Source organism: uncultured Pseudoteredinibacter sp. (genome assembly GCF_947500695.1).
Classification (GTDB): Bacteria; Pseudomonadota; Gammaproteobacteria; order Pseudomonadales; family Cellvibrionaceae; genus Pseudoteredinibacter.
The window spans coordinates 57,672-115,342 of the sequence record NZ_CANMSS010000007.1 but is presented as its reverse complement, the minus strand read 5'-3'; the positions used below and the strand labels follow the sequence as shown (position 1 = coordinate 115,342).

Genomic DNA, 57,671 nt, shown 5'->3' with positions numbered 1-57,671 from the left:
TACTTTGAAAACACGCCGTAAACCCATCCATGGGGGCTCCCCAAAAACGTCCCTGTTTTTGAGGGTTTTCAAAGCACTCTCCTAAGCTATCCCTCAAAATGTACAAGTAATAAGTTAATGTGCAGCCAGCGAGGAACTAGCTAACGGATTTAATAAATAGAAAACAGGACATGTAATCATGAACATGCCAAAAAAAGTGCGCATAGTAGAAGTTGGCCCAAGAGATGGCTTGCAGAATGAAGCTACGCCGATTAGCGCTGAAACCAAAATAGAATTAATTCATAAACTGGCCGATGCCGGTGTTTCATATATTGAATCCGGCAGTTTTGTGAATCCTAAATGGGTTCCACAGATGGCGGGTAGTGAAGCGGTTTTTGAAGGTATTCAAAAACAAAGCGGTGTTGAATATGCCGCCCTTACTCCAAATATGAAAGGCTATGAGCGCGCGGTAGCGGTGGGGGCAGATGAAGTGGCTATTTTTGCAGCCGCCAGTGAAGCCTTTAGCCAAAAGAACACCAACTGCAGTATTGCCGAAAGTATGGATCGCTTTGCTCCCATTATGGAAGCGGCTAAAAAAGAGGGGTTGAAGGTACGCGGCTATGTGAGCTGTGTGGTGGGTTGTCCTTATGAAGGCGATATCGATCCTGAAAAAGTAGCCATGGTCGCTGAGAAGTTAATTGAAGCGGGCTGCTACGAGGTTTCCCTTGGCGATACCATTGGCGTAGGAACCCCGGCTAGCGTTAAAACCATGCTGCAGGCAGTTTTGAAAAAAGTACCGGCCGAAAAGCTAGCTGTGCATTTACATGATACTTATGGTCAGGCGCTGGCAAATATTTATGCCGCACTCGAACTTGGCATTGCGGTAGTGGATAGCTCCGTAGCGGGCTTAGGCGGCTGTCCTTATGCCAAAGGCGCGAGTGGTAATGTGGCCAGTGAAGATGTGGTCTATATGCTAAACGGATTAGGCATCGAGAGCGGGATAGACCTGGATAAGCTGATTCAGGCTGGCGATTTTATCTGTAAAGCCATTGATCGTGATAACGGCTCTAAAACTGCCAAGGCTTTATTAGCCAAGTGCGGCCAGTAAGCGCTGATATAGCAACTTCCCACCTTCGCTAAGCCCTGTGAGATGTTGATTTTTAACATCTCACACACTTTTTCACTTTCTTTAAGCTAAACTTCATCTTCTGTTGTCATACTCCCTGTATGTATCCAATCTAGAAGTCGTCATGAAGTTAATTGCTAAAATTGCCGCCCTATTCTTTTCAGCCTTAATACTTATAAGCGTTGGAGCCTTGCTGTCTCTAGAAAGCTGGTTACCTAGCGCTGTTAGTAAGTTCAGCCCAGATTACCTCTCTGGTGCTCAAATACAGATTAAGGATATAAAGGTCGCTTGGCGCCGTGCGGACATTGAGCTTAACGGAGTTGAGCTGCTCAAAGGTGGCGAGACACAGGCTAGCGTTTCAAACCTTTCGCTAGACTTAGAGAGCGAAGACTTGATTGCCAACCTTATGGACCAGCAACTATTAATCAATGGCATCAAAATCCGTGGAGCTGATTTTGCACTTGAGGAGAAACAAGGTAGCTGGGGACTGAAAGGCCTTGATTTAGAGCCCGCAGCTGTTTCAGAGTCTACCTTACCCCCTGAAAAAACAAGCAAGCCCTGGCGAGCTGTACTTAACAACATAGAGCTTACCAGAGTCACCGCCGAGGTGCATGGAGAAAGCATTAACAGTAATGTGGTGCTAAAAGAACTTAAGCTAGATCACTTCGATACACTTTCAAAAACCATCTCCAGTCAGCTTTCACTTAGTGTTGCTTTGAACAATACAAATGTGGTGCTAAATCAGCAAAGCCTGTCACTCGCCGGCCAACCCAGCTTCGACATAAACCTGACGGCAGATGGTCTGCTCTTGCAGCCGAACTTATCGGGCGCCTTCAAGGCGAGTGATATCGATCTTACTGTCGGCCAAGGCGACGATCAGCTAGCCTTGCTAGCTATTAAAGAAATTAATGCTCCGGAATTTCACAGTGCTTTTTTAAATAAAGCCAACAGTCAGTTAAAAAACCTGACTATAGATGATATTCGTTTATTGAGTGACAATGCCCAGGAACAAAGAATTGAAAGCTTCAAGCTTGCGAATCTGGAGCACCACATAAATGGTAAAGATATGGACGTTGAAGCTGAGATCATTGCGCAAGGAGCGCACATCACAGGCCTAAATAGTCAGTTAACATTATTACAAGATTATCAACTTGCTGCATTTACTGAAATTGAGAAGGCACTCGCTCCTTTTATCGCTACTGATAAACAAGCGCAATCAAATAATAACAATGAAGCTCAGAAGAATACCGACACCCAGAACAACTTACGGATTACATTAGAAGATCTTCAGCTTGGAAATAGCCTCTTTAGTATTAGCGATAAAAACTATACCCCAGCTGTCAAGCTACCCTTAGAGGTCAAGCAGCTAGCCATTGATCAATTCGATAGTAAAAACAAAGAAGGCTTAAGTCGCTGGGTTTTAGATGCTGTATTAGATACACAGGGTTTGATTAAAAGCGAGGGGGTGCTCAAGCCCTTAGCGAGTGACCTAGCCATGCAGGCTAAATTAAATCTTGAACATATTAACCTAGTGAGCTTGTCGCCATACTTTGAAAAACAAACAGGCTACTTTATTCACACTGGTCAGCTATCTCTAGACAGCCAAAGTCAGTTAGATGGCAAGCAATTAGAGAGTAAAAATCAAATCAATTTACGAAGCATTGAGCTTGAAAGAGTAGCCGCAAATAAAGCCGATCAGGTGGATCAAAATATTAGCATGCCTTTAGACTCAGCCCTTGGATTATTGCGAGATGATAACGGCGATATAAAGCTAGACTTACCTGTTGATGGTGACATTAGCAGCCCTGAGTTTGGCAGCGGCGATATTCTAAAGCAGGTGAGTAGCCGTGCGCTAAAGGAAGCCAGTGTTACTTACCTAAAATACGCATTTCAGCCTTACGGAACTTTAATTACCGTGGGCAGCTGGTTGAATGAACAAGCCCAAAAAATTCGCCTGGATTCATTAGCGTTTGATCATGGCCAGGGTGAATTAAGCCGAGAGCAAAAGGACTATTTGCAAAAGCTTGGGCAGTTACTGCAAAAGAAAGACAAGCTACGGGTTCGCGCCTGCCCAATAATTAGCAAGCAAGAAGAAGCTTGGATCGCTCAACAAAACGCCCATTTAAAAGAGTTACAAGCTCTTCAGCAACAGGAGCAAACCCAGAACGCGAGCATAGAACCCGCACCTGAAATTAAAAGCGCTCAGCAACTAGCCAATGCTCGCTTAGAAGCTTTGAAGACCTATATGACCCAGCAGTTTGCTGCCGGCCCTGACCGGCTAATCAGCTGCAAAGTGCAAAGCGATGATAAAAGCAGCCAAAGCTATATTCATTTAGAGATCTAAGGCAGCCCTGAATAAGGCAGATCAGCTGTTACTGATCGATATCAATTCTCATTCAATTATCTTGCTTTACTCTATCAATCATTCATCTGATTAGAGTAAAGCCAATGAGCTATAGCAGCTTGATCATTATTCATATTCTTGCCGCTACCATTTGGACAGGGGGGCATATCGTTCTATGCCTAACCGTGTTGCCAAAAGTGTTAAAGGAAATGTCTCCAGAGCGGCTGCTAGACTTCGAGTCAGCCTACGAGAAAATAGGCATGCCGGCTCTCGTTGCACAAATTATTACTGGCCTATTACTAGCGCACCATTGGCTGCCTGAGCCCAGCCAGTGGTTAAACTCCGCCAATCCAATAGCACAGGGCATTCAGTGTAAACTCCTACTCCTGGGGCTGACCTTTTGCCTAGCATTAGACGCTCGATTTCGCGTAATTCCCAAACTCTCACGATCTAATCTATGGGACATGGCCTGGCATATCATCGCCGTAACATGTCTATCGATTGCCTTTGTCATTGTCGGAGCCGGTTTCAAGCTAGGCTTCTGGGCCTAAAACCGATTCAGGGTCAGAGCCACCGGATCTGACCCTATTATTTCAATTGCACACAGAACAAGCACTTGACCTAAAGGTGTGAATCATGATTCACTTTATCTAACTTATTACAACAAGTAGCATAAAGTGGCATACCGAGAAACAGAAAAAATCCAAGCTCGCAAAGCTGATACTAAAGCTAAGATCTTAAGCGCAGCTCGCCAGATCATAGCTCTAGAGGGCTTTGGTGGACTAACTATGGCTGCCGCTGCGAAGCAGGCAGGCGTGGCGACAGGCTCCATGTATCGTTATTTTCCCAATAAGATTGAGCTTTGCACTGCCCTATTCCGCCAACTTAGTGGACGGGAGGTCGATGAGATGCGGGCAATTGCTAAGCTTGACTTGCGCCCGGCAGAAGCTCTAGCTAGGTGCTGTTTTAACTTTACCCAGCGAGCATTTCGAGCACCCGTACAGTCCTACGCCTTAATGGCCGAGCCCTTGGATCCCGCGCTGGAAATGGAGCGCTTGATCTACCGCCGGGCATACGCTGAGGTTTATCAATGCATTATAGAAAGAGGCATAGAGGCAGGTGACTTTGAAGAGCTGGATAGCCACACCGCCAGCCTTGCCGTAGTGGGCATGTTAGCCGAACCTCTCCTTGCACCCTTGCATCAGTTTTACAGCGGTGAATCCGAGCCATTCGACAGCCGCAAATTGGCACTTAGCATTAGCCGCCTTTGCCTAAATTCCTTGGGATCTAAAGCGCAGCTCAAAAACCAAGATTTCGACGAACAATTTAATGAATACGCATAATTGGAGACGATGATGAACCAGTATCCAATGGCCGAAAGCATAAAGGCCAATACCCACGAAGTAGAGAATATGCCAGTTGTTCTTGAAGACTATAACGTCTTTGATAACGACCCAGGTTTAAAGGAAGGAGTTGTTCGCGAAGGTGCCGAGTGGGCACTAGAACGAATGCAAAAATTTGGCGAAGTTTGTGGCAGTAAAGAAGCAATATTGGCGGGCACCCAAGCCAACCAAAACAAGCCTACATTACAAACCCATGATCGCTACGGACGTAGGGTAGACGAAGTTGAATTTCATCCCGCCTATCATCAACTGATGAAATCATCCTTTGAATATGGCATTGGCGGCTTGCCGTGGGCCGAACCTAAAGCTGGCGCGCACGTTGCTCGCGCGGCAAGCTTTTATATGCAGACCCAAGTAGAAGCCGGCCACCTTTGCCCTACCTGTATGACTTACGCCAGTGTACCCACCCTTAAAAAACAGCCTAATATTGCTGATACCTGGTTACCTAAAGTGATGTCATCTGGATACGATCCTCGCAATGTGTCCTACAAAGATAAGCAAAGCTTAACCATCGGCATGGCCATGACAGAAAAACAAGGCGGCTCGGATGTACGCCGCAATTCTACCCGCGCCTACCCTATTGGCGAGCGCGGTGCGGGCATGGAGTATGAGCTGGTAGGTCATAAGTTTTTTGTCTCTGCCCCGATGTGCGATGCTTTCTTAGTGCTTGCGCAGGCCGAAGGCGGAATATCATGCTTCTTAGTTCCACGCTGGCGCCCGGATGGCAGCAAAAACCCAATGCAGGTTATTCGCCTGAAGGACAAAATGGGCAATGTATCAAACGCATCAAGTGAAACAGAACTACGCGGTGCCTTTGGTTGGCTAATTGGTGAAGAAGGCCGTGGTATTGCCAATATTCTAGAAATGGTCGCCTGCACTCGCTTCGATTGTGTCAGTGGCAGCGCGGGGCAAATGCGCGCTCATATGTATCAAATTGTGCACCACACTAGCCAACGCGAAGCTTTTGGTAACCGTTTAGACAAACAACCCTTGATGCAAAATGTTTTGGCCGATCTAGCACTGGAGTCCGAAGCTGCAACGGCCATGGCCATGCGTCTTGGTCGCGGCATGGATGAATCCGGTTTAAACGAAGAAGCCGATATGTTTACCCGTATGGCAACCGCCGTATGCAAATATTGGATTTGCAAACGCACCCCAGGTCACGCTTATGAAGCCATGGAAGCCATCGGCGGCTCGGCGGTAATGGAAAACAGCTTGATGCCACGTTTCTATCGTGAGGCCCCCGTAAACTCGATTTGGGAAGGCAGTGGTAATGTACAGTGCTTGGACGTTTTGCGAGCTATGGGCCGTGAGCCTGGATCACTGGAAGCATTTATCGGTGAGCTAAACAAAGCCAAAGGCCAAGATAAACGTTTTGACACTCATCTAAATAGCTTGCTAAAACAATTTAGCGAATTGGATGATATCGAATACCGCGCCCGCCACGTAGTTGAGCAAATGGCTTTAGGCTTGCAGGGAAGTTTATTAATTCAAGCCGGCAATAGCTCTATCGCAGATGCATTTTGTGCAGGCCGGTTAGAAGGAAATTCTGGCAATACCTATGGCATGTTACCTAAAGGCGTTGATGTAGAAACTTTGATTGATCGTTGCCGGATAACGGCATAGTTGTCATAAAAAGGGGCGCTCGTTGCGCCCCTTTTATGTTCAGGTTTTTGTTAACTCTATGTTCGTGGTTTAAGGAGCTATATTGGCATTTAAAAATCCAATAACTTCTTGGTAAAGTTTTACTCTATCTTTGTCGTTATAAACACCATGCCCAGCACGACCAAAAACCATCCACTTAGGTTTATTACCAGCATTCTCTAGCGCTTTTTTCATGGACTTCCCATGTTCAATTGGAGCTCTTTTGTCTTCCCCCCCGTGAACCAATAGAACTTCTGCTTTAATTTTTTCAGCATTATTGACCGGCGATTGCTCAGCCATGGCTGCTTTATCTGTGCCAAGTACCTTTGTTAAAAACCCAGGACCAACACGCATTTCAGGTATATCTCCAGACTCAAACATCATATTTAAGTCATATACCCCGACATAGCCCACTGCACATTTAAATAAATCAGGAGCTCTCGACGCCGCGGCCATTGAGGAGAAACCTCCATAACTCGAACCAAAAATACAAACTTTATCGGAGTCTGCATAACCCTGCTCTACCAAAGCCTTGGTTGCGTCGATTACATCATCAACCATAGCCTTACCCCACTGCTTATACCCTGATCTTTCAAATTTGACGCCATATCCGCCACTGCCACGAAAGTTCAATTGCAGCACATTAAAGCCGCTATAGGATAAAAGCTGAGCCCGGCTATCATAGGACCAATAATCTCGCACCCCATGGGGGCCGCCATGAGGCACAACAACTAGAGGGGCTTTTTTCTTTTGGCTATCTGCAAGCGTCAAATAGCCTGCCATTTGCAGACCATCCCTAGCTTCGAATTGCATCGCCTGCATGGGTCTCATAGTATTTGGATCGACCCATGATCTTGCAGCCATTAGAAAATCTGCTTTTTTAGTTTGCGTATCAAATAAAAAATACTCACCTGGATTAACATCCGCATTGACGAAAGCAACAATATAGCGACCATCAAATGAATAGTCTTCAAAGCTAACTCGCTGCCCTTTAAATGCCTTAGCTAGCATTTTGTGATTTTTGGCGAATGGATGATCCAAATACTGATATTTCGGTAAGTCAGGCTCATGTATTGCCGCTACCGGTGTTCTGCTAAGCGGATCAACAATCCAGTTACTCACGTCTCCATTTTCAGTATCGAACAGCGGTACTATTGCGCCATCACTTGGCGACCAACTATAAATAGTGAAAAACCCACTTTGAAAATCTCGTGCTCGTATATAGATCTCACTTCCCGCGTTATTCACACCAACTACTCTTGGATCCGTAAACCCTGGCGGAAGCGGTGCTTCAGACCAAGAACTTGATGCAGAATCACGATAGAAAACTTCAAGTACAGTATTCTTCTTTTGGTGAGTGTATACGTGAAGCTTACCATCTAGTGAGGCTACAGGGTCAGCTCCAGGGGTAGGCAAAGTTTCAAGCTTATATCGCTTTCCGGAATATACATTGAGCTTTGAAACTGAGGGCGCAATATTCCTTAAATCATAGAGAAATTTACCAACCGGGCTTAGAGGGTGCTCAACGATTAAAACATTTTTAGGGTCATTTATTAGTGGACTAATAAATTCTACAGCAGCATTTATGTCTCTTTTATTGTTTAATCTAGAACCTGTTTTCCCTTTATCAACCCCAGCACCATAGATCAGCTTACGTCGACTATTATCTTTATTGATCGCCCACATTCCACCCATTACTGGGTTCTCAGTACTTACGATTTTTCTGGCAAACTGATATACAATTCTTTCATCGTTTGCCCAGTAATAGTCGTAGATTATATCCCCATTGCTCGCCTTAACCGCCCCACTAGGCTTACCACTAGCGATATCCACAAACATCAACAGCATATCTTCACCTTGGCGCACACGTGCCGCCAGCGAGCTGCCATCGGGGGAAATTTTTACATCAAGGTAGTCGCCCTTTTTAACGAAGTGGGCAATTTCTTTATCTGTGGGTAGCTTTGCATAGCTAATTGAGGCGCTAATGCAAGCTGCTAAAAACAAAAGGAACGAGTATGTACGATAAACATACGATCTATGCATGGTAATCTCCCTATCAAATACATCCATCTTATGGCAGTTGCTAAGACTAGCAATAGAACCATAGTTTGGAAATAGGGAAACTAAAAATTGATTGGGCGCTCACAACTGCTTAGTTTTTGAGCACCCCAATTAACAACAAAAAGAGCTATTTACTTAAGAACCCATTTTCTTGGCTTCTGCGTAGCTAACCTTTTTCACAGTTTTGCGCTTGCCTGAGTAAACATCTAAACGGCTTAGGGTTACTGGGCGCTCTTTAGCACGCAAGTAATTATTCAAACCGTCTTTTTTGAGTGGATACTCGGCCACTAAAACCAGCTTCTTCTCACCGGGTAAGGTGTCAACAATTTCTAACTGGGCTTTAACTTCCTTACGCTTATTGATTCGAGTATCACGCTTAAAACGCTCCAAACCATAACCATAGATTTGCTTACGATTACTACCGTCTTTATCCATCGCATATACCATCACCAATCCATTAATTGCACCAGCTTTATCAGAAGCCAGCTTGATTTGATAGACAACACGGTCATTATCAACCCAGCGATACCAATCAATCATTGCATCACGAGGCTTGGCAAACTCGGTAATCGCCTTTTTAGCTTTGGCATCTACAACCAATATACGCTCGGCATTGGCCTCACCGGCCATCCTCGCAATAAAGTGTGATTGATCAGGTGATTGTTGAATATCGCTTAGACCATTCCCCGCCCAAGCTTGGGACAATGGAATTATTAAAGCGGCTACTATTGCATAAATGGTACGTTTCATCGGGACCTTCCTCCAGGTGCTGTTTGCACAATGTCGTTATTTAATAGCTTAGACGAGGCTTTTAAAAATAATGACACAGGAAATTATGAAATAAATGCCATTTATTCGAATATAGGTTCAGTTGAATTCAGGCTGCGGCAAATTGCAGTACTGCAGCCCCTACGCGGAGGAATAGTGATGAAATTTAACTTTAAAAACGCAGAAAAGGAAGCTATACCTCCTTTTCAAATCACCTAATTTAAGAGATTAGGCTTATTAGTTGCGCTGACGAACAGCCTCAAACAGGCACACTCCTGTTGCTACAGAGACGTTCAAGCTGCTGACTTCGCCTGCCATAGGAATGTTAATCAAAGAGTCACAGCACTCACGAGTAAGTCGTCGCATACCCTTGCCCTCAGCTCCCATTACCAAGGCCATAGGTCCAGTTAGGTCACTTTGGTATACCTCTACATCGGCTTCACCGGCAGTACCGATTATCCAAACGCCTTTTTCTTGCAACGCTTTTAAGGTGCGCGATAGGTTGGTGACACTAATATAAGGCAACACCTCGGCGGCACCACAGGCTACTTTGCGGGCAGTATCATTAAGGCTAGCCGAGTTATCTTTAGGTGCAATAATAGCCTGCACACCCGCTGCTTCGGCGGTACGCAAACATGCGCCTAAGTTGTGCGGGTCGGTAACACCATCTAAAACCAATAAAAAAGCAGGAACGCTTAAATCATCGATAAGCTCATATAGGTATTTCTCATCATGAAGCTTCCCTGGTTTAGCGAAGGCAATAACCCCCTGGTGATTCCCTTCTACTTTCTCGTCAAGTTGCTTTCGACTGACTGACGTTACGGGGACAGACATCTTCTGCGCTGACGCCAATATCTTTTGCAGACGTTGATCGTTGCGATTTTTTAGCACCCACAATTCATTGACTCTTTGTGGGCTGGATTTCAATAAAGCTTGCACAGCATGCAAGCCAAAGATAGTTTCTAGTTTTGCCATTTTTATTTCTAACTCAATCTTCAGCGCTAGTATTTACCCGAAAATTTTGGATAAATACCCCCCTATCAAAAGCTCACTTACGTTTATTAGGGGCCGCTGATTTCTTTACTTTCTTCTGATGCTTTTTAGAGGCCGAAGCGCTTTTTGCTTTACGTACTTTATTACCTTTACTAGGCTTTTTCTTTGCGGGGGCCTTTGCCGCACCTTCTTTTCCTTTTGCAGACTTCGACTTTTTGCGTGGTTTTCGCTCTTCATCGTCCGCCAAATCGCGTAGCTTCTGCATATTTGATTTGGTATCAATTTTACCGCCGGTCTTGCGCTTTTTCTTGCTGCCCTTTCTATCACTGCCCTGGAGGCGCTCCACCAACTCCAAATCGACCTTGCGCTCATCTAGATCGACACGGGCAACTTGCACCCGAAGCTCGTCACCTAAACGGAAAACTTGACGGCTTTTTTCACCAATTAATCGATGCTGGGCGGCCTCAAAATGATAGTAATCATGGGGTAGCGCACTAATATGCACCAAACCCTCGACATAAATATCTTTAAGCTCTACAAAAATACCAAAGCCTGTTACTGCATTGATAATACCTTCAAAAGTCTCACCAACCCGATCTTGTAGATACTCGCATTTTAACCAACTGACTACATCGCGACTCGCCTCATCGGCTCGACGCTCGTAGCTCGAGCAGCTTTCACCAAGGCCGAGCATTGCCGCTGTGTCATAGGGGTAAATTGCAGCCTTACTAATCGCCTTAGCACCTTTTACTTTTTGCACTGGCGGCTTACTAAACAAGGCTAACAATTGCTGACCTAAGCCCCCACGCCCACGAATTACCGAACGTATTGCGCGGTGAACGAGTAAGTCGGGGTATCGGCGAATTGGCGAGGTAAAGTGAGCATAGGCTGGATAGCACAAGCCAAAATGCCCCTTATTATCTGGGCTATAAACGGCTTGTTTCATGCTACGCAGCATGACCGTTTGAATTAAGCCCGCCTCAGGCCTGTCTGCAATCGATTGCAGTAGCTGCTGAAAATCTGAGGACTTTGGCTGCAAACGTCCACCAAGGCTAAGCCCCATTTCCCCTAGGAAATCACGTAGATTCTCTAGCTTTTCCTCACCCGGGCCTTCGTGAACCCTGTATAGGGCTGGTAATTCAAGCTTTTCCAAAAAGCGCGCGGCGCAAACATTGGCGCACAGCATACATTCTTCAATAAGCTTATGAGCATCGTTACGCTCAACTGGCACAATCTCTTCGATTTTTCGGTCTTCATCAAAAAGAATACGTGTTTCAGTTGTCTCAAAATCGATAGCACCACGCTCACTGCGGTTCTCACGCAGCACTTTGTATAAATCATGCAAGGCATCAAGATAAGGTAATAGCTGGGTGCGTGCCTTGCGAGGGCCACTTTGCGGATTTCCACGCTCATCTAGAATGCGACCGACTTCGGTATAGGTCAGGCGAGCATGGGAGTGAATTAAACCCTCATAAAACTGATAGCCACTTACCCGCCCCTTTGCGCTAATGGTCATTTCACAGACCATCGCCAAACGATCTACATCGGGGTTTAAGGAACACAAACCATTAGAAATTGCCTCAGGCAGCATAGGCACGACGTGGTCAGGAAAATAAACCGAGGTGCCACGGGTTTGTGCTTCTCTATCTAGAGTTGAACCCAAAGTGACATAATGAGATACATCAGCAATGGCCACGTACAAACGCCAGCCCTTGGTCTTATTGTTGGGTATACAGAGTACAGCATCGTCGAAATCACGCGCATCTTCGCCATCGATAGTAACAAAGGGCAAATCTCGCAAATCGACGCGGTGCTGTTTATCTTCTTCTGCGACCTCACTATCTAAAGCCGCCGCTTCAGCGCTCACATCACTTGGCCAGAGGTGCGGAATTCCATGAGAACGAATCGCAACATCGATTTCCATTCCAGGTGCCATATGATCACCCAACACCTCTAAAACTCGACCGGCGGGGTGTTGGCGCCTATCCGGTTGTTGAGTGATTTCAACAACAACATACTGCCCAGGCTCTGCCGAAGCAGTTTCATCGGCAGGGATCATGACATCATGAATTAAGCGCGCATTATCTGGGCGAACAAAGTTGACGCCACTTTCGGCATAAAAACGCCCCACAACCTGATGGGTATTACGCGCGATAACCTCAACAATATGCCCTTCTCGCTTGCCGCGATAGCCTTTACCGCTATCGCGCACCAACACTTCATCGCCGTCAAATACCTTGCGCATCTGGCGACCTGCTAAATAAAGGTCATCCCCACCATTAGCCGGAATAACAAAGCCGAAACCATCTTTATGGCCATGCACACGTCCTTTAATAAGATCAAGGTGATCAACTGGGCCATAGGCCCAGCGCCGGTTGCGCATTAGCTGCCCGTCCCGCTCCATAGCTATCAAGCGCCTACGTAATGCTTCGATAGACTCTTCATCGCTGAGTTCTAATAGCTTACAAAGCTCTGGGTGGGTTAGTGGCCCTGGTGCTTTATCCAGCTTTTTTAGGATAAATTCCCGGCTGGGTATTGGGTTAGCGTAATTTTGGGCTTCACGCTCCGCATGAGGGTCATGCGATTGTTTGTTTTTTGACAAAATTGGGTCCCGCTAAGGGGCTCATATAGAAATGATGAGCCTATCAATTGAATAAGCTCATTATAGGTGATTAGGCCTTAGCTGACACGATTTATCAGTTGCCCGATATTCGCCGAGGCGCCACCATTCTGGATGCCCACCAAGGTTTGGGTAAGCTCAAAGCTCTTGCGATTCAATTCCGCCTGGCTAATGCGCTGTTCTTCCACGCTTTGCTTTTCACGCTCTAAAGAATCCTTCTTATCTTCCATAGCCGCTTGTTCAGCTTTGATCTTGGCCTCTTCTTCCTTAGCTCGGCGTTCGGCCTCTGCAAGTAGTGTAATTTCCCTCAGCGCCTGCTGTTCTAGCTGCGCTGCACGAGCGGCGACTCTCCTGTCTTGACCGGAAGGCTCGGCTGGGGCCAGTGCAGCTCGCTGTACTTTACGAGCATTCTCTAAGGTTGCTTTCGGGTCTCCAGCTACCTCTTGAATGGCAATAGGCACCTCACCGCCAACTGCATAGTTTTTGCCGTCAGGGCCTTTCTCATATTGATAGCTGGGCGCACCTGCCAGCTCACCGCCGACATTGGCATGGGCCTGCTCATGATCGCGTACCTCTCTATCGCGAGCTGCAAGCTTCTGAATCAGCTCAAGCTCTTGATTACTTAGTGGCTCGCCATCAATGCCTTTTTGTCCTTGCGCATTACCTTTATTTTCTTCGCCATCAGCCTCAAGCGTGTCGCCTGAAGTTTCATTGCTTCGAGCTCGGCGTTGATTTTTTTCAGTCTTGTTGGATTCATCAACTGGGCGAATGGTACTCTGCTGAGCATCAGGGTTCGCTTCACCGGTAGGTTTATTCACAGGCGATTCAAATGGGCTTACCGTATTGGGCAAGCTTGGCTGAGGACTAAAACTGATCATGACAGCCTCCTACTTTCACAGCGTTCGCTCAAGCACTAACATCCAGTAATGCACCAATCGTGCGATCACTGACTTCAATGACCTTCGCAGAAGCATCAAACAGTCGCTGGGATTCTTTCAGTTGAATAATAGGCTGCGCCAAGGGCTCTAAAGTGTCGCTTGTTGATTCTGGTCTTTCACCAGGCTTTTCAAGCGAACTAATATCGGCCGGCCCGTTCAAACGTTCAGGGCTCGCGATAGACTCCGCCGCTTCCACAGCACTCGCCTGGCTCCGCTGCAAGCCTTGCTGCGCAATACTAAAGCTATTACCCGTATTGATATTCATAAACACTCCTAGCTACAGAAAACCCATACAGCAAGCAGATGGATTTCGGGCTTTATGTCTATATAGTAATCAACAATGGCTATGAAAACGGCCAAACTTAATACCGTTTGGCGGAAGTTTACGACGAGCTGTAATCGAATTTAGCACGCGAGCTGTTTTAAAAACTTGTCGTTATAAGCTGCTTATTCTTAGCTCTAAAATAATTGACAGCCCCAAATGAAATCAATATGATGCGCGGCCTTGGATTTGAGATCCAAATGCCCAGGTGGTGAAATTGGTAGACGATGTGCAGGAAGCATGAATGTCACGAAGGCAGGAGCCGAGAGCGACGATGTGCAGGAAGCATGAATGTCACGAAGGCAGGAGCCGAAAGTGACCACGCTAGGCAATCGATAGATTGCTAAAGGGTGAATCCAATCGGGCGTTAAAGAAACCACACAGCTTTGCCCAGGTGGTGAAATTGGTAGACGATGCGCAGGAAGCGCGAGTGTCACGAAGGCAGGAGCCGAGAGTGACCACGCTAGGCAATCGATAGATTGCTAAAGGGTGAATCCAATCGGGCTTTAAAGAAACCACACAGCTTTGCCCAGGTGGTGAAATTGGTAGACACGCTAGCTTCAGGTGCTAGTGCCCTCACGGGCGTGGAGGTTCAAGTCCTCTCCTGGGCACCAAATCTAAAAAGCCGAGCTAAATGCTCGGTTTTTGCTTTCCCTTTTAAAATAAAGCCTTAGGCCACAATTGCAGCGGCCTTAATCTGAGCCCACAAATCAAGCCCAGCCTCCAAAGACATCTGTTGCGCTGAAAAGCGACTAATGCTCGCCCACAACCGCTGTCCAGATACATCTAATAGAACGTCAATACTGAAATCGTCGGGCATTTCCTGTAATGAAATTACAGTAGCCGGCAAGAGATTCAAAATACTGCTTCGCTCTGGCCTTTCAAGACTTAAGCTAACATCCTTAGCCGATATACAAAGATTAACAGCACTGCCAATTCGCTCGCCTGAATCTTTTAGGCGAAGCTGCCGCCCAGCAATATCCAACACCTGCATCCCCCACTTCGGCTCTTTAGCAACCACCTTCGCGGCGAATACAACTTCTTTCGCCAAAGCTGTATCACCGGGAAACAGGGAAGAATAAATATCCTCACTTAATGTGTAGCGTCCCTGCTCTACCATCAATACTCTATCCGCCAATTTTGCGAGCTCTCTCTTCGAGTGAGTGACATACAGGATACAGCTTTGCAATTCTGATTTAATAAGTTCGATATAAGGTAATAACTCAGCTTTGCGATTGTCATCAAGTGCGGATAAAGGTTCATCCAACAGCAATAAATCAGGCTGGGTCAGAAGTGCTCGCGCCAAGGCGACCCTCTGTTTTTCTCCACCGGACAATTGTACGGGGTAGCGATCTAGGCAGTCTCCGACGCCCATCAGCTCGATAACTTTCTGGAATTCAACATTATCGCTAGTCGCTTTTTTATTCCACTGATTGCGACGCTTTAAAGCAAACAAAATATTTTGCTTAGCTGTTAAGTGAGGCAATAAATTTGCCTCTTGCATAACATAAGCTAAGTTGCGTTTGTGTGTTTGCTTAAAGTGGGCCTTATCCTGCCAAATCTCATCTTTATAACTTATATACGCACCGGAATAAACATTTAGTCCAGCGATGGCTCTTAGCAGACTGGTTTTACCAGCACCCGACTCGCCATACACTGCACACAAACCTTGTATGGGTATAGCCTCATCTATACTGAGCCTTAGGCTAGAGTTAATCTCGCAGTCAATTTTAAGCACCAGGCCACTTGTACTTGTCCCGACCTCTCTCATTAATTCTGCCCACCTTTAAATGCGGGGGTTGCACTTTCTTTAACAAGCCAAGATTCGGAAAAACGAGACATTAAAAGTAAAAGACAAAAAGAGCTTAATAGTAACAATGCAGAAAGTTTATGCGCCGAGGGATAGTCACCCACTTCCACAAGTTCATATAGTAGTACTGACAGCACTTGTGTTTCGCCAGGAATATTACCACCTATCATTAAAATCACACCAAATTCACCTAGGGTATGAGCAAAGCCGATAATAGCAGCGGCAATAAATCCGTTCCGAGCTAAAGGAAGGGTAACACTAAAGAAACGATCTAAGGGGCCCGCGCCCATTATCGCCGCCAACTCATAATGACTATTTTCAATAGCCATTATGGAATTGCGTATTGGTTGATATACAAAAGGCAAGGAATAGATAACCGATCCAATCACCAATCCCTCAAAGGTGAACGCCAGCTGCCAGCTGGCTAACGGCCCTTGCGGTGATAGAAACAATAAGAGATAAAACCCAATAACGGTTGGCGGTAAAACCAAAGGCAACATCATTACCGTGTTGACTAAATTTTGAAGAATGCCCTGCTTGGGGAGAACTAAGTATATAAAAGTCGCAATAAACAGAAGCAATACTGTACTCAGCAAAGCCAATTTAACACTTAGCAGTATCGCCTCAAGCATCATCCTGCCTTAAACCTTTGTTATCTAAACAGACGCATGCAGGGAAGCTCTAACAATCGGTAGCTCAGATGCGCCAATACAACAGTTATGGCTAATGTTGCCAGCAGGGATATTAACATAGAACCAAAACCCTGATCGGTATTCTCAATATGAAGAGAGAGGAACTGCAGCACCGGATAATGCCATAGGTATATACCGAAACTGATATCGCCCAAATACTGCAGCACTTTTGACGACAGCAAGCGAACTTCATAAAACTTAAGCCTTACAACAATAACCGTTAAACATACAGCCACCATTGCTGGCCAAACTAGAAGCAAAAGGCCCCCACTCCAATAGCTAGCCAAATTTAGTTTAAGCAGTACAAGCAGACCTACAAAACCTACAATGGCAAAATTGAAAGCCAGCCCCCCAGATAAGAACGTTATTGCTTTACTTTTACCCGAAAGAGCAACCGCCAACCCAAGGCAAAACGTAAACATAACACCAGGCAATGCATCCAAAACATAAATTTTAGACGCATAGTTCTCCAAATCATAATAGCTAAATACAGCCAAACGCCAGCAAATAGTAAGCAGCAAACCAAATAACAGCAGATATATCAGCGAGCGGCTACGAAATACTACAGCCATGAAGGGCAAAAGCAGATAAAAAGTAAACTCTACAGGCAAAGTCCACCAAACCGGGTTTATAGGCATATCCATCCATGGAGGCAGGTTAATAAGCAATAAAGCATGCCGAATAAAATGCCACGTACCTTCAAGCTCGAAAGCAATACCGGCAACGGATGCCAGCGCCACCAACAGCAATAACTGCAACCAAAACGCTGGGAAAATTCGTAGAAAACGCCGCCTTAGATAGTCAAAATAAGACGAAATATTTAGCTCTTTGTCTTTCCAAGCTTCACCAAGCAACACTGCAGAAAGAATAAAGAACACAGGAACGCCCAGCCAGCCAAAATCTAGCGGGGCTAAAACAGAAAAACTGACACCAGCAAAAGAGACGGTTGTCAGTTTTTGAGCTTGGCTAAAGAAGCCAATGGCTGAGCCCCAGTGGAAGAGCAATACGGATATCGCTGCTAGGGCTCTTAGGCCGTGGAGGGAGTGATATTTATTTTTCACCGCTAATTGGAGCTATAGCTTTATGTTGATGAAGGAATGTATTAAATGATGCCTCATTAACGTTCGGCCCCTTTTCCGATCGAGTACGATCTATAATTTCACCCCTAAAACGTTGTCGAACTGCCGGCTTCAGCTGATCAATTATAGAATCTACCACTTCGTCAAAAGCTTTAATTCGTGCTTCTTTTCTTGCGGTAACCTTGAGGATATGCGTTCCGAACCGTGTAGTAAATGGCTCTGAAACCTCACCAACCGGACTAGAAAAAGCCTTCTTCTCAAACGGCGGTACCATTTGCCCTTTTACGATGTAACCCAGGTTGCCTTTATTTTGAACAGCGCTTGGATCCTGGGAATATTTAGCTGCCAGCGCTTCAAAGTCTCCACCAGCCTTCAACTCAGCCAACACACTCTCCATCTGATCTTTCGGATTTTCACCCTTAATCAGTATATGTGAGACTTCTACGGTTTCGGTAGATAAATATCTCGATTTGTTAGCCAAATACTCTTCTTTTGCCATGCCTCTCCAGTCGACTCCATCAATACGTTTATCAACTTTATGGTTAATAAATGCGTTCATATAGGAGCGCTGCTCTGATAACTTAAGCTCCCACTCAAGCTCGCCTTTATTCAGCAAATTAGCGTGCAAACCTTGATTGGCTAATCGCCGCGTAAGATAAAGGGTTTCGACTATTTGGGTTAAGGTTTTTGGCGATGCTAAAACTGACTTTTGCTGCTCTTCAGGCACTTGAGTCTTAACATACATCTCAATATCAGCACTGCTGATTTTTACGCCGTTACCTTCAAGCAAAACTCCAGCACCTACTGCAGCTGACATTAGTGTAGAGGACAGAATAATTATAGATTTTTTCATTTATTTCTCTCAAAAAAAAGCGCTGGCAAACTGCCAGCGCTTTTAGCCTCAAATGACTTCCTTAAAGTTAAGGAGTGCCTTTCGTATAAATCGCTCGGTACACATCACACTGACCAGTATTACAGTTTTGATTCTCTACATTTAAGTAGTAGGTAGTGTTCACATCCAAACCGCAGGTACGGAAATCACCTGTGCCTGTCTGGCGGAATTTGACGACTGTAGTCGAATTACCTGTAGAATGGCACTCAGTATAGGTGGTATTGGTTGACAAGTCATCAGCAATACCAGGGCAAGTAGACAACCAAACGTTACGCGTAACGTGCGAGTTACCCGTTGTAGAAGCAATAGCTATTTGTCCTGAGTACGTTGGGTTAGTCGAGGTATTGAGTGGAATCGAAGTCACCTTACTTGGAGTCATCGTTACCCGATCTTGCGTACCTGGGGTCGCAAGATTAATAGCGGCTTTTAATTCCACGTTAGATGGGGTCGGGCCGCACGCACCGCCGCCGCCACCGGTAGGCGCGCTCACATTAACTGTGATAGTAGGTGAAGTGGTTTGTAAAACAGGTGAGCCCGTATCAGCTGCAATTACAGCAAGGCTATATGAACTCTTAACTGAATGGTTTGCAGCTTGGGTCAGACTTAGGACACCTGAGCCGTTGATACTAAATGCGGCGGCATCAGCCCCCGTCAACGAGTAAGTGATGCCAGTTTCAACATCTGTCGCAGTAATAGTTCCAATTGTACCAGAGGCTCCATTAGCGATGGTATAGCTATATTGGTTACCTGCTGCAAAAGTAGGCGCTGTATTTGCCGGTGCCGAGCCATCTGTAATTTCAACGCGCACTAAAGTTTGAGCTGTTCTAGGTGTACCACCACTGTCATTATCGCTGGCTTGAAGGCCAAGAAAGTGTACATTATTGCCGCCGTTTACAAATACCGCCCCATTCGGGTCAGTAAATGTAATTTCACCGGTGGGAGAGACTTCAAAAAGATTGCCAGCATCAGTTAGCTCAGTGAAGGAAATGGTACCAGAATCATCGTCACCATCCATAGCCTCAACAGTGCCTACTGTGGTAGCTCCATCTGCGACTGAGAAATTTTGTGTCGATAACTTAAAAACAGGATCATAGTCGTTGTTACCGCTATCGGTATCAGCGATTGGTTGTACATAGTCAAGTAAAAATGCCGGTTCAGTAGTTAAAACAACGCTATTGTTAGAGTGCTGAACCTGAATATTATTAAAGTTACTACCACCGGGTGCGTTATAGGTTACACCATTGATAGTTAATGTTGTTGCGGCCAATTGCAACGGTAGAGCCGTCGCCATTACACCAAGAATTGAAGATAGCTTATGCATTATTTACCCTCTATATAGATCACACTCTGCGGCGATACTTTAAAATCATCCATTTGAGCCACCCAGATTAGTCCTCTGGAATAACGTATAGTTCCATACTGCTAATTCTGGTTGACTACAACAGCTTTGTCTAGCCGCAACTTCGCCACTTATCAAAGATAAATGCCAGCCATCAAAAGCCAGACACAAAAAAGCGCGGCATATAGCCGCGCTTTTTTAAGATACTAACTTACTACTATTAAGGAGTAAGAGTAACAGTACCTTTGTGAGTAACGCTACCAGCGTAGTTGGCCAATACACCACCTACAGAACCGTTAACGTACTTCTGAGCAGCAAAACCAATCACTGGAAGACCATTAATGTGAGTGGTACCTACTGGAGCTGAGCTAGCTGGAGCTAGACGGTTGTTAGTTGCATCAACAGTCATGCCCAAAGTCAACCAACCAGTATCATGAACAACATCCAACTTACGAGTTACACGATCAGAAGCATGCAGAACGTCAGAGCTATTGAAGTTGATTACGTTAGCTTCGTAGCACAAAGATATTGGAGCTGCACCTGGAGGAGTTGGAGAGAAGTCCAACGCATCAGGAGCTACGCCTTGCTCTTCACGGTTATAGTAAGTAATGCTAATTGGCTCACAAGCTTGGGTATTAGTTGCACTCCAAGGCACTGTAAACGGTGCAGTTGCTGGAGTAGAGTCAACGTACTCACGCTTAGTTGGGAAGGTTACAACCCAAGAAGTTTCAGCGTTAACACCAGAAGCTAAAACGAAATCGTTCGCAATAGAAGATTTCTGGATAGCTGCAGAAACAGCATCAATACCATCTACGAAAGACAAAGTAGTTGCAGCACCATCGGTGAATACTACAGCATCAGCAGGGCTCGCATTGTTCAAAGAAGGCAACAAGCTACCTGGATCAGTGTGGTTAACAGTGTCGTTAAATGCATCTAGAGCTACAGCATCATAAGTCACGTCAGTACCAGCGGCACCATCGATCAACACACCATAACCGTATAGACCACCAGCAGGCTCAGTCAAAGCCAGAGTTGCAGGCACAGCGCGGAATGCACCGCCAGCGTTCCAAGCAGCAGCAACAGCGGCACAATTAGCAGGAACACTGTTAGAGCCGTGTTTGATGTTAGCAGACATTGCCGCTGTAGCAGCGTTACCAGCATCATTGAACTCGGCCATTTCGATGATTTCTACGTAACCTTCACGAGTACGATCAGTGCCCTTGTTCTTGCTGTCAGACTGGTATTCGAAGTTACGGAAAGCAACCGCAGGACCAGCAACACCTGGAGTAGTAGCAGCCAAAGACTGAGGTACAGTACAAGAGGTATCTGAAGTTTGAACCTGAGCACCATCTGCCGTAGCAGTGATAGCAGCAGACCAGTGATCCTGTGGAGATAGGTATAAGTTAAAGTCAAGAACTTCCTGAGAGTTCATGGCTTCCAAGAAACGAACCTTAACAGCTTTGGTTTTGTCAGTGGTATTAACAACACTGATCAATGTAGCCTGACCACCTTCTACAGTATAGAAAGGATAGATCAGAACTTCACCTTCACCATCAGGGTTTACGTGTACTGCCTGAGCGGAATTAATGCCAGTTAAACCAGCCGCTGCCGCCAGCGCTAAAGGTAACAGTTTTTTCTTCATTTATGTTGCTCCTAGGTTTACAACAATTTTAGTTTTCTCTTTAACACAACTGCATAAAGCACATTTATGCAGCACTCCCTACTGAATAAAACAGCGTACTGGGCATTACCGCATAATTCACATAGCATCAGCCATGTAAACACGGGGGTGTAAAATAACATAGCAACTATAGCTAAACAACTGAATTTTTTATCAATTCATGGATTTAGCTATTTTTTTTGTCGCTTAACGCTATTCCACACAAAACTTGTTTCGCAAGCACTATTTGAATCACTAATTAGAGCTGAATAGTGTGCCAAACGACCATCTTTGACAGATAGCTTTTCACCTTATAGAACGAAGAGCAGCTTAGCCCCCTCAATCAACAAAGTGGAATTTAATTCAAAACAAAAGCAATCATACTATAGACCGCATCATGTCGATCACAAGTATCAATGCTAAATATTACAGTTTTGTTTAAAGCGATAAATTGATTTATAGCACAGAGAGGTAAAATATCCGCGCTCTCTTACAAAGTGCCACCCGGCCTCTATTACTTATATTTATCACGCTGCCGATTGCCGCTGCATACTACTAAATCGCCACAAAACTTACAAGCAACTACAGATTGGCAAGGTAACCCCCTGAAAAACATAGGATTTCCCAGCTCAACTCACACAAACTTAATTATAAGCTTAACGATTCCTGCTCTTTTTACCGCCATTTTCAGACTTAGCCTTGTCTACAGGCTCTTCCAAGCTTAAATACTCATAGCGACCATTCTTAGCAAAGCGCAATTGATTCCCTGAAAGCTTCTGCAACTTCCAGCCAAATATCTCTTCACCAAGCTTCACTCGCCCCTTGCCTTTGACCCCGGAAATCATTGCTCCTGAGGCATAAACACCCAGCACCCTGATCCTAGACAAGTCACCAGTACCAGAATCTACAGGCTCCTCCTCAGGAACTGTCTCAATCACAGCAGGTTTTCGCCCTCGCCAAAACAAAGGCCTCTCGTTAATTATATTAGCGTCCACCAGTGGCTCCCTATCTTCAACGACCAGTGGCGTCATCGCACTCTCCGCCGGCAGTACAGCTCCTGGAACAGGCGTGACCCACACCTTATATACGCACCATAAGAGCAACGCTAAAAATGAAACAATAGAAATCAATAAAATACGATCAAGCAACTTGGGGAAGCCCATAGAAGTTATGCTGTTTAAATTCATGGCCTAGTCCTCAACGCCAATACACTCACCCTGAGACTTACACTTTGCGGGCCATTCCGGCGTGATCTAGCAGGGCTAATTTGAGCGCTGGAGATAATTACCCTTGGCTCTAAGTCATGCAAGCCCTGCAACAAGCTTGGCAAAGATGGCATTTCGCCTTTAATTGTCATATTAATGGCGAGTTGCTGGTAACCCTCACCTTCAACTACAGGCAATATCTGGCTACCCGCTACCGACATGCCATGCTCCGATGCAAGCGCACGAACTTTGCGCTGCAATTCAGCAGCGGCGGCATCTGCACCACCGGACGCGGATAGCGATAGCTGCTCTAAACTGGCCCTAACCTGCCGATCAGCTTCTATAAAACGCTGCTCGCTATTTTTCATTCCCACAAATCGAGCCATTAGCGGCTGCAAACGTATAATCTCTGCCGAATATTCGAAGTAGCGGGAAACAAAATGCCCCCAAACTAAAGCTATCACTAGAAGGGCAACTGCGGCGATGACGATAAGAAACCGACCAAATCGGCGCTGCACTATGCTCACTTTTCACCCTCCAAAACCCTAAACTCAGGGTCTAGGCTAACATCCAAAGTAAACACTTCTCTACCAGAGGCGTTATCACGACGAATGCCGCCACGCTGCTTAACTTGCGAAAACTGCTCTAGTTGCGATAACTGCTGTATAAACGCTGTGGCATCTTCAGCATAGCCAGTTATCTGCAGCTTCAACCCCTTCAGGTTAAAATTCCGCAACCAGACATCATCAGCTGCCTGCTGAGTAAGAAGCTGCAAATAGTAGCTAGGCTCGGGGTGTTCGCCTATTAACACATTAAACCTATCCATAAGATCGTTAGCACTAGCCAAGGTTTCCCTAGCTGCTACAGCCGATGCGGAATCACGCTTAAGATCTTGAAACTGTTGTTGGACCTTTTCCATTTGAATAAAGCGAAACCCAGACACCATTGCAGGCGCAACGCATGCCAATAGCACGATCACAAAACACTTAAAGGCAACCTTTTTAATGGAGCCCAAATACCTTTGCCGGCGCCTATTTTCCTCAAAGCCTTCCATCAAAACTAGACTGGAAGAAGTTCGCGCCCATAATTCTTCAGCACCATCTATCGAGGCAATAGCCGCTCGAGCATCAGCTTTATGAGTTATTAACAAATCAACACTTAAGCTACTTTGTTCGCGCTTGGCCACACGCCACCCCATAACAGTATCCGCTTCCGGAAACGGGCTATTAGCTGCAGCCTCTAACAACATGACTTCAGGTAAATCGGCCTCTACCGCAATAGGCAACTGAATAGTTTTTGAAAGTACAGCGCTATCGGCCAAACAAACGGCTTGGGTTTCAATTTTGCGATCATCTCTAGCCAATCTTTGATCACCACGGTATATGCCTATTTCTTGCAAGCTATCGGCATCATAAAGGCGAACAGGCTCCTCGAAAGCTCGCAGTAAAGGCGAGTCCCGGTCCCAAAGAAGCTCACGCCAAGCCAAGCGTAACCAAGCAAAAGCATTACTCAAATCATAGCCAAATAGGCTTAAATTATTCGTCTCAAGTTTCATTTAATCAAATCGTTAAACATTATTGGTAAACCATGATGACCATTACTAGCCACCACTTTATCGGCTCTCTACGGATCGCACAGGTTCCTTTGACTTAACCTTCCAAGGTAAACCCTCACGACTCTGCATCATTGAAATCCAATAGCGCTGCTGAAAAGCATATTTATCAGCAGCCAAGCTAACATCAACCCTATATACAGAACTATCAGCGCTAGACAACATCCCAGTTGAGAACTGAGCATGAGGTATTACATTGCCATCACCAGAGTTAAGCGCCTCTTCTCTTAACATCAAAAATTCATCAACTACCGTTTCATCGCCTTCAGCCAAAATTGACAGAAGCTCTTTGGGAGCCGCCGCAGGGTTAACCCCAGGAGCACCGCTTTGACCAATATAAAAGTAATCTTTAAGAAGCTCATAGCGGTCGACAGTAATACCTGGAATCAATAACAAATCCTCCAGCGCCCTAAAACGATTAGGTAAATCCAAAAGCTCATCATCAATAGCAGCCGAAGAAAAGCCGCCACCTATCAGTTCAACAAAGGAGGCAAGCTCTCCGCCTTCCACTCCTACCCCAAACTGCAAAACTGCTACTAATAGCTCCGGAGTCAAAGACCCTAGGTGAATCAAGCCGCTTGCGGGGTAAATTTCCACTTTCAATTCGCTAGAGTTATGCTCTAAAAAGTACTGCTGCGCTATCTGTTTGGAGGCATTATTTTCAGCTGTATCTATCTTGAATTGCCTCATTGATAGACGCATTGCTTTATCAAACAGCGCTCCAGCACGAATCATTTCCTGATCAAGCTGCTGCTGCTTTACATCCATTCTTGCAACATACACCACAGAAGCAACCATAAGTGACATTGCAGCCACTAGCCACATCACCATCACCAGCGCCACACCAGATTGCCGCCTACGGTAGGAGCCTAAGGTCACAACTGCACCGCCTGGGTAGCTGCCATATGAACTATGAGCTCGGGCCAATACTCATCATGCATACGAATATTTACCCTAACAGTCGACGGGCTCTCTGTTGATAAATCCCAAGCATCCTGCCAACGTTCTTGCCAATTAGCGCGATAACCCAATTCCAGTTCCGCGCCACCAGCTAGGATTTTATAAGCCTCGACATCTGCCCATACAGGTGGTTTCCAATCACTATTGTAAGGCAACATTTGTAGGAGCATCTCGCCATCCTGCCCCACAGACAAGCGTAAAATTTGCAAGCCTTTAGCCCCTACCTGGCTCATTGGTGCAACCCAAATCAGCTCATCGGCCGTCCCTTTAAAATACGTATAAAAGCCCTTTGGGTGCATTATAGGCACGGTTTTTTGCAAGCTTCTGCGAACGAACGCCAAGGTCATTCGCATCTGCTCAGCTTTCTCAATTTTACGCTCTACCGCCACCTGACTCTGTGCGAAGCTCCTTAAGGCGGTGGTCGCCGCAAGCGAAACCAGCGATAAGATCGCAAGCGCAATTAGCATTTCTATCAAGGTTAATCCGGCATTTCGACGCAAAGGCATTTACTGCTTTTCCTCCGCTCCGACAACAATTGATTCCAATAGAAACTGACGTTCTCTGTGGCCATCATCCCAAGATACAACCACCTCTATATCCTGCAACGATCCCTCTTTCATACCCTCAGGGTAATCACCCGCAGCGGGCTGAGTCGATACTTGCCAGCCATAACCACCTTCCGTTTCACCATTTAGCTGCAAACCCGTGATGGGAACAACTTGGTGATTTGCCAATAAGGACTCGGCCAGGACGGAGGCATAGGCATACTGCTCATCCAAAGACACATTTCTACTTGCACCCGCTACTGCTTGATACAAGGCACCCAAGCAAAGCCCTAGCACCGCAATAGCGACTAGCATTTCTAGCAATGAGAACCCTGCTTGAGAGCGGCGCATTATATAAACTCTTCTTCCAAAGAATGCTGACTGATACGGCCAAACAGCCAATCGACTTTAACTTGCACACCTTTACCGGTTTCATGCTCTAGGCGAATATCACCACCGCTTGAGCTGCCGTCGGGATAAAAACGAATAACCGCTTTGCGGGCGTCACCACTGAGCTCTTTCGCAGAAACCACCTCAATAGAAAAGCTTTCATCGAAGGTCTGCTGCAGCTTGTCGTTCACCAACACTTCTCGAGAACCTGCGCGATAAACCCAATCTACCGACCGCCCAGAGCTTAGCGCCTTGAAACGCGCGGCCTTGGTGGAGCTAATTAATGAACGTACAGAATCGCGGTACTGCATGGCATCGTACATGCGACCCATGGCTGGCAAAGCCGCCGCTGTCGCAGCTGCCATAATGGCCAATACCAGCATTAACTCTATTAAAGAGAAACCGCGACTGCGAAATTGCATAAAGGCTTACTGGCTATGCCTTAGTCATTGCTGGAAATATCAGCGGCATCACCTTCACCACCAGGCTGACCATCTACGGCATAGGAAATAACTTCTACACCACCGTTAGCACCTGGATATTTATAGATATACTCGCGATCCCATGGATCTACCGGCACTTTGCGATCTGATAAATAAGGACCGTTCCAACCTTTTGCGCTGGCGGGCTTTTCAACTAAAGCGGCAAGACCTTCATCATTACTCGGGTAGCGACCCACCTCTAGCTTATATATATCCAAGGCCGAGATGATGCCATTGATTTCAATAACAGCAGTTTTTCTCTGTGCGCCACCAAATTTATCCATAACAGCTGGGCCGACCAAACCAGCAACCAAGGCCAAAATAGCCAAAACCACCAATAGCTCGATCAAGGTCATGCCTTTTTCAGCTTTTACATTTAGCGATTTTTTCACAGTCTCTTCCTCATCATTTTTATTGCGAAGCAACTACCAACGAAGCAGCTGCCAATACGATTTAAACCAAATCATTGACGGAGATAATCCCCATCAAAATGGCAATAATAATTAGGGCGATAGCACCACCCATAAACAAAATCAAAATTGGCTCAATAAAGGTTAGCGCCCTTTTAACACCCACCTTTACATCGCCATCATAAACCCGCGCTAGCTCTAGCATCATCGCATCTAAGCTACCAGATTCTTCACCCACACGAACAATCTGAACCACTTTGGGCGTAAAGTTACCATTAGATTCCATGGTTGTAGATATACGGCCGCCTTGTTTGACCGCCGGCGGCAAATCCTGCAGGGATTCTTTTACATGACGATTACCCACGGTATTAATACCGATGGTAAGCGCCTGTAACAGTGACACACCGCTACCTAACAAGGTGCCAACCGTACGAGAGAAGTTGGCCATCTCATATTTAAACAAAACCATACCGAGAATAGGCATCTTCAACAAATAACCATGCCAGCGGTATTCACCTTCATCGGTACTTATCCAGTGACGCACATACCAAACAACGGCCGCGATGATGATTAATAAAAGCCACCACCACCCGGTAATAAAATCACCAGCGGCAATTACTCCTGCGGTCATAGCCGGTAAGGCATCACCCATATCGGCAAACAGGGATTCAAATTGCGGCACCACAAAGCCCAACATGACAGCGATAGAAATCACCGCCACCCCCATCAAAATGGCTGGGTAAATAAGGGCCGACACAACACTTGAGCGAACTTCTTTGGCGTTTTCAAGGTATTCCGCCAAATGCTGAAGCACATTGGCTAAGTCACCACTGGCCTCACCAGAGCGAACCATATTGACATAAAAGCCACCGAAATCACGCTCATAGAGCTCTAAGCCAGTGCTCAAGCCTTTACCGCCTTTGACGGTTTTCAATAATTCTTCAAGGACAATTTTAGGTTCATCTTCTTGACTCATATCGATGAGTACTTTTAAGCCTCGATCGATCGGCAAGCCCGCCCGCATTAACACGGCAAGCTCACTGGTAATATTCAGAACCTGCTCTCGGGATAAACGAACGTTATCCGAATCAGCCTTGATTTTAACCGAGCCTTCTTGCACAGAAACCGGCGTTAAACCTTGCTGGCGCAAGCTACGAATGGCCATTTCTTTATTGGCAGCCGAAATATTTCCTTGGGTCATCGCACCTTGGCGATCAGCCGCCTTGTAGGAAAACTCCGCCATCTTAAGCACTCACCTCGGCATCGACCGCACGCAACTCAGCCGCCTGGTCATCATCGCTTTGATCTTGGGTAACTCGCAAGACCTCTTCAAGCGAGGTCTCACCTGCGGCAACCTTGCGCAAGCCATCTTCATACAAGGTGATCATGCCTTGTTGGCGAGCCTCCTGATGCAGGCGAGTTGCATCCGCGCCATCCAAAATAGCGCGATGCATTTGGCTATCCATCACAAACAATTCATGAATAGCTGTACGGCCTCGGTAACCGGTTTGTTTACAGTTTGAGCAGCCTTTGGCGTGATAAATAGTATTTTCACCAGTAGGCATAAAACGATCTAGGCCAGCTTCTGTTTTTGCAGTGGCCGATAAATCTACAGGCTCACGACACTCTTTACAGAGCGTACGAACCAATCGCTGAGCTAATACACCATTTACCGAAGAGGTAATTAAGTAGCGCTCCACCCCCATATCTTCTAAACGAGTGATAGCACCGGCAGCGGTATTGGTGTGAAGGGTCGATAGCACTAGGTGGCCAGTTAACGCTGATTGCACGCCAATTTGCGCCGTTTCAGTATCACGCATCTCACCGATCATAATAATATCGGGGTCCTGACGCAGGATAGATCGCAAAGCGGCCGCAAAAGTGAGGTCGATCTGGCTTTGCACTTGAATTTGGTTAATACCGCGCAACTGATATTCCACTGGATCTTCAACAGTAATAATCTTCGCGGAAGCAGCATCCATAGAAGCCAATGAGGCGTAAAGCGTGGTGGTTTTACCTGAGCCAGTTGGGCCAGTTACCAACAAAACGCCGTGGGGCTTGACCAGCAAATCCAAATAGACTTTTAAGGTATCTTCGCTAAAGCCCATGCTTTGCAAGCTAAGCTGAATACTCTGACGATCAAGTACACGCATAACGATACTTTCGCCATGCACTGTTGGCGTAGTGGAAACACGCAAGTCGAGCTCATGCCCTTTAACACGAGTCATGATTCGACCATCTTGAGGCAAACGTCGCTCGGCGATGTTTAAACCAGCCAGCAACTTGATTCGCGAAGCAATGGCTGCGGATAAATCGGGCGATGGCGGATCCGGCATATCCTGCAAAACGCCATCCACGCGATAACGCAGCTGCAAGCCATCATCAAAAGGCTCAATATGAATATCAGATGCGCCTAGATCTAAGGCTTGGTGAATAATCTGATTAACCACCCGTATCACTGGGGCTTCACTCGCCAAGTCTTTTAGATGCTCGATGAATTCATCGTCACCGATAAATGCCTCACCTTCATCATCCAAGTCACCTTCTTCATCGCTCTCGCGATATTTGGCCAGCGCAACATTTATATCGCTCTCTAGACCAAATTCAATATTAACAGGGCGCCCCAAAGCTAGCTTAAGGGCTTTATTAATGAAGGGATCTTGCGGAACGGTTGCCGCAAAATCTACCTGGGATTCGCTACTGCGAAAGGGAACAACAAGATTGTTGAACAAAAACTCTTCAGCCAAGCCGTCTAGGCGAATAGCTTCTTCCGGATATTCCTCGTTGCTGATAAGGCGCTTATTCAGCTGCTGACCCAAGGCGGCCAGCAGGTCTAATTCCGAGATTAAGCCCAAACTAACCAGTACTCGGCCAATATAGCCGCCCATTTCCTCTTGGGCAGCCAAAGCCCTTTCGATATCTCGGCTAGAAACCTTGCCAGTAGCAACTAACTGCTGCCCGATCTTTTGTTGTTGGCTATCTTCCACAGAGTCTTCTCAATTCATCATCGTTCTTGGTCAGCAGCTTTTGACTGCGCTTAAACCCTACTTTACAGTCAGGCGAAACAGCCATCTTCTTAGAGACAACAAAACCTTACGTTTTATCCGTCCGCGCAGCCTTCGATGTGGTTTATGGAAGACACCCACGGTGTCACCCCAGGCGTGACTGCACTCCGCTGCGTGTGGTTCCCAGTCTGTAGTCACCTCATCCAAGCCCAAACCACCATATTTGGCCAGGGCATGATAACCATCTGGATAAAACCGCCAACAGTCCTGCGGAAAACGATGCTCTGGCCCTCGAGAAGGTGCGATTAGCAAAATTCGCCCTCCAGGCTTTAGCGCCCGCTCCATCTCCATCCAAGTTTCCCAGAAAAACTCAATATGCTCGTAAGCCTGGCCAGAAATAATAACATCTGCACTTTCCGCCTCTAAAGGCCAGCGGTAGGGATCATTTAATACAATATCAACATTAGGGCCCGCCTCAAGATCAATCCCCTTATACGTCCAATTGGGATTGTCAAAGATAGGCTTGTAGCTGCCGTTCACATCGTAACTGCCCAAATCGTAGATATTGAGCTTCTCGTCAGCGTTCAAATATTTTTCCGCAATACGCTTCATATGGTCATATGAGCTTATGTGCATCTATAACTCCTAAATAATTCTCGCCTCAGGATTCAATCCGTTCCAAAGTTACCGGGCCCGAAGCCACTTAACACAAAGGAAATGATAGAGAAATAGAGGCCAAAACAGCGCAATTTTTAGGCACTGTAAACCAAACAAAAGCGCGCAGTATAAAGCACGCCCCAGGGTATTGATACTCGGGCTTGGGTTTCTCTCCCTGAATACAGCTTTAGGCTGATAAAGCTCTACATTATAGGCATCAGTGGTAGCCAGAAAATTAGGCTTCCATCGCTGAAATCGCTTCTTGCAAAGTTTTCACCCCCAAGACCTGCAAGCCCTCAATAGGCTCAGCCGGACAATTGGAGATCGGCACAATAGCTCGCTTGAATCCATGTTTCGCCGCTTCTCGCAAACGCTCTTGCCCACTAGGCACCGGGCGAATTTCACCAGACAAGCCCACTTCACCAAACACAACTAAAGATCTATCAAGGGCACGGTTTCGAAAACTTGAAATTACCGCTAACAACAAGGCCAAATCCGCACTGGTTTCCATCACCCGCACGCCACCAACAACATTTATAAAGACATCCTGATCGCCCACCATAATGCCACCATGGCGATGCAATACCGCCAATAGCATATTGAGTCGATTATGATCCAAGCCGACAGCGACTCGGCGTGGATTGGCTTGATGACTATCATCCACCAAGGCCTGAATCTCCACCAGCAACGGACGGGTACCCTCCCAGACAACGATAACCAACGAACCCGCAGCAGCCTCTTCACCACGCTGCAGGAATATCGCTGAAGGGTTGCTCACCTCTTTTAAGCCTTGCTCAGTCATGGCGAAGACTCCCAGCTCATTGACAGCACCAAAGCGGTTTTTATTGCCTCGCATGGTCCTAAAGCGGCTATCATGTCCGCCCTCCAAGAGCACCGAGCAATCAATCATATGTTCCAGCACCTTGGGGCCAGCCAAACTACCATCTTTTGTCACATGACCAACCAAAATCAACACCGTGCCACTTTGCTTAGCAAAACGCGTTAAATAGGCCGCGCTCTCACGCACCTGGGAAACACTACCGGGCGCTGACGAGATATCCGCTAGGTGCATCACCTGAATAGAATCCACTACCATCACACTAGGCTTAAGATTTTGCGCCGCCGTGCATACCGCCTCTACACTGGTTTCGGATAGCATCTTTAATCTATCAGTGGGCAACCCCAAGCGCTTGGCGCGCATAGCCACCTGCTGTAAAGACTCCTCACCCGTGACATACAGGGCTTCTTTCTGAGCCGCCAAAAAACACATGGTTTGCAGCAATAAGGTCGACTTACCTGCCCCAGGATGACCGCCAATCAACACCACTGATCCCGGCACTAAACCGCCACCTAGCACGCGGTCAAACTCACCTGTTCCAGAGCTAAAGCGCGGCACATCTTGCAAATCAATATCCGCGAGCGTTTTTACACCGCCCCCAGCAGCACCAGCATACCCTTCAAACTTGGCCGCTCTATTACTGGGCGTAGGGCCAAGCTTTACTTCACTTAGACTATTCCAGGCACCACAATCCGTGCACTGCCCTTGCCACTTGCGGTAATCAGAGCCACAGTCATTACATACATATGCGGTTTTTGTCTTAGCCACCCACAGGCTCCTTTACGATTTTACTGGCGCGCAGTATACCTTAATTGGCAACAACTACCTGTCAGCCAAAAGCCAATATGCCGCCCAAGCAGCCCCCACATTTTCCCAAGCTTAGCCAGCCAATCAATGGTAATATCGCCCCATGACTTCACCATTTGATCAAGAACGAATTTTGGCGCTCTCGCCTAGCCTTGCGGCCACAATTGGCCTAGAGGAAGCCTGCTTATTTGCGGTATTGACTGAGCTCGCCGATATTCGCGAGCCCGCCCAACAGCGATTCTGGTTATTCAATCAAAGTGACCGAGAAAAGCGCCTGCCTTTTTTCAATGAGCTGGATGTTGAGCGAGTAAGCAAGAGCCTGGCGGCCAAGGGCTTAATTCATATCGCATCGGCGCCGTTTCAGCAAACACAGCAATTGCTGTTTAGCTTTGCCGAGCAGGCTAGCGCAGCGCCTGAAAGTGCACCGCGCAGCCGCCAAGGCTTACCCATTGTATCTAGCCATCTAAAAACTCAGAGCAGCAAGCCGCAGCCAGGAGCTACATTAATACCTCCGAACTGGCAGCCCGATATGGAAACCCTGCAGCGTCTGCGACAAATGAATGTTGAGGAAGCTTTTGCAAAAGCCCAAGTGGCCGAGTTTGTCACCTTTTGGCGCGACAGTGGCGAATCCCACAAGTCTTGGAGTTCAAAGTTCATAAACCGTGTGATTCACAAATGGCGCGAGCGTGAAACCTTTACCCATCAAAGGGACCAGATGCGCCCCATCGACTTCAACTGGCGCCCCAGCCATGAAGCCATGGAAATGATGATCAAGCATGCGGGCATTACCCCGCAGTTTGTGGAAGACGCCATCCCCGAGTTTATTCTTTACTGGCATGAAAAAGGCACCAGTGCGGATACTTGGAATACCAAATTTATCCAGCATGTACGACGCCAATGGGCGCGCTTCCAGTCCTCGGTCGCCAATGATGCCAACCCACATATTATTCCGGACAACTGGCAAGCCAGCGCCGATGTCTATGACATCTTGCGCATGGCCAATATTGATATGAATTTTGCCCAGCAGCAGCTGCCAGAATTTATTCTCTACTGGAAGGAAACCAAGCAAGCACATAGCTCTTGGAATACCAAATTTTTGCAACACGTAAAATACCACTGGGCCCAGCAACATAAGTTGCAACAAAAGGCCGTAGTAGCCAATAATAACGGCAGCAATCAGCAGCCACGCAGCACGAGAGAGCGCAGCCTTGTCGAAGACCTCACTGACACATCCTGGTAACGCCAACGGCGAAGAAGTACAAGCTCGCAAGGAAACCATCAATCAGGTTTTCAGCTTGTTTCGCATCAATTACCACAATCAATACCACAGTGCTTTTGGTAGTGATGAACTGCTTGGCCAAGCCAAACGTCTGTGGCTGGATGGTCTACAGCGCTTCGATAATGAAACCATCTTGCGTGGCGCCAAGCGGGTAATGGAAACCTCCGATTACCTGCCCACATTAAACAAGATGATTCGCGCCTGTGAAGGTGAGCCAGCCCAGCATGGCCTGCCAGCGCCCTATAGCGCCTATCAAGAAGCTTGCGGCGCCCCAAGCCCTAAAGCCGAAGCCAATTGGAGCCACCCAGCTGTGTATCTAGCAGGCAAAGAAGCCGGCTGGTTTATGCTGGCCAGCAATGCCGAGAAAACAGCCTTCCCAATTTTTAAACAATGCTACGAGAAATATTGCGAGCAGGTATTGGCCGGCAATAAGCTCAGCATGCCAGAAATTAAAGCGCTGCCAGAAGATATCGGCGAACCGCTTTCTAAAGAAGAAAACCAAAAGCGTATGGCTGATCTGCGCTCGCAATTGGATTTATAGCCCCCGGACAGAACAAGCAGCAGAGTTTTAAACCTGCTGCTGAAACACCGGCCAGCGCTCGCTGAGCTTGCCATTTTCCATAACCGCAATATCACCAAATTGCAGAAACACAAACTCACTTTGTGTCGGCCTTAAAAACACCCAATCGTCCGCTGCCAATTCAACAGAACGAGAGCCATTAAGCATTTCTTGATTGGTGGAGCGACCAAATACAGGGTTCGGGCTCAAGCCGGCAGGCGATTCAGTTTTTGCCTTCCAATAACCACCATAAGTAAAGAAACTACGCTCACGATTAGGGTTCCACCAGGCCATCAGCTTACCCAGCGCTGCCACACCAGGAAGCTCGGTGGTCGGCAAGGCTTTAATCACGGGCGTCGCAATAAAAGACGCTGCAACATGATCAGCCAAGCTCGGCATATCAAAATCCGTAGGTTTAACCAAACAGGAACCCGCCGCCAATTCATTATGGGGAAACTCACCTTCATCATAGAGCTGATAGGTTGGACTGCCCGCCGCGTTTAGCGTCCAGCTAGAATCAAAAGCCCCAAAGAACTGTACCGCAACATCTAAATATTTCTGATACTCAGTCATCGCTTTATCACGATGGGATACGGCACTACCCGGCAGCTTCACCACATGAGGCTCATAGCCCATCAAGCCGGAAAAGCTTAAGAAATTACTGCTTTTAATGAGTTCCAGCATTGCCAAAAGATCAGCCGAATTATTCACACCCCCACGATGCAAACCCACATCAATTTCGATATTGATGCGCATTTTGCGCCCCAAGCGCCCTGCTAGTGCTGCATACTGCTGTAGCCTCTCAGGGCTATCGATTAACCACTGCAATTGCACATCGGGATTAAACTCACCCTGTAACTGACGGTAAAAATTCTCGGCAGCCGCCACTGGCATGGGCTTACCAAACAACACATCCGATTCAGGAAAAGCCGCTGCCACTTGATTAGCAAATGGCTGGTGAAAGAGCATTAAGCGATTAGTATTCGCTTGCTCCATCACCTCTTTGAGCAAGTTAATAGACGGCAAAGATTTGGCCACAACCCGAAAGTGAAAACGCCCATTGATATGCTTAAGTAACGTTGCGATATTTTGTTTTAGCCTGGCTCGGTCAATCACCAAGCTAGGCTGGGATACATCGGCTTGCGCCAGATTATCACTAAGCGCTTTAAAATAATCGCTATGCGCCCCACCATTATCTCTAGGCTTTAAAGCTGCGGCCGCAATTCCTGCAGCCCCTAAACCTAGCAGCATATTTCTTTTTGTTTTTTGCATATCGGCTTCCAGCTCTTGGGATCAAATGTTTTAAGAAAAGATGCCCTTCAAATAAGGGTTTAAAAACTTGTCCTGCGGATCAAGCTGCTGACGTAAAGCTTTAAAATCATTCCAGCGAGGATATAGCTTTTCCAAGTCAGCGCCGCTTAGAGTATTTAACTTACCCCAATGCGGGCGGCCGCCGTATTTTCTTAAGATGGGTTCAACGGCGGCATATAGCGGTTTGAAGTCTTCTTGGAAAAAACGGTGCACGGCAATCGAGCAACTCTCACGCCCATTAAAAGGACTCAACCAAATATCATCGGACTTCACCACTCGCACTTCGAACGGAAAGAATACTTCGGGGAAGTTATTTTCAACTTCGGCGCGTATCTCTTTAAAGGCAGCCACTAGGTTTTCTCGAGGTAGGTGGTATTCCATTTCATTAAAGCGCACATTGCGCTCTTTGGCGTAGTTTTCCCAAGAGTTGGCCACTACCACTTCTTTATCGAGGCTACTCATATAGGATGAAAGAATCAGCTCGCGCAATTTAGGCGACCAACTCAACCAATCGCGCAAACTCTTTAAGGTATTGGCGCCATCATTTTGATCCATTTCTTCGGTGCGAGAAGGTTCTTCTTCAGTGATGTTATGCACATCCGTAAAGCCCATGCCAGAGAACGGAATATAGTAAAACTCAAAGTTACGATTATTATCAGCCAACTGATCTACCTGAGCGAGAATATCTTCGATAGGCATCCACTCGGCTTCACGTCGCAAACGATACAGCGGCTCATTACGCATGCGTATTTGAGTCACAATCCCCAAGGAACCCAAGCCTACCTGGGCCGCCTTAAAAATATCGGCATTATTGTCTGCACTGCAATCAATAAGCTCACCATTTGCAGTAAGAAGCTGCAGACCGTCGACATAGCTAGACATACAACCCAAGCCAGCGCCGGTTCCATGTGTCGCTGTAGAGATCGCGCCCGCCAAACTTTGCTCATCGATATCAGGCATATTAATCAATGCCTGCCCTCGCTCCGCAAGCGGTGCACCAATATCTCCTAAACGCGTGCCCGACCAGATAAGCGCCGTATTACTTTGCTCATCATGCTCAATAACACCCGCAAGGCGGCTTAAAGAAATAATCGTATCGTCAGTGGGCACCAAAGGCATAAAAGAGTGACCCGCCCCCACAGGACGCACAATACCTGGAGCGGCCGTTACCAGCTCCTGCAACTCGGCCACAGATGAAGGCGCCTTACGCGCTGCCGGAAAACACTCCTGCGAACCCGACCAGTTACGCCAGGGAATTCTACGCTTCTTTTTAGCGGGGGCCGCATCAGAGCTGGAGGTTGCCGAGACGGCCAAGCTAATGGTTGGGTTTACTGCAGCCGTTGTTGCTGTCGCCACCAATGCACTTAAAAACTGACGTCGATTAGTCATTCTATTGCCTATTATTGTTACCGCTTTTCATCGACAGACTCTCAATTTGCCTGCGATCTACTACTTAAGGGGGTTATTTGCTCAGCGTACCAGCCGCCATAAACTCGATTAATGCCTCGAACTGTTCTGGCTCACAGTCCATACACATACCTAAAGGTGGCATACCACCCACCCCGTTGATCACATTATCCAGTAATGCATCCATGCCTTTTGCCGCCCGAGGCTGCCAAGCAGCCACATCACCGGTCTGCGGAATTGCCGGCGCACCGGTTCCATGACAGGCAATACAACTGCGCTGGTAAAGAGCCGCCAATTGAGGATCTTCTGGTAGCTGTCGAAAATTAACCTTGGCCTTGGCATCTCCAGCTGGCGCCGAACCGTCGCCGCAAGCTACTAAGCCTACACAAAGCAAAGCCATAGCAATCTGATAAATAGTTTTCATAAACAGGCCCACTTAAGGATGCATTTTTATTCTAAATACTTCTTCCAGCTTGAATCCTACCCCAAACAAAAAACAAAAGATAGTCATAACTAACTTTTAAATTACAGAAAAACCCCACGCTCCCAGCATGTTAAAAAACAATTTCAATAAAATAGAGGGATTAACCACCCTTATAGCTCATACGGCTGATCATATCGCGCCAATACAAGACGATGATTTTGGCAGCCTCTTCGATGGCAATATCCGCTGAGGTCTCGCTATCTTCGATAGACATTTCCACCGCCGTCATTGCAACTTCCATCGACATTCGACTTTGCACACCAATGCGCTCTTCATCATCAATCTCATAAAAAGCTTCCCACTGGCTCAATAGCCACTGAGTCATACGCTTATGGGACTGCAAGCGAACCTCTTGCAGAATTGGAATGGCACGCATCGCTGAAAGCACAGCCAGGCTGGCCGGCTGTTCGCGAGTAACATCATAGGTTTCCCTTACCAAACCCTCGACCTCAACAAATAACTTCTCGGGCTCACTGGGATCAAAGTAGGTTTCATGCCACCCCACTAATATCTGATTCTGTCGATCCATCAAACGCGCACCCAAAGCGTAAAGCACGGCGTACTTATTCTTAAAATAACGATACAGCGCAGGCACAGTAATACCCGCACGCTCAGCAATCAGGTTAGTGGAAATCCGCTCCACCCCCAGTTCCACAAGCAGCTCACTGGCGGCATTTAAAATGCCCTCATAAGTCTGCACAGCACGCTGCTGCTGAGGTTTATTTTTTTCTAATAGATCGGGGGGAACATGGGACTTTTTAAAGGGCACGGAGATACCTAGATGCTGCAAAATGACAAACAAGAGGGAAGCTTAGCGATGCGCCTAGAGCTTGTCCACGGCACTTAAGTTGGGCCGAAGCTGGCAAAGCCTAGCTTTATGAGTTGCAGTTCACACTTTGAGCAGATGCTCGGCATTTAGTTGACAGTGCAATCAGTTAGGCCTCTAGCTTTTTAAGGCGATCCGGCAAATCCAAGCAAGCGGCAGATTTATGCACCTTAAAGCCCGCACCACTGTCTTCGCAGCGGACGACCTCTAAGTTTAATAGGGCCTGTGGGCCAGCGCTCCCTAATAATTGCCCCTGAATAACCGTACCCATTGGCGGTAAGACTTCAGGTTCCAACAGCAAAAACAGCCCATCATCAGAGACATCACGAGTATTGACCTCTTTTTCTCCAAAGCTCGAGTGATAAATCTTCATCCGACAAAGAACTTTCACTCGGCACGAAGCGCGTTTTTCCTGTTCCATATCTGCAATCCATTATTAGTATTCAGCCGATGCCATCACGGCGCTGGGCTTTATAGTGACGCTCAGTATAATAGCCCCGCCCAATTTATATAAGGTGCTTTATATAGCGCTCCATAAATGCACTATAGACGCCCAATGAAAGCGCCCTGCTGCGGCCATGCTTACACCACAGCAAGCCACAACGAACTATCCCACACCGAGATCTATTATGCCCTGGTTACAATTTAAAATTGATTCCGATCGCAATCAAGCAGAAGCTATCGAAGACCTAATGTTGGCAACCGGAGCCGTATCGGTCACCTTGCAAGATAATGCCGACCAACCCATATTAGAACCAGCACTCGGCGAGACTCCCCTATGGCAAGAAACTCGCGTGACAGGCTTATATGAAGCAACTGTCGATACCGAATCCATTGCAGAACATTTCTCTCAACAAAAGGTCGCTGGACGCTGGGAACAGCTAGAAGACAAAGACTGGGAACGGGAATGGATGAAAAACTACCACCCCATTAAGTGTGCGGATAACTTTTGGATCTGCCCAAGCTGGATAGAACCACCAGAACCCGAAGCCATTAATTTAATGCTCGACCCAGGCCTCGCTTTTGGTACCGGCACACACCCCACTACATTTTTGTGCTTGCAGTGGTTAGCGCAACAAGATATCAAAGGGCAAAGCGTTATCGACTATGGTTGCGGCTCCGGAATCCTAGCCATTGGCGCACTATTAAAAGGCGCCGATAGCGCAATTGGTGTAGATATCGACCCTCAAGCCTTAATCGCTACCCGCGAAAACACCGAGCGCAACAAGCTAGCGGAAGATGCCATCACTGTTTTCCTACCCAATAAATGCCCGCAAGAGCCTGCCGATCTAATGCTGGCCAATATTCTGGCCGGGCCATTAGCCGAGTTAGCACCCAGCTTGAGCTCGCTGACTAAGCTTGGTGGAAAACTTTGCTTATCGGGAATTTTGTACAACCAAGCTGAAGTTGTAATGGAAGCCTACCGACCGTGGTTTGACTTTGATGAGCCACAACAGCGCGAAGAATGGGTCTGCCTAACCGCAAGCAAAGTTAAGGATTAAGCGGCCTGTAGAGAACTGCCGCAAACTCTGCGAGCGACAGACAGCATAGATAGTGGCTCAATCAGCACGGAGCCGCTACACTGTGGTCCAAAGGCCTGTTGATCGAACAGCTAGTTACACGGATAAGATCAGGAATAACAAGAAGCACAGTGGATAATATGGTCACTCGCTGCCCAGCTTGCAGCACCGCATTTAATGTTAATAGCCAGCAGCTTGCCAGCGCCAAGGGTGCCGTGCGCTGCGGTTCTTGCCTGCAGGTTTTTAAAGCGATTGACCACGTCGTCGACAATGGCTTAATTCTTAATAAGACTACAGAGCCGAATGAAGCGGCTGATGATGTGCACGTGCAATCCGCACAAGCATCAACTCCAGAATCCTTGAATTCTGCCCCTAGCGAAGAGCCCCCCAAAGAAAAAGAAGAAAAAGAGCCTGCCGCTAGCTGGGACGACTACCCTAAGAGCGATAACGCAGCTTTAGATAACTCAACACTCGATAGCTCACTGCAATCAGACTTCCAGGAACTGGCGATAGAGGACAACGAAGAAGATCCGTTCAGTCAAATCGACCAAAGCCTTGCCGAACAGCTGGATCAAGAACTGGATGAAGCCTTCTCCGAAGGACTTGATATAGAGCCACCAACTACATCGCAAAATGAAGCCAGCATTAGCAGCTTTGAAGCGCCAGCGACTGAAGCACCTACAGCCGAAGCGATAAAGCAAGAACCGATCGAAACCCCAGGGCCTGAAGAAGCGACGGCTAACAATGACTTTTTTAATGAGCTTAGCCAACTAGCCGAACAGAGTCTTGATGAGGCCAAGTACGAGCCCACAAGCTTTAATAGCGAAGGCGAATCAAGCTTAGCGAGCGCCGAAGCAGACTCTTTAGAAACAAGCCATTTGGCAGAAGCCAATGATTCGACAGAAGCTGCTAACAACAAAGATTTTGATAAGGTAGATTCCGATAGCAATGAGTTATCACTCAGCTTCGATGATGAGCCCGCAGAAGAATTAATTGCAGACAAGCCAGATTCAAGCGACTTAAACCCGGAATCAAACGACTTAAACATCGAACCTTTGCAGGTTGAACTCGAAGAAGAGCAACCCCCTGTCGTTGATAACTCACAGGAAGAAAGCGAAAAAGTAAGCGTAGAATCTCTAGAAGAAGCTCTGACTGAGCCCGCAGCAGAGACCAACAGTCTAGCTTTGGAAGTAGAAGCTCCCGTGGAAGAGGAGTCAGTGGAAGAGAAAGCAGAAGCAAAAGAAGAGCCTCGCTTTATCGACGACGATACCGAGCACTTTAAACAGAAGTCAGATACCAGCCACAACTTGCCACAGGCCTTTACTTCAGAGCATCAAGAGCAAGACGAAGAAGGCTTAGATGAAAGCTGGGCTCTGGAAATGATGATGAAGGAGCTTGAGGCCGCTGAAAATAAAAGCGAGCATTCCAAAATCGAGCAAGCTCTTGACCGCAAACATCCACCAGAGCCAGAGCTGTTTGCAGAGTCGGAAATCCAAAGCGACCCATTTTTCGCGCCAGAAGCTCATCATCAGGCTGACGAAGGCCCACATAAAGAAAGCGAGTTTGACGAATTAGATCTAAGCGGGCAACTCGAAGATGCGCTTAGTATGGATACAATTGATGCAGGTAATCTTAGCCTCGCACAAGATAGTGAATACAACCTCGAGCAGGCTGACAATGCTCAGGACAGCTATGCAACAGACAATGCAATCGAGCCTAGCTTTGACGAATCCACTCCAGAGCAAGAGCCTCTAGAAAGCGTTGATACCGCTACCATCCCACCTGTAAATGAAGAAGAGCCCAGCAAAGCGGAGATGATCGACAGTATCGAGCCTGAGCCGCTTGAAATGGAATTTCGCCAAGAAAAACCTAGCTGGAATTGGCTATGGGGTAGCGGCGCGTTTATGGCCATCGTGCTGGCCGTAGGGCAGTTTGCATGGCTCAAGTTCGATGATTTAAATTTACAGCCCCCCTATCGCGACCTCTACCAAACGGCTTGTAATTTTATTGGCTGCAGCTTGCCGCCGCAGGTCGATCTAAGCAAACTGAAGGCCTCCAACTTAGTTGTGCGCAGCCACCCAGAAGAAGAGCAAGCACTGGTGGTAGACATGGTGCTGCTGAACCTGGCCAACTTTGAGCAAGAATTCCCAGACATTCAGCTAACCTTTAGCAACATCGATGGTAAAGCCATCGCCAGGCGCAGCTTTCGCCCCGCTGAGTATCTAGCCGGCGAACTGGCTGGGGCCAGCATCATGCCCATTCAGCGCCCAATCCATCTATCCCTAGAGATAGTCGATCCAGGCGAACAAGCCGTCAACTACAAAGTCGACGTTAAATAAACGCACCGCTCACACCGGGGTATGAGATCCCTAGGGATCTCATACCCCGGGGTCAGAACCCATGGGTTCTGACCCCACCTCGAAGCCGCGAACAAAGTGCCTACACCTGGGGTCAGATCCCTAGGGATCTGACCCCATTTCGAAGCCGAGATACCCCAAAACCCCCAAACTAAAATGCAAGCCCACCCCACACAAAATGCAATTTTAAGCGTCAGCTTTACCCAGCCACCTTTGACCGATCAAAAAAACGGCAAATCGAACAAATTCCCACTTCCCTTAGCAGGGTCTCTACAGGTATCATATGCGCCCTTTTTCGGGACCTGGTGGAAAAATAAGCAGTTACCAGCATCATAACGATTGCCAGTAAGTAACTACTCACACCAAAACTGACCTAGCGCCTAAGATCATTGAAAAACAATGGCTTAGCGACGGTCTTGAACCAGCTTGCAGGAAAGACACTTGTTTCATATTGGCCCATACCAGATCCACAGCCCAGTTGTACTGGCGCCTATGGCTGGTATTACAGATCAGCCTTTTCGCCGTCTGTGTAAACAGTTCGGTGCAGGCATGGTAACGGCCGAAATGCTTACCTCAGATACCAAGCTGTGGCATAGCCGCAAATCCCAGCAGCGCATTATCGACAAAAACGAAGCCGAACCTCGTGCCGTGCAAATTGCAGGTGCCGAGCCCGCCATGCTAGCCCAAGCTGCACAAGCTTGCGTGGAGCACGGCGCACAGATCGTCGATATCAACATGGGTTGCCCAGCTAAAAAGGTCTGCAATAAAGCCGCCGGCTCCGCCCTATTGCGCGATGAAGCCTTGGTGACTGATATTCTGCAACAAGTGGTTGCTGCCGTAGATGTACCGGTAACTCTAAAGATACGCACCGGCTGGTCACCCGAAGAACGCAATGGCCTTAAAGTCGCTCGCATCGCAGAAGATTCTGGCATCCAAGCCCTTACCGTACATGGCCGCAGCCGTGCCTGTCGCTTTAAAGGCGAAGCCGAATACGACACCATTGCCGAAATAGTGCAAAGCATCCATATTCCTGTCATCGCCAACGGCGATATTACAAACCCGCACAAAGCCAAACAGGTCTTAGACCACACTCAGGCCGCGGCGGTAATGGTAGGCCGAGGAGCCCAAGGGCGCCCTTGGATTTTCCAAGAGATTAATCACTACCTCCAAGAACAAAAAACCGCACCATTGCTGAGTTTGGAAACCATACAAACCACGATTAGCCAGCATCTCGAGGCATTACACCAGTACTATGGTGATTACCTCGGTTTGCGCATTGCCCGTAAACATATGGGCTGGTATCTGCAAACTTTGGCTGCAGATACTGTTAACACCCATACGGCAAATTTCGATTGGTCTGGCCTACGCCAAACCTTTAACAAATTGGAAGATTGCCAACAACAACAGCATTATGTCGAACAGCTGTTCGACGACTTAATCAAGACTATAGAGGAACAAGCCGCATGAATAGCGTAGAAACCTTCGCCACTGAAGCACCGGTTGCGAACACGCCTGTTGAGACTAACCAGCTGACCGACACCAGCCGTAACCAGTCTCTGCGTGACAGCGTTGAAATTGCGATGGAAAACTACTTCCGCAACTTGGAAGGCCAGAGTGTTACCGACGTATACGAGTTGGTAATGGCTGAAGTTGAAGCACCAATGCTAGAAGTGATCATGAAGCACACTCGCCACAACCAAACCAAAGCTGCACAAGTTTTGGGCCTAAACCGTGGCACCCTGCGTAAAAAGTTGAAACAGTACGGCCTACTTTAAGTCGCGCTGAAAACTGATATAGAGACAGATAGAAACGATTTCTTAATCGATTCACTTTTCGATCACTAACAGGATCTAACCATGAGCTCTAGCAATGACCAAAACCTGGTTGCCGTAAAACGCGCACTGATCAGTGTGTCTGATAAATCAGGTATTGTTGAATTTGCCCAGCAACTTAGCGCTATGGGCGTTGAGTTGCTTTCCACTGGCGGCACCTTCCGCTTACTGCAAGAAAACAACATCGCAGTAACCGAAGTTTCGGATTACACCGGCTTTCCAGAAATGATGGATGGCCGTGTTAAAACTTTGCACCCGAAAGTACACGGCGGCATTTTAGCTCGTCGCGGCCAAGACGATAGCGTAATGGCCGAGCACGGCATTAATGCAATCGACATGGTTGTGGTCAACCTATACCCGTTCGAGCAAACCGTTGCTAAAGAAGGTTGTAGTTTGGAAGACGCTATCGAGAACATCGATATCGGCGGCCCAACCATGGTGCGCGCAGCTGCTAAAAATAATGCCTTTGTAAATATCGTGGTTAACGCCAGCGATTACGAAGCGATTATTGCGGAAATGCAAGCCAACGAAGGCGCAACTAGTCAGGCTACTCGCTTTGATTTGGCCATTAAAGCTTATGAGCACACCGCTGCTTATGACGGTGCCATCGCCAACTACTTCGGCCGCATGGTGCCTGGTGGTAACGATAAGTTTGCCCGCACGTTCAACAGTCAGTTTACTAAAGCTCAAGATATGCGTTACGGTGAAAACTCTCACCAAGACAGCGCCTTTTACGTTGAGAAAGATGCAGCGGCCGGCACCATTGCTAGCGCTGAGCAAATTCAAGGTAAAGAGCTTTCTTACAACAATATCGCCGATACCGATGCCGCACTGGAAACCGTTAAACTATTTGACGAGCCAGCCTGTGTGATCGTGAAGCACGCCAACCCTTGTGGTGTGAGCGTTGCGGCCGATATTAATACCGCCTACGAACTAGCCTTTGCGACCGATCCAGAATCGGCCTTTGGTGGCATTATCGCTTTCAACCGCGAGCTGGATGCAACAACCGCTTCTAATATCTGCGCCAAGCAGTTTGTGGAAGTGATTATTGCCCCAAGCATCAGCGCGGAGGCCAAAGCGGCTGTTGCTGAAAAGAAAAACGTTCGTTTGCTGGAGTGTGGAGCCTGGGGTGAAACAGCACCAAGCTTCGATCTTAAGCGCGTAGCCGGTGGTTTATTGGTGCAAGATCGTGATCTAGGTATGGTAACGGCGAGTGACTTAAAAGTGGTCACCAAACGCGTACCAACTGAAGAAGAAATTCGCGATTTACTGTTCACTTGGAAAGTCGCCAAGATGGTGAAATCCAACGCGATTGTTTACGGTAAAAACGGCCAGACCATTGGTGTGGGCGCTGGCCAAATGAGCCGCGTAAACTCTGCACGAATCGCTGCTATTAAAGCTGAACACGCTGGTTTGGAAGTAAAAGGTAGCTGTATGGCTTCCGATGCTTTCTTCCCATTCCGTGACGGTATTGATAATGCTGCCAAGGTTGGTATTAGCTGTGTGATACAGCCAGGTGGCTCGATTCGTGATGAAGAAGTGATTGCAGCCGCCGATGAGGCTGGGATGGCGATGGTTTTCACATCAATGCGACACTTCCGCCATTAATAAGCTCTAAGCGGCGTCTTTGTGTTTCTGACGGCGTTGCTTCGGTGCTCGGTTGGTCATGTACTAAACGTACACTCCCGCCCTGTGCTCCGAGGCGCCTTGTCAGAAACACAAACCCACCACTTATAGACTTATTAATATGGGTTTTAAAAATAGTAGTTAGGGGTCAGATCCCTTTGGAATCTGACCCCGGTAGATCTGCACGAATTACATTTAAACTTTCAGAGGCGATGCCGCCTTTTACGGGCTCATCTAACCTCTCACATCTGACGAAATATTATGAATATATTGGTGATCGGTTCAGGTGGGCGCGAGCATGCCTTGGCCTGGAAAGCGGCGCAAAGCGCTGATGTTGAAAAAGTTTTTGTTGCACCGGGTAATGCTGGCACAGAGCTGGAAGACAAATTAGAAAACATCGCTATCGGCGTTGGTGATTTTAAAGAGTTAGCGGATTTTGCCGAGCAAAATAATGTTGGCTTAACCATCGTTGGCCCTGAAGCCCCATTGGTAGATGGCGTTGTCGATTACTTCGCTGAGCGTGGCCTACGCTGCTTTGGCCCAAGCCAAGGTGCTGCGCAACTAGAAGGCTCTAAAGCTTTCACGAAAGACTTCTTAGCACGTCACGATATTCCTACCGCCGAATACCAAAACTTCACTGAAGTAGAGCCTGCTTTGGCTTACTTGCGTGAAAAAGGTGCGCCGATTGTTGTTAAGGCCGATGGCCTTGCGGCTGGTAAAGGCGTCATTGTTGCTGAAACTCTTGAGCAAGCCGAAGACGCGGTAAAAGATATGCTATCCGGTAATGCATTCGGTGATGCGGGTTGCCGTGTAGTGATCGAAGAATTCCTAGACGGCGAAGAAGCTAGCTTTATCGTCATAGTAGATGGCAAAAATATTTTGCCAATGGCGACCAGCCAAGATCACAAACGTGTAGGCGATGGTGATACCGGCCCGAACACTGGCGGCATGGGTGCTTACTCTCCGGCTCCTGTTGTAACCAGCGAAATTCACGATCGCATTATGGAGCAAGTGATTGTTCCTACCGTAGAAGGCATGGCTAAAGAAGGCAATGACTACACCGGTTTCTTATACGCCGGCTTGATGATCAACGCTGAAGGCCAACCAAAAGTTATTGAATATAACTGCCGCTTTGGTGATCCTGAAACCCAACCAATTATGATTCGCTTGCAATCTGATTTGGTCGAGCTGTGTAATGCTGCGCTAGATAAAAAACTGGATCAGACCAGCGCCGATTGGGATAGCCGCGCCGCCATGGGCGTTGTACTCGCAGCCGGTGGTTACCCAGCGAGCTACAACAAAGGTGATGAGATTCACGGCTTAGAAAACAATACCAGCGATATCGCCAAAGTTTTCCATGCAGGCACTGCCATGAAAGATGGCAAAGTCGTTACTGCTGGCGGCCGCGTACTTTGTGCAACCGCTTTAGGTAATAGCGTAAGCGAAGCCCAAGCCGAAGCTTACAAGCTCGTGAAAACCATCAGCTGGGAAGGCAGCTTCTACCGCAACGACATCGGCTACCGAGCCATCGCCCGCGAGCAAAGCTAAGCCCAAACCAAAAGGGGTCAGAACCCAAGGGTTCTGACCCCACTCTTCGAAGCCGAACTACCGATCAAGCCAACGCACCAATAGAATTTCCCATTCTATAAACACTCACCCCAATCAACACGGCAGCGCTTCAAAAACACAAAGCAATTCTTCCAAAGCAAAGCAACACCATTCAGATCGTACCAACACATGGGGTCAGAGCCCCTGGGTTCTGACCCCGCTTCGAAGCCGAGCTATCGATCAAGCCCCTGCCCCAAAAGAATTCATCACTCTGCAAACATCCGCACCAATCAACGCGGCAGCATTCCAAAGACACAAAGCAATTCTTCCAAAGCAAGGCAAAACCACTCAAATCGTGCCTGCACATGGGGTCAGAACCCTTGGGTTCTGACCCCGCCTTACGCTGGCACCGCTCTATCTTTCGCCCAGCTTCTCAACGCTCCTACCTGCTCAGACATAGTCTGCGATAGCGGTACACTCACAGAAATCTCAGCCAATAACTGCTCAGAAGACAAGCTCGTTACATCGTGCTTATCAGCCCCTGCACTATAACCAGCGGCAATAATCGCCTGCTCGATTTCAGCGCCGGTAAAACCTTCGGTCGCTCGCAGCAATTCGGCCCAGTCCATATCGGTTTTATAACCACGTTTAGCCAGATGAATTTCAAAAATTTTCTGACGTGCTTGCGGTCCAGGTAAATCGACAAAAAAGATTTCATCAAAGCGCCCTTTGCGCACCAGCTCAGCCGGCAGCGCACTAATATCATTACTGGTCGCAACAATAAAAACAGGCTTATCGCGCTCCGACATCCAGGTGAGTAAAGTGCCCAGTACTCGCTTAGAAGTCCCGTGATCCTCACCACCTTGCGCCAAACCTTTTTCAATCTCATCTAACCACAATACGCAGGGACTCATATTGTCTGCCAGCGCTAATGATTCACGCAGATTACGCTCGGTCTCTCCAAAGTATTTGTTATACAGTGCCCCCATATCCAAGCGCAGCAGCGGCAAATCCCACATGCCCGCAACAGCCTTGGCCGCCAAACTTTTACCGCCACCTTGTACACCTAACATCAACATACCTTTAGGCGTATCTTTAGCATCTTTGCTGCCGGTTTTTAAAAAGGCTTGTTGACGCTGCTTGAGCCACAATTTTAAATTATCCAGGCCACCCACTTGAGCAAACTTAGCCGTTCGATATTCAAAGCTCAGCACGCCTTCCATATCCATCAAGGCAAACTTAGCGCGATTCAATATCGGAATATCTTCTTCGGTGATCGCACCATCATCAGCAATAGCACCACGCACCAAGCGGCGAATTTCTTGATGCCCCAGGCCACGCACATTGGCCACCAGCATCTCTAAAGCTTTTTGATCGGCCTTAACACGATCCGCACTTTGCTCTGCTGCCCACTTGCTGGCTTCCTCGCGAACAATGTTCATAACTTCTTCATCATTCGGTGGAATTAACTCTACTCTTGCGCTGTAGCGAACCAGTTCAGGCGGCAGCTCAATTTTGTGACTGAGAAAGACAAGGCAGTGCGCAACCGCCGCATGATTCAAGACGATATCTTTTAATAGGCGAATAATCTTAGGGGTTTCGCTAAAGAAAGGGTGGAAATCGCACAGTACAAACAAACCAGGTTTAGTGGACGCTTTAATATGCTCCAATACCTTTTCTGGCTCGGCAGTATCCGAGCTCATATTGAGCTGCGGGCCAAACGTTAAGCGCGCGAGGCCATCGGTTACCGACCAGCGATACACCGACTGCCGCCTGGCTCGCGATTGCTCTAATATTTGATCCAAAGCGGTTTTCTCATCATAGCTTTCTAGCACCACCAACGGCGGGCGACTATCAAATACGGCTTTTAGATCTTCATTCATTTGTTTGCTTCCTAAACATACACAACCATTAGACGAGCGAAAGTATAACTGCTGATAGTTTTTATCTCTGCTTCAGGATACAGTAGAATGGTGTTTTTAAAAGCCAGTAGCGAGCAACTTATGAGCAGCCTACGCCGCCATAGCTTAGTAGATCAGCTGATCGGCCAAGCCGATCGCGCCCTGCGCACCCTAAGCCCCGACACCCAAGCCCATAGCCGCCCATCTCCCGCCATCGGGCAAGATGAAGCCGAGATGAGCGATTCCGAGCGCAAACATGCTGCAGGCTTAATGCGAGTAAACCATACTGGTGAAGTAATGGCGCAGGCTCTATATCAAGGTCAGGCGCTTACCGCCAAGCTACCTGCCGTGCGCGAAGAGATGGAACACGCCGCCGACGAAGAAATTGATCATCTAGCCTGGTGTGAAGAGCGTACCCGCCAACTGGGCAGCCACACCAGCTTGTTTAACCCAATGTGGTACGGCCTATCATTCAGCATGGGGGCAACCGCGGGCTTAATTAGCGACAAAGTGAGTTTAGGCTTTGTATCCGCTATTGAAGATCAGGTATGTGCGCATTTAGAAGAGCATTTAGAAGTACTGCCAGCGCAAGACAGCAAAAGTCGCGCGATCGTTGAGCAAATGCTGGAAGATGAAGCTAAGCACTCTCACGCCGCACTAGAGGCTGGTGGAATTCGCTTCCCCGGCCCCGTCAAACAAGCCATGAGCCTAATGTCCAAGGCCATGACCAAAACCAGCTACCGCATCTAACCTCGGGGTCAGAACCCTTGGGATCTGACCCCACATCGGAGCCGCGACCTTACAGTCTAAGATACCAATCCTCGAAGTAAAGAAACGCAGTTTCGATCCAAAACCACTATATCAAACACAAAGTGCCAACACCCGGGGTCAGAACCCTTGGGTTCTGACCCCACATCGAAGCCGCGATCTTTCAGTCTAAGACACCAATCCTCGAAGTAAAGAAACTCGGTTTCGACCCAAAACCACCATACCAAACACAAAGTGCCAACACTCGGGGTCAGAACCCATGGGTTCTGACCCCACATCGGAGCCGGGATGTTAGAGCCTACTCCCCAAGCTCAACAATCTCATAAGAATGGGTCAACTCAACGCCCCCATTCGTTAACATAATCGAAGCCGAGCAATACTTTTCCGCAGACAACTCAACTGCCTTCTTCACTTGGCTTTCCTTCAGTTTTCTTCCACTCACCACAAACTTCAAATGAATTTTGGTATAAACCGCCGGCACAGCATCGGCACGCTCGCCTTCTACAAACACCTCACAGTCTTCCACATCCTGGCGAGATTTCTGCAATATCCCTACCACGTCATAGCTGGAGCAACCGCCAACAGCCACTAACATAAGCTCCATTGGGCGTGCGCCTAAGTTTTGTCCGCCTTTTTCCTCTGGCCCATCCATTTGGATGGTGTGCCCTGTTCCTGTCGTGGCTACAAAATTTACATTTCCGCCCCATTTCACTTGTGCTTTCATGATATTCCTCAGACAAACAAAAGCTTAAGGTTACCATAAGCACCTAGGTGCTTTTTCCATTCCTTTAGGCTATGTCTCTATATCCTTATGCAGCGAACGCTTTTTCATTGGGCAAATATTCAGCAACGATGAGGTTTACTAGCACCGACAGCGCGTTTGGCGATATACGTCACAGCGTATACAACGAGGCGTAGCCATTTTACTCGTGCAGCTATCACAACTTGAACATGTGACAAGTCACAATTCATCGGATATTTGCCAAGTAAACAACTTAAAGTATGGATTCAGGGGAGTAATAACGCCATAATCGCTGTCTAATTTCGCCACGGTAGTTGGGATTTGTACCGTGGAATAAAAAAAACAAAAAACCTTTAATTTAGAACTATAAAGGCCCGGTCGAAAACGCGCCTGCAGAACCTGTAGTATTCAAGCTTGGTGGCACAGGCGCTGAACGGATCAGCAGAGTTGCGATGGATGCAGTAACGGGTCAGACGCAGAAGCGTAGATGCCAGGAGTCAACATTGAATAACGTTCCATTAACCCCGCATATTGAACATGTGGAAGAATTTTTAAGCTATTGCCACAGACGCCGGTACCCTGCGAAAAGTACCTTGATCTACGCGGGCGATAATAGTGACTCCCTGTATTACATTATTAGAGGCTCAGCTACCGTCGTTATTGAAGACGATGAAGGCCGCGAAATGATTGTTGCCTACCTTAACGAAGGTGACTTTATCGGTGAGATGGGCTTGTTTGAAGACAACGATGCTCGTAGCGCATGGGTTCGCGCGAAAACAGAATGCGAAGTTGCTGAAATTAGCTACACGAAGTTTCGCGAAATTTCTGAAAATCATCCAGAGTTTATTTACGCCCTTGGCCGTCAAATGGCTAAGCGCTTGCGTAATACCACTCGTAAAGTAGGCGATCTCGCTTTCTTAGATGTTACCGGCCGCGTTGCCCGCACCCTTTTGGATTTGAGCCAAGAGCCGGATGCCATGACTCACCCGGACGGCATGCAGATTAAAATCACTCGCCAAGAAATTGGCCGCATTGTAGGCTGCTCTCGCGAGATGGTTGGCCGCGTATTAAAAACTTTAGAAGACCAAGGTTTGGTTTCCGTAAAAGGCAAAACCATGGTGGTATTTAATACCCGCTGATATCTAAATCAGGGTCAGAACCCAAGGGTTCTGACCCTAGTCGAAGCCGACGTCCCTTCCAACGCCCTCCAGCAAAAGAACGGCCTTCTAAACACTCAAAAAACCCTGCTCTGTTCAAGTCACTTCGCAAGCAAGAATTTAAAACCGTAAATAAATCGCCTAAACCAAACATCGCACCTCCTACCCGGGGTCAGATCCCTTGGGATCTGACCCCACATCGAGGCCGAGATTTAAACGCTACGCAATAAGCAAATAGAAACCACAAACTTCCCGCTTTCCAACTTCAAACTAGCCTCGCCCCCCATCGCCTGCACAGCAGCTTTCACAAAGCTCAAGCCCAAACCATTACCTTCTTCAGTACGACTCTGATCACCACGATAAAAACGCTCAAAGGCTTTTTCTTCTATCGCCTCAGTGGCAACTATTCCACCGCCAGTAAAACCCATCTCTACCGAGTTTGAACACTCAATACACAAATATTTATCCGAGGGTTTTATACAAAGCTCAATCACTTCACCAGTAGCACCGTACTTACTAGCATTATCTAAAAGGTTACAAACCGACTGCATCAACAAAGCATGATCAGCTTTTACCAAACCTAAACCTTCAGGTTTTGATTCAAGGTTATCAGCTACCTTCCACTGCAAAACCTGATTTTTCTCCTGAAATACTGGCTCGTATAATTCGATAGAATCGACCACACAAGGGTAAGGGTCCATATCATCTAGCGCTGAAAGCTCACTGCGATTCTCTAAGCGATTAATCTGCAGTAAAAGGCCAAACGTATTTTGCAAATTTGCCAGCAACTTTTCACTGTGCTCCAGCTCTGGATAGCGTTTCGCAGCCGTTTGCAGTTGATTATAAGCAGCTGTTAAGGGGGTACGTAAGTCATGAGCGATATTGTTGGCCTGCTGCCGGGTCGAGTGCATAGCGGTTTCCACATCCGACAGCATATGATTAATATTATCTACCGTTACGGCTAAGGGCCCGCTTAAATTACTGTCTTTAACTCGACGACTAAGATCTCCGCTATTTACGATGGCTGCCGTGGTGGTATTAATATCCATCAAGCGTGCTTTGATACGGTTTTGAAGATACCAACTTAAAGAAAGCCCCAGGCCTAACACCGAGACCATAATCGTAAAAAGAATGGCCGGCCAATTATGATCCGAACTTAAAATAGAAGGATCTAAAGCAACGGTAACTTCAGCATTAAACTGCTCCAATGGAGTCGTGAGAGAAGTAAAGTTCACCTCTTTGCCATCATGAAAGGTACTAAAGTCCATCAATCCTTCAGGAAAAGGAATAGCCGAAGGGAAATCTGGAGGAATTTCTTCAAAGCTGGTGATCAAGTCTCCATTCATGGAAATAATAAACTGGTAAGGGCCGCTTTTTTCGAATTCCTTTCTCAGTAGCTTCTCCAGCTCTAAAACCTCACCCTGGCTCAGCAGTTCTTGCTGCTCGATAATTTGAGCTTCAAGGCTTTCCATTTTCGTTTCCAAGGCGAAACTGGTGGTATCTCGCACATACCAAGCCCCCAGCCAATCGGCCATTAGAAAAGCCAGCAATAAAAAAACAAAAGCTACTGCGCCATAAATCCAAAGTAGGCCACTAAACGGATCACGCCACCTCATGCAGGCGCCTCCATTTTGTAGCCCGCACCTCGTACAGTGTGCAGCAAGGATGGCAGATCTGGCAGATCAACTTTTTTACGCAGGCGACTGATATGCACATCTATCACATTGGTTTGCGGATCAAAGTTATGCCCCCACACCTGTTCTAGCAACATGGTACGAGTGATGACTCGACCCGGGTTTTGTAGAAAGTACTCTAGGATATGAAACTCTCGAGTATTCAGCTCAATGGCCTGCCCTGCCCGGCTCGCTTTTCGGCTCATGCGGTTTAGCTCTAGATCGGCCATTGTTAGTAAACTATCCGCAGCAGCGGCAACAGGCGCCGCGCGTGCCGCTAAGATTTCAGATCTAGCCAACAATTCACTAAAGGCAAAAGGCTTAACCAAGTAATCATCGCCACCTGATCGCAAACCTTTTACTCGCTCGTCAACACTATCGAGCGCACTCAAGATAAGGACAGGAGTATTAACCTCGATGGCTCTTAGTGCTTTTAGCATCTGCAGGCCATCCATTTCAGGCATAAGGCGATCACTAATAATTAACTGGTAATCAGCCTGTGACTGTGTAGCTAACTGAAAACCTTCACGACCATCTCGCGCCCAGTCAATACAATGCCCGGCTTCTTCCATGCCTTTACAGATGAACTGAGCTTGCTCTTGATTGTCTTCAACTAATAACAGTTTCACAGGCCTAACCTTTTATTCTGTGATGATAAAATTAACTCGCCGGATCAGCAGCCGGAGCTTTGTCTTCAGCTTGCTCACATATAAAAGCCAACTCTTTGCGCAGCTCTTTATGAATATCCCCAGGTATTGAATGCAGCTCTTGCATATCGGCCATGCCAATAAAGGGAAAGTCATCACCACTGGTGAACACCTCGATATCGATATCATCGCCACCTAGAATACTCATTTGCTTGCCAAAATGCCTAAAGCTGCGATCTAGGGCTTTCACCTTGAAACTTTCGCCATCAAGGACGATACGTTGATAGCCATGTTCTAGCTCAACACCCAGCAGATAGTCGCCAGTTTCCATATCAAATTCAACCGATTCAATATCGCCTTCCAACTGTTTAGACGCTACTTTTAGGGCTTTTGCTAACTGAGGTTTAACTTTGGATTGGACCTTTTTACTGGTATTAGGTTGCTTGCCCGTTTTGGCATCCAGCTCCATATAGCTTGGCATGCCTTGGTTTAAGTATTCCACTAGATATACCGCCGTGTCTTTCCGTTTTTCTAGCATTACGGATAACACAGGCCCTTCGGCCAACTTCTCGGCCTTCTGCAGCGCCTCAGATACCTTTAGATTTGCTTCAGCTGCATAGGCCCAATGAGCCACTGAAACACCTGCTAAGATGGCGAGTAGCTTAATAGGACGGGCAGTTTTAATAATAGATTTGATATTCATTCCAGCCTCCATCATGACAATAAAATCAGGGCTGAGCACCCTGCACATGATTATTCTGGCAAAACACAATGGAAGTATTCTTTGCGTAAAGTGACAATTTATTAATGAACAACGAGCGTGAGACTTCGCCAAGACAATGCAATATCACCCACATCGTGCCGGTAATCGGGGTCAGATCCCATGGGATCTGACCCCACTTCGGAGCCGGGATATTGAATTAGATCGACTACCTAAAAGAACTGCAAGAAAGGGGCTTCGCCAAAGCAAATCAATACCACCCACACCGCACAGGCACTCGGGGTCAGATCCCGTGGGATCTGACCCCACTTCGGAGCCGGGATATTGAATTAGATCGACTACCTAAAAGAACTGCAAGAAAGGGGCTTCGCCAAAGCAAAGCAATACCACCTACATCGTGCAGGCATCCGGGGTCAGATCCCGCGGGATCTGACCCCATTTCGGAGCCGGGATGTTGAATTAGATCGACTACCTAAAAGAACTGCAAGAAAGGGGCTTCGCCAAAGCAAAACAATACCACCTACATCGTGCAGGCACCTGGGGTCAGATCCCGTGGGATCTGACCCCACTTCAAATTAATGAAACATCTCCATCAATTTCAAACCCGGATCATCGGCCCGCATAAAGGTCTCACCTACCAAGAAACCATTCACATTATGCCCACGCAATGCCGCTACATCATCGATAGTCGCAATACCACTTTCAGTAATCACAACACGATCATCAGGAATTACATCCAATAGCGCGAAGGTGTTCTCTAAAGACACATCAAAGGTATGCAAGTTGCGATTATTAATACCGATCAACTTATTCGGTAAATCCATCGCCAATTCAAGCTCTTCGCGATTGTGTACTTCCACCAATACATCCATGCCCAACTCTAAGGCCTGGGCATTCAAATCTTGCAGCTGATAAGCATCCAAGGCTGCAACAATTAACAATACACAATCTGCACCAATCGCACGCGCTTCTTGAATCTGATATTCATCGATTAAAAAGTCTTTGCGAATAACTGGCAACTTAGAGGCACTGCGTGCTTCTTTCAAAAACTCCTCATGGCCTTGAAAGAAATCCGCATCGGTCAATACCGATAAACAGGCCGCTCCGCCCTTCTCATAGCTGCGTGCAATATCCGCTGGGAAGAAATCTTCACGAATAATGCCTTTACTTGGCGAGGCCTTTTTAATCTCAGCAATGACCGCCGCTTGGCCAGCATCAATTTTAGTTTCGATCGATTTTACAAAACCTCTTGCAGGGCCTTGATCTTCCGACATGCTACGCAAATCATTCATGCTGACTTTTGGGCGACGCTCGGCAATCTCTTCTAACTTGCGGGCTAAAATTTTATCTAAAACGGTATTGGTCTTTTTAAAGCTGCTCACAATTACATACTCTTCTTGTTGCTAGGATGCTCAGATGATTAATCCATGCAACGGGTAAATTCTGCCAACTCGGCAATTTTTTCTTTCGCTAGGCCGCTAGCAATCGTATCTTGGGCTCGGGCAATGCCTTCAGCCAAAGTGTCCGCCACGCCACTTACATAAATAGCTGCACCCGCATTTAAAGCTATAATGTCCGCCGCTTTTTGGGCGTACTTACCTTTGCGCTTGCCTAGGGCATCGCGAATTAGAGCTAAAGATTCCTCAGCGGTTTCCACCCCCAAACCAATTAAGCTCTGGCTATCAATGTTGAAATCTTCTGGCTTAATTTCATATTCGCTAATCTCGCCATTTTTTAACTCGGCGACATTTGTTGCAGTCGCTAGGGAGATTTCATCCAAACCATCTTTGGCGTGCACCACCATGACATGCTCAGCGCCAAAGCGTTTTAGCACCTCGGCCATATGGCGACATAAATCCCCATTAAACACACCAATCACCAAACGCTTAACCCCAGCAGGGTTTGTCATTGGGCCAAGAATATTAAAAATAGTTCGCTGGGCTAGTTGCTTGCGAGGGCCAATAGCGTATTTCATGGCGCCATGGTGAGCCGGGGCAAACATAAAGCCCACTCCCACTTGCTCGGCACAGCGAGCCACTTGCTCTGGGCTGATATCCAATCGAATACCGGCCGCCTCGATAACATCGGCGCTACCGGAAGAGCTCGAAACACTGCGGTTACCATGCTTGGCTACATGAGCGCCTGCGGCAGCTACAACAAAACTAGAGGCCGAAGAGACATTAAATAGGTTAGCGCCATCGCCACCCGTGCCAACGATGTCGACTAGGTTTTCGGCGTTTACCGTCACTTCACTGGCCAGCTCGCGCATTACCTGTACGGCACCTGTGATCTCATCTAAACTTTCGCTTTTCATGCGCAGTGCCACTAAAAAGCCACCAATTTGTGCTTCAGTAGCTTGGCCCGTCATGATTTGTTTCATCACGGCAGCCATTTGCTCGGTCGTTAAATCTTGGCGCTGAATAATCGTGCCTAGCGCTTCTTGAATATCCATTGCTTGGCTCCCGCTTAGGCCTGTAAAAAATTATTCAGTAGATCATGGCCATGATCACTTAGGATGGATTCAGGGTGGAACTGCACACCTTCGATATCTAAGGTTTTATGGCGCAAACCCATAATTTCATCAACACTACCATCTTCGCTTTGAGTCCAGGCTGTGATCTCTAAGCAATCAGGCAAGGTGTTTTTATCAACCACTAAAGAGTGATAGCGAGTGGCTTCAAAAGGGTTGGCCAAGCCTTTAAATACGCCAGAATCGTTGTGATAGATGGGAG

52 protein-coding genes and 1 tRNA gene (1 of these 53 only partly in view) are annotated in these 57,671 nt (G+C 47.3%); 16 read left to right on the top strand and 37 right to left on the bottom strand.

Annotated elements, in window-relative coordinates:
* Nucleotides 1–178: 178 nt before the first annotated feature.
* The 5 genes from Q1A08_RS13660 to Q1A08_RS13640 all read left to right on the top strand — a co-directional run bounded on the left by Q1A08_RS13660 (nt 179) and on the right by Q1A08_RS13640 (nt 6,478).
* On the top strand, nt 179–1,087 hold the full coding sequence (locus Q1A08_RS13660; RefSeq protein WP_299773822.1) for a hydroxymethylglutaryl-CoA lyase: 909 nt from the start codon (nt 179–181) through the stop codon (nt 1,085–1,087).
* A 142-nt stretch (nt 1,088–1,229) separates the two neighbouring features.
* Entirely contained in the window at nt 1,230–3,449 is a 2,220-nt protein-coding gene (locus tag Q1A08_RS13655; RefSeq protein ID WP_299773820.1) for a DUF748 domain-containing protein, read from the top strand.
* Nucleotides 3,450–3,553: 104 nt separating this feature from the next.
* Complete coding sequence (locus Q1A08_RS13650; protein WP_299773818.1) at nt 3,554–4,000, top strand: CopD family protein; 447 nt, start codon at nt 3,554–3,556, stop codon at nt 3,998–4,000.
* A 126-nt stretch (nt 4,001–4,126) separates the two neighbouring features.
* Nucleotides 4,127–4,792 (top strand): TetR/AcrR family transcriptional regulator, encoded by a 666-nt coding sequence (locus tag Q1A08_RS13645; protein WP_299773816.1) that lies wholly within the window; start codon nt 4,127–4,129, stop codon nt 4,790–4,792.
* A gap of 12 nt (nt 4,793–4,804) precedes the next feature.
* Entirely contained in the window at nt 4,805–6,478 is a 1,674-nt protein-coding gene (locus tag Q1A08_RS13640; protein WP_299773814.1) for an acyl-CoA dehydrogenase family protein, read from the top strand.
* A gap of 69 nt (nt 6,479–6,547) precedes the next feature.
* Here the strand turns inward: Q1A08_RS13640 and Q1A08_RS13635 are convergent, their stop codons facing one another.
* The 6 genes from Q1A08_RS13635 to Q1A08_RS13610 all read right to left on the bottom strand — a co-directional run bounded on the left by Q1A08_RS13635 (nt 6,548) and on the right by Q1A08_RS13610 (nt 14,141).
* Nucleotides 6,548–8,539: an alpha/beta fold hydrolase gene (locus Q1A08_RS13635; protein ID WP_299773812.1), complete on the bottom strand. Its 1,992-nt coding sequence runs from the start codon at nt 8,537–8,539 to the stop codon at nt 6,548–6,550.
* Between the two features lie 153 nt (nt 8,540–8,692).
* On the bottom strand, nt 8,693–9,307 hold the full coding sequence (locus tag Q1A08_RS13630) for a hypothetical protein (RefSeq protein ID WP_299773810.1): 615 nt from the start codon (nt 9,305–9,307) through the stop codon (nt 8,693–8,695).
* A gap of 255 nt (nt 9,308–9,562) precedes the next feature.
* Nucleotides 9,563–10,300, bottom strand: coding sequence for a 23S rRNA (guanosine(2251)-2'-O)-methyltransferase RlmB (gene rlmB / locus Q1A08_RS13625; protein ID WP_299773809.1), 738 nt, complete (start codon nt 10,298–10,300; stop codon nt 9,563–9,565).
* Between the two features lie 73 nt (nt 10,301–10,373).
* Nucleotides 10,374–12,920 carry a ribonuclease R gene (gene rnr / locus Q1A08_RS13620; RefSeq protein WP_299773807.1) on the bottom strand — a complete coding sequence of 849 codons (2,547 nt, stop codon included), beginning with the start codon at nt 12,918–12,920 and terminating at the stop codon, nt 10,374–10,376.
* A 77-nt stretch (nt 12,921–12,997) separates the two neighbouring features.
* A complete protein-coding gene (locus Q1A08_RS13615; RefSeq protein ID WP_299773805.1) occupies nt 12,998–13,816 on the bottom strand; it encodes a putative metalloprotease CJM1_0395 family protein in 819 nt (272 codons plus the stop codon).
* Between the two features lie 28 nt (nt 13,817–13,844).
* Nucleotides 13,845–14,141, bottom strand: coding sequence for a hypothetical protein (locus Q1A08_RS13610; RefSeq protein WP_299773803.1), 297 nt, complete (start codon nt 14,139–14,141; stop codon nt 13,845–13,847).
* A 584-nt stretch (nt 14,142–14,725) separates the two neighbouring features.
* Here Q1A08_RS13610 and Q1A08_RS13605 point away from each other — a divergent pair.
* Nucleotides 14,726–14,812 (top strand) — tRNA-Leu (locus tag Q1A08_RS13605).
* 56 nt (nt 14,813–14,868) lie between these two features.
* Here Q1A08_RS13605 and modC read toward each other — a convergent pair.
* The 18 genes from modC to radA form a co-directional block, all read right to left on the bottom strand.
* Nucleotides 14,869–15,936, bottom strand: a complete 1,068-nt coding sequence (gene modC, locus Q1A08_RS13600) for a molybdenum ABC transporter ATP-binding protein (RefSeq protein WP_299773802.1) — start codon at nt 15,934–15,936, stop codon at nt 14,869–14,871.
* A 32-nt stretch (nt 15,937–15,968) separates the two neighbouring features.
* Entirely contained in the window at nt 15,969–16,643 is a 675-nt protein-coding gene (gene modB, locus Q1A08_RS13595; RefSeq protein ID WP_299773801.1) for a molybdate ABC transporter permease subunit, read from the bottom strand.
* 17 nt (nt 16,644–16,660) lie between these two features.
* Nucleotides 16,661–17,761 carry an acyltransferase gene (locus Q1A08_RS13590; RefSeq protein WP_299773799.1) on the bottom strand — a complete coding sequence of 367 codons (1,101 nt, stop codon included), beginning with the start codon at nt 17,759–17,761 and terminating at the stop codon, nt 16,661–16,663.
* The gene (locus tag Q1A08_RS13585; protein WP_299773797.1) at nt 17,751–18,632 is read right to left on the bottom strand and encodes a peptidylprolyl isomerase; all 882 of its coding nucleotides are present in this window, start codon (nt 18,630–18,632) and stop codon (nt 17,751–17,753) included. Before Q1A08_RS13585 ends, Q1A08_RS13590 begins: the two co-directional genes overlap by 11 nt.
* 67 nt (nt 18,633–18,699) lie before the next feature.
* Complete coding sequence (locus Q1A08_RS13580) at nt 18,700–19,992, bottom strand: cadherin repeat domain-containing protein (RefSeq protein WP_299773795.1); 1,293 nt, start codon at nt 19,990–19,992, stop codon at nt 18,700–18,702.
* Nucleotides 19,993–20,230: 238 nt separating this feature from the next.
* Nucleotides 20,231–21,652, bottom strand: coding sequence for a hypothetical protein (locus Q1A08_RS13575; protein ID WP_299773793.1), 1,422 nt, complete (start codon nt 21,650–21,652; stop codon nt 20,231–20,233).
* A gap of 674 nt (nt 21,653–22,326) precedes the next feature.
* A complete protein-coding gene (locus Q1A08_RS13570) occupies nt 22,327–22,857 on the bottom strand; it encodes a hypothetical protein (protein ID WP_299773791.1) in 531 nt (176 codons plus the stop codon).
* Complete coding sequence (gspM, locus tag Q1A08_RS13565) at nt 22,854–23,402, bottom strand: type II secretion system protein GspM (protein ID WP_299773789.1); 549 nt, start codon at nt 23,400–23,402, stop codon at nt 22,854–22,856. Before gspM ends, Q1A08_RS13570 begins: the two co-directional genes overlap by 4 nt.
* Complete coding sequence (locus tag Q1A08_RS13560; protein ID WP_299773787.1) at nt 23,399–24,430, bottom strand: PilN domain-containing protein; 1,032 nt, start codon at nt 24,428–24,430, stop codon at nt 23,399–23,401. The genes gspM and Q1A08_RS13560 overlap by 4 nt, the downstream gene beginning before the upstream one ends.
* Before the next feature lie 57 nt (nt 24,431–24,487).
* Entirely contained in the window at nt 24,488–25,366 is an 879-nt protein-coding gene (locus Q1A08_RS13555) for a hypothetical protein (protein ID WP_299773785.1), read from the bottom strand.
* On the bottom strand, nt 25,363–25,953 hold the full coding sequence (locus Q1A08_RS13550; protein ID WP_299773783.1) for a prepilin-type N-terminal cleavage/methylation domain-containing protein: 591 nt from the start codon (nt 25,951–25,953) through the stop codon (nt 25,363–25,365). The genes Q1A08_RS13555 and Q1A08_RS13550 overlap by 4 nt, the downstream gene beginning before the upstream one ends.
* A complete protein-coding gene (locus Q1A08_RS13545) occupies nt 25,954–26,343 on the bottom strand; it encodes a prepilin-type N-terminal cleavage/methylation domain-containing protein (RefSeq protein WP_299773781.1) in 390 nt (129 codons plus the stop codon).
* Entirely contained in the window at nt 26,343–26,804 is a 462-nt protein-coding gene (locus Q1A08_RS13540) for a GspH/FimT family pseudopilin (protein WP_299773779.1), read from the bottom strand. Before Q1A08_RS13540 ends, Q1A08_RS13545 begins: the two co-directional genes overlap by 1 nt.
* Nucleotides 26,805–26,824: 20 nt before the next feature.
* Nucleotides 26,825–27,256, bottom strand: coding sequence for a type II secretion system major pseudopilin GspG (gene gspG / locus Q1A08_RS13535; RefSeq protein ID WP_299773777.1), 432 nt, complete (start codon nt 27,254–27,256; stop codon nt 26,825–26,827).
* 61 nt (nt 27,257–27,317) lie between these two features.
* Nucleotides 27,318–28,517: a type II secretion system F family protein gene (locus Q1A08_RS13530; protein ID WP_299773775.1), complete on the bottom strand. Its 1,200-nt coding sequence runs from the start codon at nt 28,515–28,517 to the stop codon at nt 27,318–27,320.
* 1 nt (nt 28,518) lies between these two features.
* The gene (locus Q1A08_RS13525) at nt 28,519–30,261 is read right to left on the bottom strand and encodes an ATPase, T2SS/T4P/T4SS family (RefSeq protein WP_299773773.1); all 1,743 of its coding nucleotides are present in this window, start codon (nt 30,259–30,261) and stop codon (nt 28,519–28,521) included.
* Nucleotides 30,262–30,318: 57 nt separating this feature from the next.
* Entirely contained in the window at nt 30,319–30,915 is a 597-nt protein-coding gene (locus Q1A08_RS13520) for a methyltransferase domain-containing protein (protein ID WP_299773771.1), read from the bottom strand.
* 256 nt (nt 30,916–31,171) lie between these two features.
* Nucleotides 31,172–32,542, bottom strand: a complete 1,371-nt coding sequence (gene radA, locus Q1A08_RS13515) for a DNA repair protein RadA (protein WP_299773769.1) — start codon at nt 32,540–32,542, stop codon at nt 31,172–31,174.
* A gap of 142 nt (nt 32,543–32,684) precedes the next feature.
* Here radA and Q1A08_RS13510 point away from each other — a divergent pair, with 142 nt between their 5' ends.
* Nucleotides 32,685–33,821 carry a DnaT-like ssDNA-binding domain-containing protein gene (locus Q1A08_RS13510; RefSeq protein ID WP_299773767.1) on the top strand — a complete coding sequence of 379 codons (1,137 nt, stop codon included), beginning with the start codon at nt 32,685–32,687 and terminating at the stop codon, nt 33,819–33,821.
* Nucleotides 33,790–34,401, top strand: coding sequence for a replication protein P (locus tag Q1A08_RS13505; RefSeq protein WP_299773766.1), 612 nt, complete (start codon nt 33,790–33,792; stop codon nt 34,399–34,401). Before Q1A08_RS13510 ends, Q1A08_RS13505 begins: the two co-directional genes overlap by 32 nt.
* A gap of 27 nt (nt 34,402–34,428) precedes the next feature.
* Here Q1A08_RS13505 and Q1A08_RS13500 read toward each other — a convergent pair whose 3' ends face one another.
* From Q1A08_RS13500 to Q1A08_RS13480, 5 genes are all read right to left on the bottom strand, one after another.
* Entirely contained in the window at nt 34,429–35,691 is a 1,263-nt protein-coding gene (locus Q1A08_RS13500; RefSeq protein ID WP_299773764.1) for a DSD1 family PLP-dependent enzyme, read from the bottom strand.
* 30 nt (nt 35,692–35,721) lie between these two features.
* Entirely contained in the window at nt 35,722–37,119 is a 1,398-nt protein-coding gene (locus tag Q1A08_RS13495) for a D-arabinono-1,4-lactone oxidase (RefSeq protein WP_299773762.1), read from the bottom strand.
* A gap of 73 nt (nt 37,120–37,192) precedes the next feature.
* Entirely contained in the window at nt 37,193–37,561 is a 369-nt protein-coding gene (locus Q1A08_RS13490) for a c-type cytochrome (RefSeq protein WP_299773760.1), read from the bottom strand.
* A gap of 160 nt (nt 37,562–37,721) precedes the next feature.
* Entirely contained in the window at nt 37,722–38,390 is a 669-nt protein-coding gene (locus Q1A08_RS13485; RefSeq protein WP_299773758.1) for a TetR/AcrR family transcriptional regulator, read from the bottom strand.
* Nucleotides 38,391–38,556: 166 nt separating this feature from the next.
* Nucleotides 38,557–38,868: a PilZ domain-containing protein gene (locus Q1A08_RS13480; protein WP_299773756.1), complete on the bottom strand. Its 312-nt coding sequence runs from the start codon at nt 38,866–38,868 to the stop codon at nt 38,557–38,559.
* A gap of 208 nt (nt 38,869–39,076) precedes the next feature.
* On the opposite strand from Q1A08_RS13480, the gene prmA reads away from it, so the two are divergent.
* The 6 genes from prmA to purD all read left to right on the top strand — a co-directional run bounded on the left by prmA (nt 39,077) and on the right by purD (nt 47,330).
* Nucleotides 39,077–39,949 (top strand): 50S ribosomal protein L11 methyltransferase, encoded by an 873-nt coding sequence (gene prmA, locus Q1A08_RS13475; RefSeq protein ID WP_299773754.1) that lies wholly within the window; start codon nt 39,077–39,079, stop codon nt 39,947–39,949.
* Nucleotides 39,950–40,107: 158 nt separating this feature from the next.
* A complete protein-coding gene (locus tag Q1A08_RS13470) occupies nt 40,108–42,306 on the top strand; it encodes a DUF3426 domain-containing protein (RefSeq protein ID WP_299774100.1) in 2,199 nt (732 codons plus the stop codon).
* 459 nt (nt 42,307–42,765) lie between these two features.
* Nucleotides 42,766–43,791 carry a tRNA dihydrouridine synthase DusB gene (gene dusB, locus Q1A08_RS13465; RefSeq protein ID WP_299773752.1) on the top strand — a complete coding sequence of 342 codons (1,026 nt, stop codon included), beginning with the start codon at nt 42,766–42,768 and terminating at the stop codon, nt 43,789–43,791.
* Nucleotides 43,788–44,099, top strand: coding sequence for a DNA-binding transcriptional regulator Fis (gene fis / locus Q1A08_RS13460; protein ID WP_166849727.1), 312 nt, complete (start codon nt 43,788–43,790; stop codon nt 44,097–44,099). The genes dusB and fis overlap by 4 nt, the downstream gene beginning before the upstream one ends.
* An 81-nt stretch (nt 44,100–44,180) precedes the next feature.
* On the top strand, nt 44,181–45,764 hold the full coding sequence (gene purH / locus Q1A08_RS13455) for a bifunctional phosphoribosylaminoimidazolecarboxamide formyltransferase/IMP cyclohydrolase (protein WP_299773747.1): 1,584 nt from the start codon (nt 44,181–44,183) through the stop codon (nt 45,762–45,764).
* A 279-nt stretch (nt 45,765–46,043) separates the two neighbouring features.
* Nucleotides 46,044–47,330 (top strand): phosphoribosylamine--glycine ligase, encoded by a 1,287-nt coding sequence (purD, locus tag Q1A08_RS13450; protein WP_299773745.1) that lies wholly within the window; start codon nt 46,044–46,046, stop codon nt 47,328–47,330.
* Between the two features lie 398 nt (nt 47,331–47,728).
* On the opposite strand, the gene Q1A08_RS13445 is transcribed toward purD, so the two are convergent.
* A complete protein-coding gene (locus Q1A08_RS13445) occupies nt 47,729–49,213 on the bottom strand; it encodes an AAA family ATPase (protein ID WP_299773743.1) in 1,485 nt (494 codons plus the stop codon).
* A gap of 120 nt (nt 49,214–49,333) precedes the next feature.
* Here Q1A08_RS13445 and coq7 point away from each other — a divergent pair, with 120 nt between their 5' ends.
* Nucleotides 49,334–49,981: a 2-polyprenyl-3-methyl-6-methoxy-1,4-benzoquinone monooxygenase gene (gene coq7 / locus Q1A08_RS13440; RefSeq protein WP_299774099.1), complete on the top strand. Its 648-nt coding sequence runs from the start codon at nt 49,334–49,336 to the stop codon at nt 49,979–49,981.
* 316 nt (nt 49,982–50,297) lie between these two features.
* Here coq7 and Q1A08_RS13435 read toward each other — a convergent pair whose 3' ends face one another.
* The gene (locus Q1A08_RS13435; protein ID WP_299773741.1) at nt 50,298–50,723 is read right to left on the bottom strand and encodes an OsmC family protein; all 426 of its coding nucleotides are present in this window, start codon (nt 50,721–50,723) and stop codon (nt 50,298–50,300) included.
* A 521-nt stretch (nt 50,724–51,244) separates the two neighbouring features.
* Here Q1A08_RS13435 and crp point away from each other — a divergent pair.
* A complete protein-coding gene (gene crp, locus Q1A08_RS13430) occupies nt 51,245–51,880 on the top strand; it encodes a cAMP-activated global transcriptional regulator CRP (RefSeq protein ID WP_299773739.1) in 636 nt (211 codons plus the stop codon).
* A gap of 230 nt (nt 51,881–52,110) precedes the next feature.
* Here crp and Q1A08_RS13425 read toward each other — a convergent pair whose 3' ends face one another.
* The 6 genes from Q1A08_RS13425 to Q1A08_RS13400 all read right to left on the bottom strand — a co-directional run.
* Nucleotides 52,111–53,514, bottom strand: a complete 1,404-nt coding sequence (locus tag Q1A08_RS13425; RefSeq protein WP_299773736.1) for a HAMP domain-containing sensor histidine kinase — start codon at nt 53,512–53,514, stop codon at nt 52,111–52,113.
* Nucleotides 53,511–54,200, bottom strand: coding sequence for a response regulator transcription factor (locus Q1A08_RS13420; RefSeq protein ID WP_299773734.1), 690 nt, complete (start codon nt 54,198–54,200; stop codon nt 53,511–53,513). Before Q1A08_RS13420 ends, Q1A08_RS13425 begins: the two co-directional genes overlap by 4 nt.
* Before the next feature lie 31 nt (nt 54,201–54,231).
* Nucleotides 54,232–54,921 (bottom strand): PepSY domain-containing protein, encoded by a 690-nt coding sequence (locus Q1A08_RS13415; protein WP_299773732.1) that lies wholly within the window; start codon nt 54,919–54,921, stop codon nt 54,232–54,234.
* A gap of 593 nt (nt 54,922–55,514) precedes the next feature.
* Nucleotides 55,515–56,321 carry an indole-3-glycerol phosphate synthase TrpC gene (trpC, locus tag Q1A08_RS13410; protein WP_299773730.1) on the bottom strand — a complete coding sequence of 269 codons (807 nt, stop codon included), beginning with the start codon at nt 56,319–56,321 and terminating at the stop codon, nt 55,515–55,517.
* 38 nt (nt 56,322–56,359) lie between these two features.
* Complete coding sequence (gene trpD, locus Q1A08_RS13405; RefSeq protein ID WP_299773728.1) at nt 56,360–57,391, bottom strand: anthranilate phosphoribosyltransferase; 1,032 nt, start codon at nt 57,389–57,391, stop codon at nt 56,360–56,362.
* A 14-nt stretch (nt 57,392–57,405) separates the two neighbouring features.
* On the bottom strand, nt 57,406–57,671 hold the 3' portion of the coding sequence (locus tag Q1A08_RS13400) for an aminodeoxychorismate/anthranilate synthase component II (protein WP_299773726.1). The gene runs 313 nt beyond the window's last position; 266 of the gene's 579 nt are visible here — the last part of the coding sequence; its start codon lies off the right edge, out of view; the stop codon is at nt 57,406–57,408.

Excerpts from the sequence above, each read along its gene's own strand:
- Q1A08_RS13660 (WP_299773822.1), top strand. The coding sequence starts at position 179 with ATGAACATGCCAAAAAAAGTGCGCATAGTAGAAGTTGGCCCAAGAGAT.
- Q1A08_RS13655 (WP_299773820.1), top strand. The coding sequence starts at position 1,230 with ATGAAGTTAATTGCTAAAATTGCCGCCCTATTCTTTTCAGCCTTAATA.
- Q1A08_RS13650 (WP_299773818.1), top strand. The coding sequence starts at position 3,554 with ATGAGCTATAGCAGCTTGATCATTATTCATATTCTTGCCGCTACCATT.
- Q1A08_RS13640 (WP_299773814.1), top strand. The coding sequence starts at position 4,805 with ATGAACCAGTATCCAATGGCCGAAAGCATAAAGGCCAATACCCACGAA.
- Q1A08_RS13635 (WP_299773812.1), bottom strand. The coding sequence starts at position 8,539 with ATGCATAGATCGTATGTTTATCGTACATACTCGTTCCTTTTGTTTTTA.
- Q1A08_RS13630 (WP_299773810.1), bottom strand. The coding sequence starts at position 9,307 with ATGAAACGTACCATTTATGCAATAGTAGCCGCTTTAATAATTCCATTG.
- rlmB (WP_299773809.1), bottom strand. The coding sequence starts at position 10,300 with ATGGCAAAACTAGAAACTATCTTTGGCTTGCATGCTGTGCAAGCTTTA.
- Q1A08_RS13615 (WP_299773805.1), bottom strand. The coding sequence starts at position 13,816 with ATGATCAGTTTTAGTCCTCAGCCAAGCTTGCCCAATACGGTAAGCCCA.
- Q1A08_RS13610 (WP_299773803.1), bottom strand. The coding sequence starts at position 14,141 with ATGAATATCAATACGGGTAATAGCTTTAGTATTGCGCAGCAAGGCTTG.
- modB (WP_299773801.1), bottom strand. The coding sequence starts at position 16,643 with ATGATGCTTGAGGCGATACTGCTAAGTGTTAAATTGGCTTTGCTGAGT.
- Q1A08_RS13585 (WP_299773797.1), bottom strand. The coding sequence starts at position 18,632 with ATGAAAAAATCTATAATTATTCTGTCCTCTACACTAATGTCAGCTGCA.
- Q1A08_RS13580 (WP_299773795.1), bottom strand. The coding sequence starts at position 19,992 with ATGCATAAGCTATCTTCAATTCTTGGTGTAATGGCGACGGCTCTACCG.
- Q1A08_RS13575 (WP_299773793.1), bottom strand. The coding sequence starts at position 21,652 with ATGAAGAAAAAACTGTTACCTTTAGCGCTGGCGGCAGCGGCTGGTTTA.
- Q1A08_RS13570 (WP_299773791.1), bottom strand. The coding sequence starts at position 22,857 with ATGAATTTAAACAGCATAACTTCTATGGGCTTCCCCAAGTTGCTTGAT.
- Q1A08_RS13560 (WP_299773787.1), bottom strand. The coding sequence starts at position 24,430 with ATGAAACTTGAGACGAATAATTTAAGCCTATTTGGCTATGATTTGAGT.
- Q1A08_RS13550 (WP_299773783.1), bottom strand. The coding sequence starts at position 25,953 with ATGCCTTTGCGTCGAAATGCCGGATTAACCTTGATAGAAATGCTAATT.
- Q1A08_RS13545 (WP_299773781.1), bottom strand. The coding sequence starts at position 26,343 with ATGCGCCGCTCTCAAGCAGGGTTCTCATTGCTAGAAATGCTAGTCGCT.
- Q1A08_RS13540 (WP_299773779.1), bottom strand. The coding sequence starts at position 26,804 with ATGCAATTTCGCAGTCGCGGTTTCTCTTTAATAGAGTTAATGCTGGTA.
- Q1A08_RS13530 (WP_299773775.1), bottom strand. The coding sequence starts at position 28,517 with ATGGCGGAGTTTTCCTACAAGGCGGCTGATCGCCAAGGTGCGATGACC.
- Q1A08_RS13520 (WP_299773771.1), bottom strand. The coding sequence starts at position 30,915 with ATGCACATAAGCTCATATGACCATATGAAGCGTATTGCGGAAAAATAT.
- Q1A08_RS13510 (WP_299773767.1), top strand. The coding sequence starts at position 32,685 with ATGACTTCACCATTTGATCAAGAACGAATTTTGGCGCTCTCGCCTAGC.
- Q1A08_RS13500 (WP_299773764.1), bottom strand. The coding sequence starts at position 35,691 with ATGCAAAAAACAAAAAGAAATATGCTGCTAGGTTTAGGGGCTGCAGGA.
- Q1A08_RS13495 (WP_299773762.1), bottom strand. The coding sequence starts at position 37,119 with ATGACTAATCGACGTCAGTTTTTAAGTGCATTGGTGGCGACAGCAACA.
- Q1A08_RS13490 (WP_299773760.1), bottom strand. The coding sequence starts at position 37,561 with ATGAAAACTATTTATCAGATTGCTATGGCTTTGCTTTGTGTAGGCTTA.
- Q1A08_RS13480 (WP_299773756.1), bottom strand. The coding sequence starts at position 38,868 with ATGGAACAGGAAAAACGCGCTTCGTGCCGAGTGAAAGTTCTTTGTCGG.
- prmA (WP_299773754.1), top strand. The coding sequence starts at position 39,077 with ATGCCCTGGTTACAATTTAAAATTGATTCCGATCGCAATCAAGCAGAA.
- Q1A08_RS13470 (WP_299774100.1), top strand. The coding sequence starts at position 40,108 with ATGGTCACTCGCTGCCCAGCTTGCAGCACCGCATTTAATGTTAATAGC.
- fis (WP_166849727.1), top strand. The coding sequence starts at position 43,788 with ATGAATAGCGTAGAAACCTTCGCCACTGAAGCACCGGTTGCGAACACG.
- purH (WP_299773747.1), top strand. The coding sequence starts at position 44,181 with ATGAGCTCTAGCAATGACCAAAACCTGGTTGCCGTAAAACGCGCACTG.
- purD (WP_299773745.1), top strand. The coding sequence starts at position 46,044 with ATGAATATATTGGTGATCGGTTCAGGTGGGCGCGAGCATGCCTTGGCC.
- Q1A08_RS13445 (WP_299773743.1), bottom strand. The coding sequence starts at position 49,213 with ATGAATGAAGATCTAAAAGCCGTATTTGATAGTCGCCCGCCGTTGGTG.
- coq7 (WP_299774099.1), top strand. The coding sequence starts at position 49,334 with ATGAGCAGCCTACGCCGCCATAGCTTAGTAGATCAGCTGATCGGCCAA.
- Q1A08_RS13435 (WP_299773741.1), bottom strand. The coding sequence starts at position 50,723 with ATGAAAGCACAAGTGAAATGGGGCGGAAATGTAAATTTTGTAGCCACG.
- Q1A08_RS13425 (WP_299773736.1), bottom strand. The coding sequence starts at position 53,514 with ATGAGGTGGCGTGATCCGTTTAGTGGCCTACTTTGGATTTATGGCGCA.
- Q1A08_RS13415 (WP_299773732.1), bottom strand. The coding sequence starts at position 54,921 with ATGAATATCAAATCTATTATTAAAACTGCCCGTCCTATTAAGCTACTC.
- trpD (WP_299773728.1), bottom strand. The coding sequence starts at position 57,391 with ATGGATATTCAAGAAGCGCTAGGCACGATTATTCAGCGCCAAGATTTA.